This window comes from Hymenobacter segetis, from assembly GCF_038448715.1.
Lineage (GTDB): Bacteria > Bacteroidota > Bacteroidia > Cytophagales > Hymenobacteraceae > Hymenobacter > Hymenobacter segetis.
On sequence record NZ_JBCEVZ010000004.1, the window covers coordinates 113849 to 157752 of the forward strand.

Annotated in this window: 21 protein-coding genes (1 of these 21 cut by a window edge); 8 read left to right on the forward strand and 13 right to left on the reverse strand. The window is 62.2% G+C overall.

Annotation, left to right across the window (positions count from 1 at the left end; translation table 11 throughout):
• A protein-coding gene (locus AAFH49_RS03250; protein ID WP_342295974.1) for an IPT/TIG domain-containing protein crosses the window boundary here: on the forward strand, positions 1-2135 show its 3' portion. It extends 235 nt beyond the left edge of the window; 2135 of the gene's 2370 nt are visible here — the last part of the coding sequence; its start codon lies off the left edge, out of view; it ends in the stop codon at positions 2133-2135.
• A 480-nt stretch (positions 2136-2615) separates the two neighbouring features.
• Here AAFH49_RS03250 and AAFH49_RS03255 read toward each other — a convergent pair whose 3' ends face one another.
• Positions 2616-10631, reverse strand: a complete 8016-nt coding sequence (locus AAFH49_RS03255) for a T9SS type A sorting domain-containing protein (protein ID WP_342295975.1) — start codon at positions 10629-10631, stop codon at positions 2616-2618.
• A gap of 495 nt (positions 10632-11126) precedes the next feature.
• On the opposite strand from AAFH49_RS03255, the gene nuoK reads away from it, so the two are divergent.
• The 3 genes from nuoK (at position 11127) to AAFH49_RS03270 (ending at position 15419) form a co-directional block, all read left to right on the forward strand.
• Positions 11127-11471 carry an NADH-quinone oxidoreductase subunit NuoK gene (gene nuoK / locus AAFH49_RS03260; RefSeq protein WP_342295976.1) on the forward strand — a complete coding sequence of 115 codons (345 nt, stop codon included), beginning with the start codon at positions 11127-11129 and terminating at the stop codon, positions 11469-11471.
• 95 nt (positions 11472-11566) lie between these two features.
• Entirely contained in the window at positions 11567-13519 is a 1953-nt protein-coding gene (gene nuoL / locus AAFH49_RS03265) for an NADH-quinone oxidoreductase subunit L (RefSeq protein WP_342295978.1), read from the forward strand.
• A 370-nt stretch (positions 13520-13889) separates the two neighbouring features.
• Positions 13890-15419, forward strand: a complete 1530-nt coding sequence (locus AAFH49_RS03270) for an OmpA family protein (RefSeq protein ID WP_342295979.1) — start codon at positions 13890-13892, stop codon at positions 15417-15419.
• 153 nt (positions 15420-15572) lie between these two features.
• Here AAFH49_RS03270 and AAFH49_RS03275 read toward each other — a convergent pair whose 3' ends face one another.
• Both AAFH49_RS03275 and AAFH49_RS03280 read right to left on the reverse strand, forming a co-directional pair.
• Positions 15573-18191: a TonB-dependent receptor gene (locus AAFH49_RS03275; protein WP_342295980.1), complete on the reverse strand. Its 2619-nt coding sequence runs from the start codon at positions 18189-18191 to the stop codon at positions 15573-15575.
• 48 nt (positions 18192-18239) lie between these two features.
• Positions 18240-18599, reverse strand: coding sequence for a winged helix-turn-helix domain-containing protein (locus tag AAFH49_RS03280; RefSeq protein ID WP_342295981.1), 360 nt, complete (start codon positions 18597-18599; stop codon positions 18240-18242).
• Positions 18600-18697: 98 nt separating this feature from the next.
• Between AAFH49_RS03280 and AAFH49_RS03285 the strand changes: the two genes are divergently transcribed.
• Both AAFH49_RS03285 and AAFH49_RS03290 read left to right on the forward strand, forming a co-directional pair.
• Positions 18698-19099, forward strand: coding sequence for an NUDIX hydrolase (locus AAFH49_RS03285; protein ID WP_342295982.1), 402 nt, complete (start codon positions 18698-18700; stop codon positions 19097-19099).
• A gap of 85 nt (positions 19100-19184) precedes the next feature.
• Entirely contained in the window at positions 19185-20528 is a 1344-nt protein-coding gene (locus AAFH49_RS03290) for a PQQ-dependent sugar dehydrogenase (RefSeq protein ID WP_425293314.1), read from the forward strand.
• A gap of 22 nt (positions 20529-20550) precedes the next feature.
• On the opposite strand, the gene uxuA is transcribed toward AAFH49_RS03290, so the two are convergent.
• The 8 genes from uxuA to AAFH49_RS03330 all read right to left on the reverse strand — a co-directional run bounded on the left by uxuA (position 20551) and on the right by AAFH49_RS03330 (position 34350).
• Complete coding sequence (gene uxuA / locus AAFH49_RS03295; protein WP_342295983.1) at positions 20551-21717, reverse strand: mannonate dehydratase; 1167 nt, start codon at positions 21715-21717, stop codon at positions 20551-20553.
• Between the two features lie 148 nt (positions 21718-21865).
• Positions 21866-22687 carry an SDR family oxidoreductase gene (locus AAFH49_RS03300; protein WP_342295984.1) on the reverse strand — a complete coding sequence of 274 codons (822 nt, stop codon included), beginning with the start codon at positions 22685-22687 and terminating at the stop codon, positions 21866-21868.
• A gap of 58 nt (positions 22688-22745) precedes the next feature.
• The gene (locus AAFH49_RS03305) at positions 22746-25019 is read right to left on the reverse strand and encodes a glycoside hydrolase family 3 N-terminal domain-containing protein (RefSeq protein ID WP_342295986.1); all 2274 of its coding nucleotides are present in this window, start codon (positions 25017-25019) and stop codon (positions 22746-22748) included.
• A gap of 255 nt (positions 25020-25274) precedes the next feature.
• Positions 25275-26141 carry a sialate O-acetylesterase gene (locus AAFH49_RS03310; protein ID WP_342295987.1) on the reverse strand — a complete coding sequence of 289 codons (867 nt, stop codon included), beginning with the start codon at positions 26139-26141 and terminating at the stop codon, positions 25275-25277.
• A gap of 3 nt (positions 26142-26144) precedes the next feature.
• Positions 26145-27587, reverse strand: a complete 1443-nt coding sequence (locus tag AAFH49_RS03315) for a hypothetical protein (protein WP_342295988.1) — start codon at positions 27585-27587, stop codon at positions 26145-26147.
• Positions 27587-29458, reverse strand: a complete 1872-nt coding sequence (locus AAFH49_RS03320) for a glycoside hydrolase family 2 protein (protein ID WP_342295989.1) — start codon at positions 29456-29458, stop codon at positions 27587-27589. The genes AAFH49_RS03315 and AAFH49_RS03320 overlap by 1 nt, the downstream gene beginning before the upstream one ends.
• A gap of 125 nt (positions 29459-29583) precedes the next feature.
• Entirely contained in the window at positions 29584-31098 is a 1515-nt protein-coding gene (locus AAFH49_RS03325) for a RagB/SusD family nutrient uptake outer membrane protein (RefSeq protein WP_342295991.1), read from the reverse strand.
• Between the two features lie 48 nt (positions 31099-31146).
• Positions 31147-34350 carry a SusC/RagA family TonB-linked outer membrane protein gene (locus tag AAFH49_RS03330; protein ID WP_342295992.1) on the reverse strand — a complete coding sequence of 1068 codons (3204 nt, stop codon included), beginning with the start codon at positions 34348-34350 and terminating at the stop codon, positions 31147-31149.
• 308 nt (positions 34351-34658) lie between these two features.
• Between AAFH49_RS03330 and AAFH49_RS03335 the strand changes: the two genes are divergently transcribed.
• Positions 34659-35672, forward strand: coding sequence for a LacI family DNA-binding transcriptional regulator (locus tag AAFH49_RS03335; protein WP_342295993.1), 1014 nt, complete (start codon positions 34659-34661; stop codon positions 35670-35672).
• Positions 35673-36008: 336 nt separating this feature from the next.
• Here the strand turns inward: AAFH49_RS03335 and AAFH49_RS03340 are convergent, their stop codons facing one another.
• Positions 36009-41381, reverse strand: coding sequence for a carbohydrate-binding protein (locus tag AAFH49_RS03340; protein WP_342295994.1), 5373 nt, complete (start codon positions 41379-41381; stop codon positions 36009-36011).
• Between the two features lie 463 nt (positions 41382-41844).
• Here AAFH49_RS03340 and AAFH49_RS03345 point away from each other — a divergent pair, with 463 nt between their 5' ends.
• Positions 41845-42768 carry an aromatic alcohol reductase gene (locus tag AAFH49_RS03345; protein ID WP_342295995.1) on the forward strand — a complete coding sequence of 308 codons (924 nt, stop codon included), beginning with the start codon at positions 41845-41847 and terminating at the stop codon, positions 42766-42768.
• Positions 42769-42848: 80 nt separating this feature from the next.
• On the opposite strand, the gene AAFH49_RS03350 is transcribed toward AAFH49_RS03345, so the two are convergent.
• Entirely contained in the window at positions 42849-43520 is a 672-nt protein-coding gene (locus AAFH49_RS03350; RefSeq protein WP_342295996.1) for a T9SS type A sorting domain-containing protein, read from the reverse strand.
• Positions 43521-43904 lie beyond the last annotated feature (384 nt).

Below are 43904 nucleotides of genomic sequence, written 5' to 3' on the forward strand. Positions count from 1 at the left end.
GCATTCTCACCGCCAGCGGCAACGCCACGTCGGAGCTGGTGCTGTCCCGGACCGGCAATGGCCGCAGCCTGCTGCTGGCCGGCTACGGCACTGCTCCCGGCACCACCGGCGTGGCGGCTTCCACGGCCGCCGACGTGGCCCGCGTGGTGGGGGTGGTGAGCCCCGATGGCACCGTGGACACGAGCACCAGCCTGGGCAATGCTTTCAGCGCCTCCAACGTGCGGGCCGTGGCCTCGGCAGATGGCACGAACCTGTATGTGGTGGGCGGCAACTCGGGCGTGCAATACGTCACCTTCGGCGGCTTCAACCCTACGCAGCTGAACACGGCACCCACCAACCTGCGCGGCGTGAGCGTGGCCGGGGGCAACCTGTATATCTCGGCGGCTTCGAGCCCCTACATCGGCCTGAGCACGGTGGGCACGGGCCTGCCCACGGCGGCGGGGCAAACCGTGGCGGTGCTGCCGGGCTTCCCGGCCACCACGGCCGGCTCCAGCCCCTACGGCTTCTATTTTGCCGACCTGAGCACGACCGTGCCGGGTGTGGACGTAGTGTATGTGGCTGATGACCGAAGCGTTACCGGCGGTGGTATTCAGAAATGGAGCTTGGTGGCGGGCACTTGGACGCTGAACGGCATCATTGCCGGGTCGGCCACGGCCACGGTGCGCGGCCTCGATGGCAACACCAGCGGCACCACGGTGTCGTTGATAGCCACCAGCGCCACCGGCCTGTACCTGCTCTCCGACACTACCGGCTACAACGTGGCCCCTACGCTGACCAGCATTCCGGCTCCGGTGGCCACGGCCGCTACCAACACCGCTTTTCGCGGCATTGCCTTTGCGCCGGTGGCACCGGCCCCGGTTATTGCCAGCTTCAGCCCCACCAGTGGGCCGGTAGGTACCACGATTACCGTCACGGGTTCCAACCTGACCGGCACCACGGCCCTCACCCTGAACGGGGTAGCGGTAACGGGCTTCACGGTGGTGAACGCGACGACAATCACCTTTGCCGTGCCTACGGGCGCGACCAGCGGCCCGATTGCCGTGACCACGCCAGGCGGCACGGCCACCAGCACGGGCACCTTCACGGTGACTGTGCCCAACCCCACGCCGGCCATCACCAGCCTTTCGCCGGCTTCGGTGGCGCAGGGCTCCGGTCCTTTCACCCTTACCATCATCGGCACGGGTTTCCTGCCGACTTCGACCGTGACCTTCAGCGGAACGTCACTGCCAGCCACCTACATTTCGGCCACGCAGTTGTCCATTAGCCTGCCTACTGGCGCGGTAGTAGGAACCTATCCGGTTATTGTCACCAACCCGGCCCAGGGCGGAGGGGCATCGGCTCCGTTTAACTTCATTGTGACTCCGGCTGCCACCATCACGGCGTTATTGCCGAATACGACGGTGGCCGGTAGCGCTGCCTTCACCCTGACCGTAACGGGTACCAATTTTGTGTCGGGCTCGGTAGTGAGTTTCAACGGCATCGTGCTGACCACGACGTTTGTATCGGCTACTCAGCTGACGGCTACGGTGCCCGCCAGCTCCGTTGCTACGGTTGGCACCTTCAACGTAACGGTGACTAACCCTGCCAACAGTATTTCGGCCGCGGCTACGTTCACCGTGACCGTGCCCGCGCCTACCATCACGAGCTTCACGCCCACCACGGGCGGCCCCGGTACGTTGGTAACCATCACGGGCACCAACTTTACGGGTGCTACGGCCGTGCGTATTGGCTCGTTCAACGTGCCCAACTTCACGGTGGTGAATGCTACCACCATTACCGCAGCGCTGCCTACCGGCACGGGCAGCGTTAATGGCCTGATTATGGTGACCACGCCGGGCGGCACGGCCACCAGCGCCACGTCGTTCAACCTGGTGTCGGCCACGTTGGCCAGCCAGGCCCTGCCCGGCCTGAGCGTGTTCCCCAACCCCGCCACCGACAACCTGACCGTGGCGCTGCCCTCGGCCGCTCCGGCCACCGTGGCCCTCCGCGACCTGACGGGCCGCCTGGTGCTGGCCCCGGCCCCCCTCGGCGCCGACAAGCGTCTGGCGCTGCCGGCCGCCCTGGCCAGCGGTGTGTATTTCCTCGAAGTGCAGCAGGAAGGCCTGACGGCCGTGCGGCGCATCGAGAAGCGCTAAGCCGCTGCCGGGCGGCCGCCCCAAACCGGCCGCTTGCTTAAAAAAAGAGCCCCACCGGATTTTTCCGGTGGGGCTCTTTTTTGTGTGAACTGACTGATGGTGCGGAGTGAGTTTTCTTCAGATGACGTAGATGTTTATCAGCCAAATCACTGATAAACAGTTGGGAATAAGTGGGCAAAAAAGCCCCGATGGGGTAGGGCTCCGCACCAAAATAGGTTTTCTTATTTCATCAGTGTTTCGGGGTGTTCAAGCGCAGTGTTTCGCCGTGTCGTTCCAGAACAGCACTGCGAAATACTGCGCTTGAACACCCCGAAACACTGCGTGAAATGCTAATGTGCAAGCCTTGATATTGCTGGGTATTCCGGTACTGAAGCGTTGTCGGCAGGGCGGCCCCGCTCCAGCAGCAGGCCCAAAATAAAAAACCCCGGCTGCTAGTGCAGCCGGGGTTTTGGAGGTAGGATTCAGAAAGGTTACGTTGCGCTATTCTACCACCACTTTGGTGGTCAGCTTGGCGCCCTCCGTCGTCCAGGTTACGAAGTACATGCCCGTCGCCAGCGGACGAGCCGGCTGAATGGCGGTCTGCATCGTGTTGGGCGCTACGGCCTGCGTGAGCACTAGGCGGCCCACGTTGTCGAACACCTGCACCGTGCTACCCGTGCTGCCCGTGAGGCCGGTGATGGCCAGCTGGAAGCCCGCGTGGGTGGCAGGGTTGGGGTAGGCCTGCAGCACCGGTGCGGCATTTTCCGGCGCATAGCGCACCGTAGCCACCGGCGAGTAGGCCAGGGTGCCGTCATTGTCTACCTGCCGCAGGCGGTAGTAGCTCAGGCCGGTCAGCGGAGCCGCGTCTACCAGGGCGTAGTCGTGGTGCAGGGTAGTGCTACCCTGCGCCACTACACGACCAATCTCATTGAACCGCTGGCCGTCGGCCGAGCGCTCCACTGCGAAATAAGCGCTGTTCTTTTCCGAAGCCGTGGCCCAGTCCAGGTGCACGGCCGCGCCTTTGAGCGTAGCCGTGAATTGCACCAGCTCGACGGGCAGCGGCGCGGAGCCGGTCAGGGGGTTATCCACGCTGTTGGTCGAGGCCAGGGCGAAGAACGAGTTGTTGTTGATAACGGTCTGATTGGCCGCAGAAACGGTGTAGCCCCGGGGGGCATCGGGCGAGTACACGCCCGCGCCGCCGGCCGTGCTCCAGGGGCCGCTGGCGCCAGCCGAGCGGGCTACGCGCAGGTTGCCGGGCACGTTCACGGTTTCATCCACCACATCGGTGTTGAAGCTCAGCTGTACCGTGGGCTGGGTGATGGTGCCCGACAGCAGCTGAATACGATAGTAGCGGTTGGCCGAGAGGTTCGACAGCGTGCCATCGACTGAACCGGCCGGGGCACCGTTGATGATTTCGACCAGCACCACCGGGCTCGACGAAACGCCCAGGGGCTTAATCGTGACGGGGCGGTAGCGGCCGCCAGCGCCCACCGGGAACACCCGGATGCTGGCGGCGTCGTTGGGCAGCGTCATGGCCAGGCGACCCGACACGTAGGAGCTCAGCGTGTTGCCGATAATGGGCTGGGTGGCCGTATTGGTCAGGCTGAGCGTGTTACTCGAGCCCGCCGGCCCCGTGTAGAAGAGGCCATTCTGCAGGGTCAGCAGGTCGGCTACCGTCACGTTGGTATTCGAGCCCATCACAAGGGTATTGCCCCCGAACTTCTGCAAGTCCCAGAAAGTGGTGTTGCCGGTGATGTAGTGGTTAACGTCCGTGAGGAACTGCGCCAGGCTGGTGCCTTGGTCGAAGGTGCCGGCGTTGGTGAAGTTGCCGCGCAGCACCAGCGTGGAAGTGCCAGCCGAGAAATAACCGCCCGCAGGGATGCTGAAATCCGCATTGGCGTGCAGCAGGTTGGTGGCGGTGGCAGCGTAGTAGCCCGCATTGGTGAAGGAACCGGTGGCATTCACCTCGCCGGTGGCGGCCGAGAAGTTGCCGGCTGCCGTGTTGGTGAAGGTCGTGTTAACGTCCAGGTTGCCGGTGCCGGCCAGGTAGGTGCCGCTGTTGCTGAAGCTGGTGCCCACGGTGATAGCGCCCGCGCCTTTCGTTGCATCGAACGTGCCGCCGTTGGTGAGCGAGGTACCCGTTTTGAAGTTACCGTTGCCCAGCACCAGCGAGCCGTTGTTGGTCAGGGCGGTGCCCAGGGTTACCGCGCCGGCTCCCAGATTCACCGTGCCAGTGCTGGTCGTCGTGAGCGCAGCCCCGGTCGTGAGCTGGCCATCGTTCAGGTTGAGCGTGCCGGCCACCGTGGCCCCGCTCGTGGCCGAGGCCAGGGCAATGTTCTGGCTGGTGGGGTTGTCCACCGTCGTGCCAGCGGCCACGTTTAGGGTGCCGTTGATTGTCAGGTCGAGGTTGGTGAACTGCTTGGCATTGCCGCCCGACAGGGTCAGGTTATTGTACGTATCGCGGGCCGGCAGCTGCACGGCTCCCGTGAAGTCCACGGTGCCGGTGTTGGGCGCGACGAAGTTGCTGTAGTTACCGGCCGGAAACAGGGCCGAGCCAATGCGCAGCGTACCCGTGCCGGTCACGGTGTTGAAGTTGTTGGCCGCGTTGGCCGCCAGGTCCAGCGTGCCCAGCAGCTGCAGCGTGGCCGCGCCACGGCCCGGGCCGTTTGAGTTGATGAGGTGGCCACTGTTAATCACCACCGGGTTGGCCAGGGTGGGGAAGCTGGTGGGCAGCGGGCCGGAGTCGGTACCGTCCGCATTAAACGTCCAGGACGAAGCCAGGTCCCAGGCCGCGCCGGCGGCCAGGCCGGCCGTAGCGTTGCGGCTGTAGTAGGTGGGCACCGCGCCGAACTCCGAAATCTCGCCACCCGTGTAGTCGCCACTGATGTAGTTGACGCCGGTGTTGGTGAGGGTGTTCGCTGTGGCATCCACCACGCTGCCGCTGATGCCGTTGATGGGGTTCCAGGCCCCGTTCAGGAAACGGCCCAGCTTGTAGCTGGTTTCCGTGCCATTCACGTCGTTGCCCGCGCCGTTGTCGATGTAGGTGAACTGCTGGGTGACCGTGGGCGAGGCGCTCAGGCCCGTGCTGCTCACTTTCCAGTAGTAGTTCAGCTCCCGGGCCAGCGGGTTGGTGGTCGAAGGATGGGCCAGGGCGATGGGCTGCACCGTGATGGTGCCGGCCACCGCGTTGGCGGTCAGGTTCATTTGCACGGGCGTGTACTTGGCAGCTGCCCCCACAGGGAAGGTGAAGTTCAGCGCACTGGCGGGGTAGCTCTTGCGCAGGCCCAGGTCGGCCACAATGCCGTTGGTCCGGATGAAGCGCGCGGCGCTAAAGCCCGTCACGGCCCCGGCGGCGGGGTTGCTCAGCCACAGCAGGTTCGAGCCAATGGTGAACACGCCGTTGTTCAGCGCCAGCACCTGGGTGATTTCCTGGTTGGCCGTGGCGGTGGCCCCAGCGGCGTTGTTCAGCGTCAGGTTGCCGAAGCGGCCTGCGCCGTTGCCGCCAATGTTTTGGTTGGCGGTGCCGGCCAGGACGATGCTGCCCGCGCCCGTGCTGGTGTGCGTGGCCGAGTTCAGCACGTCGCCCAGCGCGGTGAGGGTTTTGCCGTTGTCGTCGAGGGTGCCCTTGGTCAGGGTCAGGGTGCCGGCCGTCAGCACGTTGCCGCCGAGCTGCAGCTTGCCGTTGGTCTGGGGCGTGTTCAGCACCAGGCCGCCGAATACGGTCAGGTTGCTGGCCGTGCCCGTGAGCAGCTGCGTGGCAATGCCGCCCAGGAAGGTCGTGGTCTGCGTGGTCGAAATCGGCTGGAAGCCGCCCGCGTTCAGGGCCGTACTGGCCGAAGTGTTATTATTGATGAGGCTCTGATAAATGTTCAGCCCCAAGCTGTTGGCATTGAAAAACGAGTTGTCGTTGCCAATGGTCAGCGAGCCTTTCAGCGTCAGCGGGAGTACGCCCGTCAGCAGGCCGGTGTTGGTGTTCGTGTTGTTGGCACCGGTTTCCACGCGCAGGTCGTAGAGCGGCACCGTCGAGCTCACGCTGACGGTCACGTTGCCCGCGCCAGCGGCGGTGTTGCCCAGCACCACCGTACCGCCGGTTACTACCGTCGAGTCGGGGGCCAGGTACAGGTCGGCCGCGATGGTGGGCCGGCCGTTGGAGCGGTGCAGGTTCATGGTGCCGCCGCTCATGCGGAAGATGCTGCCCTTGCCCTGCACTTCAAACAGGCCGCGCTCGTTGCTCTGGGCTGCCGTAGCACCCTTGCCGTCGATGTCGATGGTGCCGCCGGTCTGCTCGAAGCGCAAGGCCCCGTCGAGGTTGGTTACCGTGCGGCGAATCTGGCCGTTCACGTACAGCGTGGCGGTGCCGCTCACCTTCAGGGTGGGGGTGCCCGCGCTGGCGTATTCCAGGTCGTTGCCGGTGCCGGCGGTGCTGCCCACGCTCAGGCTGCCTTGCAGCACCTGCACTTGGCCCGCCATTTTCAGGTCGGCGGCCGCGCTGGTGTTCGTGGCTACGGTCACCGCAGCATTGGGCGCATCTACGGTCAGACCCGCGTTGTCGGTGATGAGGTAGGGGCTGGCCGCGTTGTGAATGGTCAGGGGCTGCGTGCCCGAATTCTTGGCGTAGCGCAGCGTGCCGTTGGTCAGGGTCAGCCAGTTGCTGGTTGGCGTTGTGAGGGTGCCCGCCACGTCCAGGTTCAGCGTGGCCGTGCGGCCGATGCCCTTGTTCACCGTGAGCGAATATAGGTTGGTGGTGTTGGCCGTAGGACCGGTGATGCTCGCCGGTTGGCCGCCGGTGAAGGTGAGGGCGGCCGTTTTGCCGCCGGTGTTGAAGTTCAGCGTACCGTTGTTGGTAGTCGAGCCGCTCACCAACAAAGTGTTGGCAACCGCAGCGCCACTGCCGTTGGTGTCGAAAGTAGCCCCGCTGCTAACCTGGATATCGCCTTCAATCAACAGATTGCGCGCATTACCATTGCTGAAGTGCAGCGCGCCCGTCTGCACACCCAGCAGCGTCCCGATGCGCAGGTCGCCGTTAGCCGTGCCGCTCAGGTACGCATCGCCGGTGTACGCGGCGGCCGTACCAGCCTTTAGCTGCGAATAAATGCGCAGGTCCGCGTCGGGAAGCGTAACGCTCGTGTTGGGAAGGGCATTCAGGGAGAGGTTGTTGTACGAGGTCAGGGCCAGGCCCGTCGACGAAGTAGTGGGCAGCGTTACCGCTTGGTTATAAGGGTCTGCGGCATAAGCGGTAGTCGTTGTGTAGTATTCTACAGTACCGCCGCCCGCTTGCAGGAAAGACCCGAAATCACCGCCCGGGAAGGTGGTCGTCGTCGTGTACACATAAGGGTCATTCTTTTTATTTGCACCCGTGCGGGTAGTGGTCGAGGCCATGCGCAGCAAACCCGACCCGCCCGGCTTCGAATCCGGCAAAGCGCCGAAATTGAGCCCCGTAAAGGCCTGGGCATCCAGCGTTGAGCCATTGTCAATCACCAGCGAGCCGGCTTTGGCATTGTTGGCTGTCACGGTCACCGTGTGGTTGGCCCCATCGGCCGCCGAGCCGATGAAAACCGGGTTGCCGGCCCCGGGCACCGTGGTGGCCGCTGCGCCGCTGAAGCTGCTGGTGCTCCAGGTAGCGGGGGTTTCCCAGTTGCCGCTGCCACGGCTGTAGAATGCCGTGACGGTGCCGAACGCAGCTGGTTCGCCGGCGGTAAACTCGCCGTCGACCTGGTCGATGGCGCTGAAGTTGATGTAAGAGAGCGACGAGCCAATGCTCATGTCGTTGGTGGTGTACTTCGTCCAGGCAATGGGCAGGTAACGGGCCGGTACGTAGTTGGCCCGGGTGCCGGGCGCATCGGTATTGGTCATCGTAAACTGCTCGTATATCGAACCCGCGGGGATGGGCCCAAAGCCGGCACTGCGCACTTTCCAGTAGTAAGCCAGCGAATTAGTGGTGCCCGTTACGAACGGATTACGCGAGCTCACCGGGCTCACGCTCACCCGCCCAAACTTGTCGAGAGGGGCCGAAGAGGCCAGGCGCAGCTCAATCACTGCCGGGGCGTAGCGGGCCGTAGTGCCCAGGCCCGTGCCCACCGGAAAGGTGAAGGAATCGCCTTTGCCGTAGGTTTTCTGCAGGCCCAAATCGCTCTGGTTGCCGGCCGTCTGAATAAAGCACGAAGTAGAGAAGGCGTTGCCCGGCCCCAGGGCCAGTGCGCCCGTTTGCCCCGAGCTTTCCACGTTGGTCAGGGCCAGGCGGTTCGAGCCAATGGCGAGAATGTTGGTGCTCAGCATCGTGAGCGTGCTGGCCACGCTCATGTTGGCCGTAAACGTGACGGCCACGGTACCCGTGGCGGCCGAGTTGTTGATTTTGAGGTTGCCAAATACCCCGTTGCCATCGCCGCTCACAATTTGGTTGGTCGTGCCGTTGAGCACAATGCTACCCGAGCCGCCGGCGCTGGTGTGCGCTGCCGAGTTCACCATATTGCCCAGCACGTTGATGGTTTTGGTGCCGTCGTTGAGCACGCCCTTCAGCAGCGAGAGGGTGGCCGTGGCCGGCACCCGGTAGGTCGTGACCGTGCCGCCCAGCGTGAGCGTACCGGCCGATTTGTTAACCGTCCAGTTATTGAACGTGCCAATGCCAGCCGTGGCCCCAATGGTGCCATTGTTGGTCAGCAGTTGGTTTTGCGGGCCGCTGAAAGTCGTGGTATTGGTGCCGGGCAGGTAGGTGCAGCCCGTGCCGATGGCCAGCGTGCCCTGGATGTTGACGTCCAAGTTAGCGGCATCGAACGTAGTGGGGTTCGTGGCGTCGAGCGTGAAGTTGTTCAGCACCGTGATGGGCTGGGCATTGTTGGTGGCCCCGGTCGTGTATTCCGACGTAATGTTCGCGAGCAATGCCTTACTGGTACCGCCCGCCGTTGGCTTCCGGATGGTCAGGTTCCAGAGCGGGGCCGTCGACAGAATGGGGGCGTTGGTGTTCGTATTAGGCAGAATGATTTCAATGAGGCCGCCGCTAACACTGGCGTTATTCGGGTCGACTCCGATGTGGAAAGCGCCGGTCGAGTTGGCGGGGTTGCTCACCCGGATGGTGCCACCCGTCATTCGGAAGCCCTGCGTGAGGTAAGGAATCGAGAAGCGGGCCTGGGCCACGTAAACAGACCCAACATAGGTGCCGACCGCTTCGAACGTTCCGCCAGAGATGATGAACGAGCCTCGGTGCGACGACGAGGTGCTCGACGGCCGAAACTTATCCACCGTAGTGGTGCCGCCCTCGATGAGCAGTTGCCCATCCTCGCGCACCACCATGGCATCATAGTTAACGCTGGTCAGCGAACCCCCGCTAATCCGATACGTGCCGTATACGATGAAGGCGTTGGCGTAATTGTTAATAACCGTGGCCCCGGCTATCCAAAGCGTGGGGCTGGTGGACGAAGACCCGAGCGAAAACCCGGTGCCCGTGGTCGTAACGTTGCTGATTTTGGCCAGATAAACGTTGTTGCCGAGCTTGGTTATGCCGTTCACCAGTACCAGCAGGTCCACGTTAGCGCCTACGTGGCCGAGGCGCAGGTTGCCTTGGGCGTTGCCGTGCAAGCCCTGCGCCGAGGTCACATTCAGCAGTACCTGGCTGTCGATGCCCTTGTCTACTTTCAGAATATCGAGGTCCGTATCGCCGTTGCAGGCGAACGTGGCACCGGTGGCACCCGAAAAAACGAGCGTGGCCACCTGATTGTCGTCGGCGGTGCCGTTGTGTAGGTTCACCGTGCCGTTGTTGATGAAGCTGCCGTAGGCCGTCAGCGTATGCGTGCCGTTGTTGGCGCTGCCCACGCCCAAAAACGTGCCCCCGCCAATCGTGATGTCGCCATACACGCTAAGGGCGCGGTTGGCCGCCGCGTTTCCTATTCTAAGCGAAATGCCCGCGGCCGCAGCAGCGGCGGCAGCAGTAGCGTTGTCATTGCCCGAAGGGAAAGCCGTTGCGTTAGAGCGCAGCAGCGTTAGGTTGCCGTTCACCGTCAGGTTGGCATCGAGGTAGGTGCTGTAGGCGGTGGCCGTGGTGTTCAGCAGCCGCAGGTTGTTGTACAGGCCCGAAACCGGGATTGGCAAGGCCGTAGGACCAGCGGCCCAGTTATAGAATTCGACGGTGCCCGTGTTGGCATCATCGAAGTTGTTGGTCGTCACCGTCGGGAAATATGGCCCCGCGATGCGCAGCGTGCCCTGGCCGGATAGGCTGGCCAGCGCCGGCAGGTTGTTGGTGGCCGTAGTCAGGTCGAGCACGCCGCCCTTCTGCACCGTCACGTTCAGGCCCGTGGCTGCCACCAGGTTTTTTACTGACAGCACGAAGCTGTTGGTAATTACCACATTGTCGTTGGCCGCCGGAACCCGGGCATTGATGCTGGTTGAGCCCGTGGGGTCAGTCGTCCAGCTGTAGGCGGCGTCCCAATCGCCGGTGGTTCCGCCTCCGTTGAACGTATACAAGGTCTGACCCATTGCCAACGTACTCCAGAATATGGATAATAATCCAAGTAAGAATGGTTTCATGAAAAGAAGGGAATGTGAATAATTCGGTAAAAAAGGGTAAGCAGGAGTTAAGGAAATGTGGCTATAGTTCTACATAATACAAAGTTTGCATAATTAATCCATTAGAAAAAGCAGCTTTGGCGCTCGGGAAAAGTAATGCCCGATTATCTTTAATGGAGTTAGCTTCATCATGGAAAAGTTTAATATTAGGCGATATTTCTCTTGATTTGCCAATTGAACTTTTGTTATAAATTATTTATGAGACGGTTTTTCTCTAACCATAATTATTTATATTGATTTGAATAGTTGTTTATTGTGCATAGCCCACGATGCAACCACTTTACTGGATGCGAAAACGGTCCGCGCCCCTGGTTTTGGATAGCATAGGAGCAGGGACGGCTCCTTTGCCCCGCCCCGAAGCGCCACGGGTTGAATTGTGATTTTTGGACTGGTGGTTTTTCGGGTACCTTTGCCGGCCGGCCGGCTGCACGTTGCCCATTCGCCGGCCCTTCCTGTATGGACCCAACCGTTTCCCAGACCATCCCCGAAGTCATTCGGACCGTACCGCTTCAGTACTACGTTTTCTTCGCCTCGGCCCTGTTTGCCATCGGCGTCACGGGCGTGCTGGTGCGGCGCAACGCCATCATCATCTTCATGTGCGTCGAGCTGATGCTCAACGCCGTGAACATCCTGCTGACGGCCTTTTCGGCCTACCGCTCCGACCCCCACGGCCAGATTTTCGTGTTCTTCATCATGGCCGTGGCCGCCGCCGAAGTCTCGGTGGGCCTGGGCATCATCGTCATGATTTACCGCAACTTCCAGACCACCGACGTCAATTTGTTGAGTCGTCTGAAGTGGTAGGGGCGGGGCTTGCCCCCGCCCGGCCGTTCGCGCCGTTATTCTCCTGATTTCATCGTTCCGCTAGCCGGGCAGGGACAAGCCCCGCCCCTACGTACATGCAAGAAACCGTTCTCCCCGGCGCCAACGCCCCTTATTCTACGTTCATCTACGTCCTGATTCCGCTGCTGCCCTTTCTGGGCTTTTTGCTGAATGGACTGCTGAACAAGAAGCTTTCCGGTACCGTGGCCGGTCTCATCGGCAGCGCCACCGTGCTGGGCTCGTTCCTGATTTCGGTGATGCTGTTCCTGAATTTCCAGTATCAGTACACCGTGCAGCTGTTCGACTGGATTTCGGTGGGTTCGCTCCAGATTCCCTTCCAGTACCAGATTGACCAGCTGAGCCTTATAATGCTGCTGCTGGTGACGGGCGTGGGCTTCCTGATTCACGTCTACAGCATCGGCTACATGCACCACGACGAGAACGTGGGCAAGTTTTTTAGCTTTCTGAACCTGTTCATTTTCAGCATGCTGCTGCTGGTGATGGGGGCCAACTTCGTCATTCTCTTCATCGGCTGGGAAGGCGTGGGCTTGTGCTCCTACCTGCTCATCGGCTTCTGGAACAAGAATACGGCCTACAACAACGCCGCCAAGAAAGCCTTCATCATCAACCGCATCGGTGACCTGGGTTTCCTGCTCGGTATTTTCCTGATTTACCTCACCTTCAACTCGGTGCAGTACGCCGAGGTGTTCCAGAAGGCCAGCCTCGGCCAGTTCGGCACGTATGGCGTGGGCATCTGCACGGCCATCACGTTGCTGCTGTTTGTGGGCGCAATGGGCAAGTCGGCCCAGCTGCCGCTCTACACCTGGCTGCCCGACGCCATGGCCGGCCCTACGCCGGTTTCGGCCCTCATTCACGCTGCTACCATGGTAACGGCGGGTATCTACATGGTGCTGCGGGCCAACGTGCTGTTCACGCTCTCGCCCGATACGCTGCAGGTTGTCGCCATTGTGGGCGCGGCTACGGCGCTGTTTGCGGCCACCATCGGCCTGGCACAGAACGATATCAAGAAGGTGCTGGCTTACTCCACCGTTTCGCAGTTGGGCTATATGTTTCTGGCGCTGGGCGTGATGGGCTACTCCACCGCTCTGTTCCACGTTCTCACCCACGCCTTCTTCAAGGCGCTGATGTTCCTCGGGGCCGGCTCCGTGATTCACGCCATGAGCAACGAGCAGGACCTACGCCGCATGGGCGGTCTGCGCAAGGCGCTGCCCATCACCTTCCTCACGTTCCTCATCGGCTGTCTGGCCATTTCGGGCATTCCGCCGTTTTCGGGCTTCTTCTCGAAAGATGAAATCCTCGCGCACGCCTTTGAACACAACAAAGTGCTGTGGGCCATGGGCCTGCTCACCGCTTTCCTGACGGCGTTCTACATGTTCCGCCTGCTCTTCCTGGCTTTCTTTGGCGAGTTCCGGGGTACGGAGGAGCAGAAGCACCACCTGCACGAGTCGCCCGCTTCGATGACGTTCCCGCTCATCGTGCTGGCTATTCTGGCGGCCGTGGGCGGCTTCATGGGCGCGCCGATGTTTACCGGTGGGCACCATTACCTGGCCGAATATCTGGCCCCGATTTTTACGTATTCGCAGCGTATTCTGCCCGAGGTTTTCTCGGCCAAGCCCGATGAGCACACCGAATTGATGCTCATGATTGCCTCGGTTGCCGCTGGCTTGCTGGGCATCATTCTGGCCTATGTGATGTACGTGGCCCGCGCCACGCGCCCGGCCGAAGACGAGGCCCACCGCTCGGCTCCCGAAAGCCTGGTGTATCACAAATACTACATCGATGAGCTGTACAATAACGTGTTCACGCGGCCCATCATGGCGCTGTCGACGGGCCTGTATAAGTTCGTGGAAAACGGCGTTATCAATCCCGTGGTGGGCGTTTTTGGCCGCGCGGTGAATGGCGGTGGCCAGCTGCTGCGCTACGTGCAGACCGGTGCCGTGGAAACCTATCTGATACTGATGGTCATCGGCATCGTGCTGATTCTGGGACTGAATTTCGGACGGTTCTAGGACCTGAATTTTCGGGATAATAATTGGGAAAGCCGCCTGTGAAAACAGGCGGCTTTTTTTATGTGATTGCCCGTTGGCAGGCAGCTTAAAGAGGCTGGTTTGCTAAGTGGATAAGGCCGTCGATAGCAGAATAAAGCCAAACATTTGCATTTGTAATTACTTGACTCATATCATTATTCTGTTTTGGTGATTCGATGCTAAAGAGCGAAGAGAACAACTTTTTTAGCTGGAAGGGGTATAGCTGCACATCCAATGCAAGATGGGCTGAATGGCTCGCAGCGGATATCGCATCTATTCCACACACCTAAAATTTATGGTCTCAAAACCTAATCTCCTACGTGGCCTTGCCCTGGGAGCAGTCGTGCTTGGCATGGCCGCTCCGCGTGCTCAGGCCCAAACCGCCGACCGCAAAACGGCGCTCAGTGCCAATATCGGCCTGATGCAATACAGCGGCAACCAAGGCTCCGACTTCTGGAACCGTTCCGGCAATGACCTGTCGGTGGGCGGCGGCGGAACCATCACCCGCTACCTGTCGCCATCGTTCGATGTGGCCCTGCTGGGCTACTACGAGACGTACAAGTTTAGCAGCGAGCTGTTCCAGGCGACTAACTTTGAGTCGCGCACCGGCATGGTGGATTTGGGGATTAAGCTCAAGCTCAACAACGGCAAGATTCTGAAAGAAGACGCCCGCATTCAGCCCTACCTGATGGGTGGCGGCGGCATGTTCCTGGCTAATAGCTCGGGGCAGGTGCGCGGTGCTAATTTCGGCGTGACGCAGATTCGGCGGCCCGAGGTATTTGGCCTGGCCGGTATTCGGGTGCGGCTCAGCGATGCCGTGTTCCTGGACCTGACCACCAGCCAGCACTACCCCTTCACGGACCGGGTAGACAACATGAGCAGCCCCACCGACAAGCTGTATGACCGGTTCCTGCTGCACCAGGCCGGCATCACGGTGGCTTTGGGCAAAATGAAGGATGCTGACGGCGACGGCGTGTCGGACAAGAAGGATAAGTGCCCCGGCACCCCAGCCGGCGTAGCAGTTGACCCCAACGGCTGCCCGCTTGATAAAGACGGCGACGGCGTTCCAGATTATCAGGATAAGTGCCCCGACGTGAAAGGCGTGGCCGCCCTGCAAGGCTGCCCCGACCGTGACGGCGACGGCATCACCGATGCCGATGACAAGTGCCCCGACGTGGCCGGCATCGCCGCCCTGCAAGGCTGCCCCGATGCTGACGGCGACGGTGTAACCGATGCCGCTGACAAGTGCCCCAACACCCCATCGGGTGTGAAAGTGGACGCTAACGGCTGCCCCATTGATACCGACGGCGACGGTGTTCCCGATTACCAGGACCGCTGCCCCAACCGCCCCGGCCCGGCCAGCAACAAAGGCTGCCCCGAGGTGAAAGCTGAAACCAAGAAGCGCCTGCAGGAGGCCACGAAGTACATCAACTTCGAATTCAACAAGGCCGTGCTGCTCCCCAGCTCGTACCCCACGCTGAAGGACCTCGCCAAAATCATGGAAGAGTATCCCGACTACACGCTGGGCATCTCGGGCCACACCGACAGCAAAGGCGCTGACAACTACAACCTGAACCTCTCGGATGCCCGTGCTGCTTCGGCCCGCACCTACATGCTGAGCCAGGCTGTGCCCGCCGACCGTATCGTGTCGCATGGCTACGGCGAAACCAAGCCGATTGCTGACAACGCCACGGCCGCCGGCCAGGCCCTGAACCGTCGCGTCGAGTTCGACCTCTACCTCACCGGCGACCCCAACGCCTCGGAAGTGAAGTACGGCCCGGCCCCGACCATCGTGCCCGAGCCAGTGAAAGCTGCTCCGGTGAAGAAGGCTCCCGCCAAGAAAGCTCCTGCCAAAAAGGCCCCGGCCAAGCGCAAGAAGTAATCAAGGCTCAGCGCTAGCTGATGAATGAAAAAGGCCCGCTCGATGAGAGCGGGCCTTTTTTTGTGGCCGTTGGCGATTCGCCAGGCTTTCACAGAACGGTAATTGCTGGCGGGGACCCCCGCTAGCGAGTTCATTTTTCAGGTGGTAGGGTGGCTACATCGAATAGGTGATGGCCAAGTAATACAGCCCGCCCACGCTCGGCCCGCCGAGGTAGGACACGTAGTAATTATTGAGCGCATTGCTGGCCCCCAGCTTGAAACGCAGGTTGGGCGCGGGCACGGTGTAGCTCAGTTGGGCATCGAGGGTGTGGTAGGCGGCCACGTTGCCATTCACCAGGAAAGTTTGGGAATAATAGCCCTGCTGCCAGCGGTAGTTGAGGCCGAAACCGAAGTTGCGGTAGGCGTTTTCATTGCCCAGGCTCAGGTTGTAGGCCCAGCGCGGGGTGTTGAAACCGTCTTCGAGGCCATCGCCGCTTTCGGTGCGGTCGAGGCGGGTATAGGTGGTGTTGGCCCCTGCCAGGTAGCCGCCGGGCAGCTCGTAGCGCAGGCCCACTGAGCCGCCGTAGTTATAGACTTTGCTCTGGGCATTGGTCCAGAGGCGGTAACGGTTCTGGGTGGATTTTGCGTTGAGGTAAATGGCCGTGGAGTCCGGATTCAGCGTTTTGGGCACGTAGGCTTCCACCTGGGCAATGAAGTCGCGATAGGTGTTGTAGTAAAAATCCACATCGACCAACAGGCGGCCTTTGGGCAGCAGCGCGGCCTTATAGCCCACTTCGAGGGAGTTGATGTGCTCGGGTTTGAGGTAGGTGTAGGGGTTTTTCACCAGCAGGCCCTTGTTCTGCGCGATGGCCTGGTTTTGAATGGCCAGCTTCTGGGTGGCCGTGGCATTGGCGGGCGTATTGGCGTTGATGTAAGCCGTATTGGCGGCCCCAAAAGCATCAATGCTGGTGCGCAAATAGCTGTTCTCAAACACGCCGTCCGACATCACCCGCAGCCCCCCGATGCGTTTCACCTGCCCACTGTTCACATTCGAAAACCCCTCAAACAAGCTCGGAAACCGGTACCCACTCTGGTAGCTCACCCGGAAATTGGCCTGCTGGCCGGGCGAATATACGGCCGTGAAACGCGGGTTGAATTTCAGGTCGAAATAATCGTTCTTATCAGCCCGCAGGGTGGCCGTGAGGCGGATTTTCTCCTTGAGCAGCCGCGCCCCGGCCTGCACGAAACCGCCGGTTTTGGAGTAGGTCAGGTTGTCGCCGAGCGGGTCTTTGCCCTTCTCGGGGTTGATGAAATAGTTGCCGTCGGGCACCACGATATAGGTGCGGTGGTCGGCCCCGGCCAGCACATCCAGGGCGGCGGGCAGGCGGTGGCCGCCTCGGCGCAGGGCCTCAGCCAGGTTCACCTGGCCCTCGGCGTGGAGCAGGTCGGCGCGCACGCGCAGGGCCGCGCCCACGTCCCAGTTATTGATGCCCTGCACGGTGCTAAGGCTGTTTTGGAAGGCGGGAGTGCCGGGCTGGGGGCGGCCGAAATCGGCGGCGGCGCGGGCGGTGGCGTGGGCCTGGGCAATGGGTTGGCCGGCCTGGGTGGCGGCGTTCCAGGCGGTGGTGTAGTCACGGTTCCAGGTGGCATCGGGCTTGTAACTGCGGTCGATGTTCTCGGCGGCGGAGCGCAGGTTATAGCTCTGGCCGGTGTTTTCCTGGGTGAAGTAGGCGCGGGCCTGCACCACGGGCGTGGTCAGGCTCAGGGCGTGCTGTTGGAGCCGGTAATCCTGAAGCTGGAAGCGGTTCGAGCGTTGGTACACGTTATCGAAACTGGCCACGCGGTAGGTGTAGGCCAGCTCGGTGCCGGGCCGGAAGCGGTAGTGCAGCGCGGCATCGCCTTTGAGGGTGCGCAGGTGGTAGTCCACCACGTCTTTTTCGGCGTAGCCGGTGCGGGCCACCTGGTAGTTTTTGCCGCCCAGGTTCAGCGTACTGCGGTCCGATGACTCGTTGCCATAGCCGTTCACGGGGTCGCGGGCTGGGTTTTCAGCCCCGAACAGGCCGGTGTTGGCGTTGCCGTTGGGGTTAATGTCGGTCTGGTCGTTGGCCACCCAGTCGTAGCCACGTAGGTAGCTGCCGTTCACCTTGAATGCCAGCTTCGTGCTCAGCACCTTCGCGTAGCGCAAGCTAGTTTCGGAGAAGATTTTAGCCCCGGTATTGGCATCATTAACGTGGTTAATTCCCGTTTTCTGCTGCACGCTCAGCCCTTGGGAATCAAAAGGGTTTTTCGTCCGAAAATTGGCCAGCCCGTTGATGGCGTTCAGCCCGTAGGGCGCGGCGGCCGTGCCCGGCACGATTTCCACTGATATGATATCCAAATCAGTCGGTCCCAACACATTCCCAATCGGCCCGCTGATGTGCGGGGCCTGATTGTCCACGCCATCCACGAGCTGCGCGAAACGCACGTTGGTGGTGTTAGTAAAGCCCCGGGCATTTATCACCTTAAAAGCCAGGCTGGGTGTAATCACCTGCACCCCCTTAAGATGCTCAATAGCATCGAAAAACGACGGCGTGGGCGTGAGCCGCAGCGCCCGGGCATTCAGCTTTTCCACCGTCACTGGCGATTGCAAGAAGCTTTCCTCGACTTTGGAAGCGGATATCACCACTTCCTCCAAATCAACTTTTTTGCGGGTCGTATCGGCGGGGGCTACGGTTTGGCTATGGGCGGCCATCGCCGGGAGGGCGACGGCCGCAAGCAGCGCTGGGCGGGCGCGGTTGGGTAGGAGCATGGACATGAAAACGGCCGTTGTATCCGTAAAGATATAACGACCGGTTTTATATCCTTACTCGTGTATCCGGTTTGTTTCGAGCGCCATGAATTCCTGGAAACGAGCTTGCAGGGCTTTAAAGGCCACAATGGCGGCCTGGCCGGCCTCCGTCACCACAGCACCGCCGCCTTTGGTGCCGCCGGTTTGGGTGCTCACCAGCGGCGTGGCGGCCTGCGCATTCATGGAGCTTACTAGGTCCCAGGCGCGCTTGTAGGACATGCCCATGGCCTGCGCGGCCTTCGAGATGGAGCCCAGCGCGGCAATCTGCTCCAGCAATTCCAGCCGGCCGATGCCGAGAAAGCGGCCGTCGTCGGTTTCGAGCCAGAGGCGGCCGTTGAGGCGGTAGGAGCGGGTGGGTAGCAGGAGGGATTTCATGAGGCAAGTATAATGTAGCCGGCCCTTGCCGGGGCTGTGCTACCTTTCGACAGTGGTATTGCCACCAGTTTAATAGTTATGGGCCAATGCCATTCCTTATGCCAATCATCGACAAAATAGCCTGGCTGCACCTGCGTGATGGCCAGGTGCTGAGCACCCGCAGCCACGGCAAAGACCGGTACTATTTCCCCGGCGGCAAGCGCGAGCCCGGCGAAACCGATGCCCAAACCCTGCTGCGCGAAATCGAAGAGGAGCTGACCGTGGCCCTCGACCCGGCCAGTCTGATGCACGCCGGCACGTTTGAGGCTCCCGCCCACGGGCACCCGGCGGGCGTGCTGGTGCGCATGGCCTGCTACTACGCCCGCTATACCGGCACGCTGCAACCAGCCGCCGAAATCGCGGAAGTAGTGTGGCTGACCTACCGGCACCGGGCCCAGGTATCGGCCGTCGACCAGCTGATTTTTGACTGGCTGAAGGAACAGGGATTATTAGCTGAGTAAAGCTGCGCCGCAACCAATTCGGCACTCGGAAGTAAAGACAGCTGCCCCCGCGCGTCTCCAATCAGTTGCGTGCGCTACGCTCTCCATGATGATGTCGAAAAACATTCCGCTACTGCTGGCCGGTCTGGGCCTGCTGGCCGCCTGCGGTGGACCCAGCCAACAGGAAAAGCGGGAGGCCGCCGCCAACACGCCGGCCCAGACCGTGGCCACGCCCGCCGCCGACTCAGTGCATCTGCCCGCGCCCTATGCCACCAAATCAGTGTCCAACCGGGTGAATATCCAGCCCTGGCCGGCCGGCAAAATGCCCACAGCGCCCGCCGGCTTCACGGTGGCGGAGTACGCCGGGAAGCTGGACAGCCCGCGCTGGTTGTACGTGGCCCCTAACGGCGACGTGCTGGTGGCCGAAGCCAGCACCATCCCGCTGAGCATGAGCCGCAAAGTAATAGCCGAGCTAAAGCTGGACAAGTCCCGCTCGCTACGCGACCACAGCGCCAACCGCATCACGCTGCTGCGCGACACTAACCACGACGGCACCCCCGACCTGCGCACCACTTTCCTGGCGGGCCTCAGCCAGCCGTTTGGGATGCTGATTATCGGCAACAACTTTTACGTGGCCAACACCGATGGCGTATTGCGCTTCCCCTACCAGCCGGGTGCTACCAAAATCACGGGCTCGGGCCAGCGCATTCTCGACCTGCCCAAAGGTGGCTACAACAACCACTGGACCCGCAACCTGCTGGCCGCGCCCGACGGCTCCAAAATCTACGTGACCGTGGGCTCGAGCAGCAACGTGCAGGAGCACGGGGCCGAGGAAGAAGTGCGCCGCGCCAATATCCTTCAAATTAACCCCGACGGCACGGGCGAGAAAATATTCGCCAGCGGCCTACGCAACCCCATCGGTCTGCAATGGCAGCCCGGCACCGGCAAGCTCTGGACCGTGGTGAACGAGCGCGACGAGCTGGGCGATGAGCTGGTGCCCGACTACTTCACTAGCGTGACAGAAGGTGGCTTTTACGGCTGGCCCTACTCGTATTTCGGCCAAAACGAAGAGCCCCGCCGCAAAAACGAGCGGCCCGACCTCGTCAAAAAAGCCTTGGTGCCCGACGTGGCGCTGGGGGCGCACGTAGCCGCGCTGGGCCTCACATTTTATGACAAAGACGCCTTCCCCACCAGGTACCGCAACGGCGCTTTCATCGGCGAGCACGGCTCCTGGAACCGCACGCGGTTCTCGGGCTACAAAGTAGTTTTCGTGCCCTTTGCCAATGGCAAGCCCGGCAAACCGGAGGACTTCCTCACCGGTTTTCTGGCCGGCGGCGACACGAAGGACGCTTACGGCCGCCCCGTGGGCGTGGCCACGCTGCCCGACGGCTCGCTGCTGGTGGCTGATGACGCGGCCGACAAAATCTGGCGCGTGAGTGTCGCTAAGTAAGCCTTGATTTCCGGCTGATAACCTACGCCAGGCTGCGCGCGATGCCCATTTCCAGCCCGCGCAATTCGGCCAGGCCGCGCAGGCGGCCGATGGCCGAGTAGCCGGGGTTGGTTTTCTTGTGCAGGTCGTCGAGCATCTGGTGGCCGTGGTCGGGGCGCATGGGCAGGCGCACGTTGCGCCGGTGCATGGCCTCTATTAGCTCGCGCATTACGGCGTACATGTCCACGTCGCCTTCGAGGTGGTTGGCTTCGTAGAAATTTCCCTCCGCGTCGCGCTGGGTGCTGCGCAGGTGGATGAAGTGGATGCGCCCGGCAAACTGGCGCACCATGGCCGGTAGGTCGTTATCGGCCCGCACGCCGAAGGAGCCGGTGCAGAAGCACAGGCCGTTGGCCGGCGAAGGCACGGCGGCCGCCAGTGCGGCCACGTCCTCAGCCGTGCTCACCACGCGGGGCAAGCCCAGGATGGGGTAGGGCGGGTCGTCGGGGTGAATGGCGAGATTAATGCCCACCCGCTCGGCCACCGGCACAATTTCCCGCAGAAACAGAATTAGATGTTCACGCAGTTTGGCCGCGTCGATGCCATCGTAAGCGTCCAGCGCCTTCTGGAATTTTTCCAGCGTGAAGCTCTCCTCGCTGCCAGGCAGGCCGGCGATGATGTTGCGCTGGAGCAGCTGTTTCTCCTCGGCGCTCATGGCGGCGAAGCGGGCTTCGGCCTTTGCTAATTCTTCGGGCGTATAGTCCTGGGCCGCATTCCGGCGCTTCAGTAGCTGGGTGTCGAAGGCCACGAAAGCGGCTTTCTCGAAGCGCAGGGCTTTGGAGCCGTCCGCTACTTCGTAGGCCAGGTCGGTGCGCGTCCAGTCCAGCACGGGCATGAAATTATACGTCACTGTGAAGATGCCGCAGGCCGCCAGGTTGCGCAGCGACTCCTGGTAATTGGTGATGTATGGCTGAAAATTGCCGGTGCGGGTTTTGATGTTTTCATGCACGGGCACGCTTTCCACCACGCTCCACGTCAGGCCGGCGGCCTTCACGATTTCCTGGCGCTTCTGGATTTCCGCCACAGTCCAGACCTCGCCATTCGGGATGTGGTGCAGGGCCGTCACCACGTCGGTAGCGCCAGCTTGGCGGATGTCGGCGAGGCTCACGGGGTCGTTCGGGCCGTACCAGCGCCAGCTTTGGATAATGGGCATTTTGGGATGGGGTATTGTTTAGTAAGAACGTCATGCAGAGCGCAGCGAAGCATCTTTACCGCGCAACGCAATTAGTTACTACTGCGGTAAAGATGCTTCGCTACGCTCTGCATGACGGGCTGTTATTGTTCATCAATGAATAACAAAATCACACACCGCTGTAGGCGTTGAAACCGCCGTCCACCACTACCGTCTCGCCGTTCACAAACCGTGAGGCGTTGCTCAGCAAATAAATCAGCGTGCCCGTCAACTCCTCCGGCTCGCCGAAGCGCTGAAAGGGCGTGTGGCTGATAAACTTGGTGGCCCGCTCGGTGTGCGAGCCGTCGGCGGCGATGAGCAGGTCGTGGTTTTGCTCGGTGAGGAATACGCCCGGCGCGATGGCATTCATGCGAATGCCGCCCCCGTAGCGTAGGCCCAGCTCGGTAGCCATCCAGCGGGTATAGCCTTCGATGGCGGTTTTGGCCAGCGTGTAGCCCATCACTCGGGTGAGGGGCCGCTGGGCCGTGAGCGAGGAAATATTGACGATGGAGCCCGTGCCCTGGTCGGCCATCACGCGCCCGAAAACGGTGGTCGGAATCACGGTGCCGAACAGGTTCAAATCAACCGCCCGGCGCGTGTCTTCGATGCCCACATCGAACAGATTCTGGCTCGGGCCGACGGTGGCCCCCGGCATGTTGCCGCCGGCCGCGTTCACCAGCCCGTCGATGCGGCCCCAGGTGCTCATGATTTTATCGCAGGCCGCATTCATCTGGGCCACGTCAAGCACATCGGCCAGCACCACCAGCGCCTCGCCGCCGATGGCGCGGATGGCGGCCGCCCGCGCTTCGGCCCGCTCGGCGTTGCGGCCCAGGATGGCCACTTTGGCCCCGGCCTCAGCCACGGCCAGCGACATAGATGCGCCCAGCACGCCAGTAGCGCCGGTGATGATAACGACCTTATCAGCGAGGGAAAATTGGGATAGGGAAGGCATAAGTTTGTTTTTGGTAGAGGTTAATTGGGGCGGCTCAGCATGACGCTCAATAATCGTGTTACTGCAATTCCAGCACGCCTTCCAGCCGGATATCATCCGAAGCGCTGCCGACCATTAGGTTGAACTTGCCGGGTTCGGCGGCCCACTCTAGTTTCGAGTTGTAGAAGGCCAACTTGTCTTTGTCGATGGTGAACGTCACGGTCTTGCTCTCGCCGGGCTTGAGGCTGACTTTGCGGAAGTCCTTGAGCTCCTTGAGCGGCCGGGCCACGGAGGCCAAGGGGTCGCGGAGGTAGAGTTGGGCCACTTCCTCGCCGGCTATTTTACCGGTGTTGGTGAGCGTGAAGCTGACCTGGGCCGACTCACTGGCTTTCAGCTGAGCCTGGCTGATTTTCAGGTCTGAATACTTGAACGTGGTGTAGCTCAGGCCGTAGCCGAAGGCGTAGCGCGGCGTGTTGGGCGAGTCGATATAGGCCGACTTGTAGCGGATATCGCCGGGCTTGGTGATGGGGCGGCCGGTGTTGTACTGCTGGTTGTAGGCGATGGGAATCTGACCCACGCTGCGCGGGAAGGTGATGGGCAGCTTGCCGGCGGGGTTATAGTCGCCGTAGAGCACATCGGCCAGGGCGGTCCCGCCTTCCGAGCCGGGCCACCAGGCATAGAGAATGGCATCGGCCTGCTCCGATATGGCATCGAAAATTAGCGGCCGGCCGCCGAAAACCACCACCGCTACGGGTTTGCCGGTGGCTTTGAGGGCTTTGAACAAATCCTCCTGCACGCCGGGCAAGTGGATATCGGTGCGCGACTTGGCCTCGCCGCTCATGTCCCAGGCCTCGCCCACGGTGAGGATGATGACATCAGCGTTTTTGGCGGCGGCCACGGCTTGCTCGAAGCCGGCGCGGCTGTCGCCGCTCACGTTGCAGCCTTTGGCGTAGAGCAGCTCGGTGGTTTTGCCGGCGCGCTGGCGCAGGCCGTCGTAGAGTGAGGTGATGCGGGTGGTGTCGGTATCCACGGCCCAGCTGCCGTTGAGGTTGCGCCGGGACTTGGCCAGCGGGCCGATGACGGCTACGCGGCGTAGGGCTTTGGTGAGGGGGAGCGTGGCTTTTTCGTTCTTCAGCAGCACCAGGGATTTCTGGGCCATCTGGCGGGCGGCGGCGCGGTTTTGCGGGTCGCTCAGGACTTGCTTTTCACGCTTCTCGTCCGAGAATTTGTACGGGTCATCGAATAGGCCAAGCTCGAATTTCTTGCGCAGAATACGGCGCACGGCATCGTCCACGAGACTGACATCCACCTTGCCGGCTTGCACCAGTTGGACCAGTTTCTGGTGGTAGGCGTCGCTCTCCATGTCCATGTCGGAGCCGGCGGTGATGGCCTTTTGGGCGGCATCGGTTTTGTCGGCCGCGTATCCCCAGTTGGCCAGCTCGCCGATGGAGCCCCAGTCGCTCACCACGAAGCCGGGATATTTCCACTGGCCTTTCAGGATGTCGCGCTGCAAGTAGGCGTTGCCGGTGGCCGGGATGCCGTTCAGGGTGTTGAACGAGTTCATGAACGTGGCCACGCCGGCCTCAGCGGCGGCGCGGAAGGGCGGCAGGTAGGTTTCCCACAGCTGCTGCTCGCTGATGTCCACGGCGTTGTAGTCGCGTCCTGCTGTGGCGGCTCCGTAAGCCGCGAAGTGCTTGGCGCAGGCCATGATAGCATCGGTGCCACCCAGCTTCTCACCCTGGAAGCCCAGCACGCGGGCTTTCGCAATCTGCGAGCCGAGGTAGGTGTCCTCACCGGCGCCTTCCATCACGCGGCCCCAGCGCGGGTCACGGCCGATGTCCACCATCGGCGCGAAGGTCCAGTGAATACCGGACGCAGCGGCCTCTTTCGCTGCCACGTGCGCGCCAAGCCGGATGGCGTCCAAATCCCAGGAAGCGGCCTCGGCCAGCGGAATGGGGAAAGTGGTCTGGTAGCCGTGAATGACGTCGAGGCTGAACAGCAGCGGGATGTGCAGGCGCGATTCCAGCGCCACGGCCTGGATTTCGCGCGTGTCCTTCACGCCCTTCACGTTCAGCATCGAGCCCACTTGCCCGGCCCGGATGCTGCTGAGCAGCGTGTTCTTGCGGTCGCTGGCCGGGCCGGTCACCTCGCGGCCCGAATACTGATTGAGCTGGCCCACTTTTTCCTCCAGCGTCATCTGAGCGAGCAGGGCCGAGATGCGCTGCTCGATATCAGCCGGGCTGGTGGTGGTTACCGCAGGCACCGGTTTTTTCTTTTGTGCCAACGCGGGCAGGCTGGGCAATAGGCCCAGCAACAGCAGCGGCAACAAGGGCTTGGGAAACGAAAGAGTCATTTAGTTGCGATAAAAAGCCGCTTCAGCAGCTGGGAAAAGGGGTTGTGCATTCTGGCGGCCACCGGCCACAGCCGCCCCGGCCGGGGCCTCAGTCATACGTTCCCACCATTCTCGTGAGGCGCAGTTCCGGCCGGGAGGGCTGTTTTTCGGACTCCGGTACGGCCAGCGGCCACCAGATAAGCACAGAGATTCCGGGCGAGCCCGGGGAATCAGGAAATGGAGAAAGAATAGATTTGCAGGAGGATATTAAGCTGGTTACTTGCGCCGGGCCGGGCGTTGCAGCAGTTGCATGGCGGCCGCGTAGCATTGCCCCATCAGCCGCGCCGAAACGGCGTTGAAATGGGTGTGGTCGCCGATATCGGCCGTGCCCTCGGCGGTGACAAAAGCGTAATGCGGTACCTGCTTTTGCAGCCCGGCCACGGCTTCGTTGATGCGCACGGCCGCATCGTTGATTTGGGGCCGGCCGTCGGGACTGGTTTTGGTAAGCTGAAAAGCTGGTAGCTGCCCGGCCACGAAGGGCAGGTTGGGCGCTTGCAAATCGGCTCGCAACTGCTTGATGAGAATCTTCAGCTTCTGCTGATACAGGGAGCTTTTTTCAGGGCTGCTGTCCGATTCGCCTTGGTGCCAGATGATGCCGACAAGCGTGCCCGCCTGCAGGGCGGTTTTGGCGCGGGCCAGGGCATCATCGTAGGGGTGCGATTTGTTGCCATCGTAGTAGGCACCGGGCGTCCAGGCATCAATGCCCGAGCCGCCCACCGCGCACGGAATCAGCCCAATGGTGACACTGGTGTCTGCCGCGGCCATGAACCGGCCGAAGGTCAGCCCCGGCCCCACGCCGGCAATGCTTTTGTCGAAGTGAATCGGGTCTTTGGCCACTTCCCACTGCCCGCCTGGATTCAGGCGCAGCACGTGGCGGTTGGGCACCGTGTCCTCGGCTTCCACCATGCCCCGCCCGGCCATGTTCGACTGTCCAATCAGCAGGTAGAGCTGGAATTTCTCCTTACGAGCCGGCGGGCTTACTACTTGGCGGAGGCGTGGTTTCAACGCTTGTGCCCGCGCTCCAACTGCTGGCAGTAGAGCCAGTAGCAGGATGTTTAGCAGGAGCAAGCGGGTGGGTTTCATGGGTTATTGCGGCTGGCGCTGGTCGAAGAAATCGGCCAGGTGATACATCTGTTGGTTCAATTCTTTCATCTTGTCCAGCAGGGGCTGGTAGGGTTCGAGGTTGTTGTCCACGATACCCTTGTTGGCGTTGGTGTTCGAGGGCTCGGCGCCCACCAGCGTGGGGTCGTTGTCCTGGTATTTGAACCAGTGCCAGCCCACGCAATTCTTCGATTCGAGCAGGCCCAGCGTGAAATTCTGGTAGAAGAGGCCACGGTCGGCCTGCGTTTTTACCACCCAGCCGGCACCGGCGGTATTGGCCAGGCCGGGGGCGTCCTCGCCCTTCACGTACCACTCGGTCACGATGAACGGCTTACCGGCGAAGATTTCCCAGTCGCGCACCCAGGTTTTTTCGGGCGTCCAGTTGTTATAGTAGTTGATGCTCACGGCATCGAGATACTTGCCGGCCACCTTTATCAGCTCCGGGTAGTAGCGCTGGGCGCCGTGGAATCGGCAGCCCAGGTACATATGGTTGGGGTCGTACTTCTTCATGGCCTTGGCCACGATGCTGAAGTAGCGGTCGGCCGCGTAGGCCAGGAAATCGGCCCGGTTCTGGTCGGTGATGGTTTCGAGGGTGATGTTGCGCTCGTCGGCCCACTTTTTGGCGGCCACGTAGCCGGGTTCGGTGGGGGACAGCTTCAGGTAGCCGTCGAGGTTTTTGCGCAGGAGCGGCATCTCGTTATCGGAGAAATAGCCGAAGAGGTTCTTGTCCTTCTTATTCGCGGCCAGCTTTTTGGCCTGCTCCTCCACATACTCCGGGAAGCCCGGGTCGAAGGTGAAAATCACGTCGTTGGGGTAGCCTTTGTGGCCGGGCTGCACGTAGGTGCCGCCCCGCTTGCTGCCGTAGCCGCTCATCCAATCCAGGTTGATGGTGTAGGCCAGCGGCTGGTCGGCTTTCAGGTTTTCCGCTTGAATCTCCTTGGTGGCCGACCACGCGCCCGCGCCATTGAACCCATTCGCAAAGAAGAACTTGCGGGTGGCCGTCATCCAGCCGGCGCGGTCGCCGTACTTGTCCTTTAGTGCTTTCTGAGTGCGTTCGGACCCACCGGGCTGCACATCATTTGGGGCGTTGTGCAAGAAGTAATAGCCGTCCGGGTCCACGGCCCACCAGCGACCGTTTATCTTCTCGACGTGGAAGAAGCCGGTGGCTTTGGTTTTCTTATCGAGCCGCCCGCCGTATTTGTCTAGCTTGGTGGTGGCCGGCGCAAAGCCTTGCAGCGTGGCAATGGTGCGGGTGGGGTAATTCTTATACTCCGAGAAGCCGGCTTTGCCATCGACGGTGGAATTGTTGATGGTCTTTTTGGCGGCGACGCGCAGGGTGTATTCGGCGCTGTCGCGGGACTGAGCGTGGGCCGTGAGGGTGCACAGGACGAGCGCAGCGGCCAGCCATTGGGATGATTTTGCAGTCATTATTTTCCAGTATCGTATTTCGCCGCCTGCTGCCGGTAATATTCCTGCAGCGTGAAAAATGCCTTCTTCTTCACGCCTGTGCTCGAAATCAGCCCCTTGCGGTTGAAGCCGTTCTGATACACCGGGTGCTGCCGCCGCGTGGCGCGGAAGTCGGCCAGAATCCAGGGCGTCATGCCGCGCAGGCCTTTGATGGTGCTCAGCATCTTCAGCTGGTTCACATACAGCGCCTCCTGGTATTCCTCACTCCAGCGGGTGTCGGCGTCGCCGTGGTAGCCGGCCAGGGCGTCGCCGCCAAACTCGCTAATCATCACCGGCTTGTTGTATTTGATGTCGAAGGTGTACTTCGTGATTTCGCCGGGCTTGCCGCCCCAGTACCAGCCGGCGTACTCGTTGAAGCTGGTTAGGTCGAGCGACTCACCCAACGGGTCGTCCACGTGAATCACATTGTCGGGTGTGCGGTGCAGCTCCAATGCGGCGGCGATGAGGCGCGTATCGTCTAGAGCGCGGGCTTTTTTCACGAGGTTGGTCATGAAGGTGAGGCGCGGGGCGCCGAGCGGGGTTTCATTGCCGACGGACCACACCACGATGCTGGCCCGGTTTTTACCCATCGAAATCAGGTCGGAGAGTTGGGTCTCGGCGTTCTGGTAGGTGGCGGGGTTTTGCCAGGCAATGGTCCAGTACACGGGTACTTCGGCCCACACCAGCAGGCCCATTTCGTCGGCCAGCTTGAGCATGGTTTCGTTGTGCGGGTAGTGGGCCAGGCGCACGTAGTTGCAGCCCAGCTCCTTGGCCCAGGTGAGCAGCATTCGCAGGTCGCCCTCGCCGCGGGCGCGGCCGGGGATGAGCGGGTTTTCATCGTGAATGGAAATGCCGCGCAGGAACGTGGATTTGCCGTTCAGCAGAATGTCCTGGCCCCGCGTCTGGATGGTGCGGAAGCCGATTTTGTCCTGCACCGTTTCGGTGCCGTTGGTCAATGAAACCGCATACAGCTTGGGGCTCAGCGGCGACCAGAGCTTCAGCTTTTTGGCCGGCAGGCTGAAGGTGGCGCGGCCTTCACCGTCGGTTTTCAGCGTTTGTTTGATGCCGGCTTCGGCAATGTTCAGCGTCACTGCTTGGCCGCTTTTGCCCGCGCCATCAAGCTGCACGTAGCCGGCCAACTGGCTCATATTATCCTTGGCCAGCTGCACTTTGTAGTCGACGATGAACGTCTCCGGCGCTTCGGCGATGAACACGTCGCGGGTGATGCCGCCGTAGTTCCACCAGTCGGTGTTGATGGTGGGCACGGCGTCGAGGTGGCGGGTGTTGTCGGCCTTCACCACCACGAAGTTTTCGCCGCTAGAGTTCAGCTTGCCGGTCACCTCGTATTGAATGGGCGTGAAGCCGCCTTGGTGCATGCCCAACTTCTTGCCGTTCAGGTAAATGTGCGACTCGTAGTTAATCGCCCCGAAGTAGAGAAAATAGCGTTTGCCGGCCGTGGGCGTGATTTTGAAGCTCTTTTTGAGCCAAATCGTGCCTTCGTAATACAGCAGCTTAGGGTCCTGCGAGTTCCAGTCGCCAGGAATCTGCAGGGCGACCGAGTGGTCGAAATCGTACTCAATCAGCTCAGGCTCCTGGGCGGTGCTGGGTTTCTGGTTGTCGTAGTAGCCGCCTTTGCCGCTGGCCGATTTATCGAAAGCCTCGCGGCGGTAATCGTAGAAGCCGTTTTCGTAGGGGTCGATGATGTAGTTCCAGCTGCCGTTGAGGCTGAGCACGCGGCGGGCCGGGGCATTCTGAATGAGGCTGGTTTGGGCCTGGGCCGACGAGCCAGTGAAGAAGCCAGCAATGCCCAGCACGAGGACCAGCAGCATTTTCAACGGTGTGGGGTGGGTCATTATCAAAGGAAAAAGTAGACGGGAAGTGGCAAAAAAAGAGTGAAGCGAAGAGGCGACAACCCCCGGCCCTTGCAGAGGCCAACGGGGCTGTCGCGTACTCATCACCTCACCATTTCACCAATTCTCTATTTGTAGCCGTCATTCTGGGTCAGAATGGGGTTGGTGTTGATTTCCTGCACCGGGATAGGGAAGAGCAAGTTGTTGGCCGTGATGCGCACCGTGGAGTTGTTGCGGGCGAAGAAGGCATTCATCACCGGGATGGCGCGGCCGGTGCGCACGAGGTCGAACCAGCGGTGGCCTTCAAAATTCAGCTCCAGGCGGCGCTCCAGCTCCAGGCGTGTGCGCAGCACGTCGGCGGTGGTGGTGCTGGGCAGGTCCACGGTGGCATTGGCAGTGCCCACGGGCAGGCCGCGCGAGCGACGGATAACCTGGTTAATGGCCGTGAGGGCGGCGGCACTGGGGCCGGTAGCCTCGTTCACGGCTTCGGCATACATGAGCAGCACGTCGGCGTGGCGCAGCACAATCCAGTCGTTTTCGGCATCGGTGGCGCTGGTGGGCGTGTCGATGTACTTCTTGGTGTAGTAACCCAGCGAGGTGGCTGCGCCGGCGGGCAGCACGTAAGACGTGGCCGCGCGCACATCGGTGGGGCCGCTGGCCGTGAAGGCCGCAATCAGGTCGGGGTCCACGGTGTTGAACTGCTGGCCGGTGTAGGCCGCGCCCAACAGCGATGTGGACTGGGCCGTGGTGTAGGCCGGCATAAACCAGGTGGTGAAGGCGCTGCCTAGGCCCAGGGTACCCTTGGTGTAGCGCGCCGCGAAGATGATTTCGCTGTTCATCTCGTTGCTGGTGGCGAAGATGTTGGCGTAGGTGGCCTGCAGCGCGTAGGTCGTGCCCGTGACCAGGGGCAGCAGCTTGTCGGCGGCTGCCTGGTACTTGTTCTGGGTGAGTAGCACCTTGCCGAACAGGGCGGTGGCGGCGCCTTTGGTGGCGCGGCCTAGGTTGGTGGTGCCGGTGTACGTCACGGGCAGATTCTTCTCGGCAAAGTCCAGGTCTTTTTCAATCTGGGCGTATACCTCGGTGATGGGCGCTCGGCCGTACTGGTAGGCATCGGGAATGGCCTGAATCTCCTGGGTCACGAGCGGCACCGCACCCCAGATGCGCACGGCATTGAAGTAGGTGAGGGCCCGCAGGAAGCGCACCTCGGCGTAGTAGCGGTTGCGGGTGGCATCGGTGAGCTTCACGCCGCCGGCCCGGCTCAGGATGATGTTGCAGCGGGCAATGGCGCGGTACGTGAACAGCCAGTGGTTCTGGATATTCGGGTTGTCGCTGAACAGTGAGAAGTCGTTGAACTCGTTCAGGCGCTCGCCCGAAGTCACGGTATAGCTGTTATCGGACGGGATTTCGCCGAAGATGAACATGCCGCGGCTGCCGCCCGAGCGGCCGTACAGGTCCTGCATGGACGAGTAGGCGGCCGTCACCCCGTTGAGGATGCTCAGCGAATCGGTGTAGCTCTCGGTGGTGGGGATGCGCGTGGGGTCATTCAGGTCGATGAATTCCTTCTGGCACGAAGTGGTGCTCAGCGTGCCCAGGCCCAGCAGCGTGGCCACGGCGGCTCCCGAAAAGAGTTTATTTATAGTCATGGTGGGAATTAGTCAGTAGTGATTGGGGCAGTCCGTCAGGCTCCGGCCTTAGAAACCGAGCTGCAGGCCCAGCGTGATGGTGCGGTTCATCGGGTACGAGCCTTGGTCCACGCCGTAGGTGGGGTTGGTGGTGTTGCCGTTGATGTTGGCCTCCGGGTTGTAGCCCACGTACTTGGTGAAGGTGTAAAGGTTCTGCACCGAAGTGTAGATGCCGGCGCTTTGCAGGCCGCCCTTCTTGGCCCAGTCCGTGGGGATGTTGTAGCGCAGGGTCACGTTGCGAATGCGCAGGAACGAGCCGTCCTGAATGAAGTAGGAGTTGAAAACCGTGCGCAGTGAGGAAGCCGTGGTGGCATAAGGCGTTTTGCCGTCGCCGGGGTTGTCGGGGCTGCGCCAGCGGTTGGTCAGCTCCACGCGGCCGTTGGTGGCGCCGGGGGCGTTGAAGGTGTACCGGTCGCCGGCGTAGAGCACGTCGTTGCCCTGCGAGCCTTGCAGCGTGACGGCCAGCGAGAGGGCTTTGTAGCCGAAGGTGTTTTGCAGGCCGTAGGTAAAGTCCGGGAATGGGTTGCCGATGACGCCAATGTCGAGCGAGTTAATCTGCCCGTCGCCGTTCACGTCCTTGAACTTGAAGTCGCCGGGCTTAACAGCCAGGTTGCTGCCCGTCCACTTGGGGCTGCTGTCCACGTCGGCCTGGTTCAGGTAAATGCCCTCCTGCTGGTAGCCGTAGAACACGCCCAGCGGCTGGCCCGGCACCACCCGGATGGAGCTGGTGTAGCCAAACACGGCATCGAAGGTAATCTGCTCGTTGGCCCCGGACAGCGCCAGCACCTGGTTGCGGTTGAAGGACAGGTTGGCGGAGCTATTCCAGGTGAAATCACCCTTCTCCAGGTTCACCGTATTGAGCTGGAATTCCAGGCCGCGGTTGCGTACCTCGCCCACGTTGGCCAGCGCCCGCGACGAGTAGCCGAGCACCGACGGAATGTTGGTGTTCAGGAGCAAATCGGTGGTGTTGCGCTGGTAGGCGGCCACCGTCAGGTAAATGCGGTCCTTGAACAAGCCGAGGTCGAAGCCGGCATCCACCTGGGTATTGGTTTCCCAGCCCAGGTTGCGCAGGGCCAGGCCGTTGGGGGCGAAGCCGTAGTTGCGCACGCCGTTGCCGGTGCCAAACACGTAGTTGGCGGCCGTCTGGTAGCTCTGGTAGTTGTAGTCGCCGATGTTGTTGTTGCCCGTCACGCCGAACGAGCCGCGCAGCTTCAGTTCCGAAATCGCGGGAATGGCCTTAATGAAGGCCTCTTCGCCAGCGCGCCAGGCCAGGGCCGCCGAAGGGAACGTAGCGTAGCGGTTATCAGGGCCAAAGCGCGAGGAACCGTCGGTGCGCAGCGCGGCCGTCAGGATGTAGCGCTCCTTGAAGGCGTAATCGACGCGGCCGAACAGCGACGTCAGCGCGTTGGCGTTGTACCCGGCCTGGCCGAAGAGCTGGCCGGCGGCGGTAGAATACTCAATGGCCGTGTTGGTGTAGGTGCCGGTCTGGCCCAGCACGGTGCTGCTCTCGTTGGTGTTGCGCTGGGCCGAGTAGCCGGCCAGCACGGTCAGGTTGTGGTCGGGGCCGAAGTGGCGGTTGTAGGTGGCCGTGTTTTCCCACACCCAGTTGAGGTTGGTGCCGTTTTGCTGCCGCGCGTCGATGTTGTTCAGGATGGGCGTCGAGAGGTTGGCCCCCGCGTTGCTCACCGTGCCCAGCGTGGCCGGCACGTAAATGGAGCGGCGGTTATTGAGCATTTCGGCCCCGAAGTTGGTGCGCAGGGTCAGCCCCTTGACGACCTCAAAATCCAGGAACGTGGAGCCCAGCGCCCGTACCGCGGTGGTGCGGTCCTGGTACAGGTCGATGGTGGCCACTGGGTTCAACAGGTCGCCAGGGGTGGTCACGCCCGAGCCCGAGTTGCGGATGGCGCCGTAGTCGCCATTGGCCAAATGCACCGGAATGATGGGCGGCAGAATCAGGGCCGCCGTCACGATGGCCGTTTCGCCGCCCGGGCCGCCGCCCGAAATGTTGCCGCCGTTGTAGCTGCCCGAAATCGGCTTCACGTCGGTGCGCGAGAAGTTGGGGGCCAGACTCAGGCCGATTTTCAGCTTAGGGCTTAGCTGCGCGTCGTAGTTGGCGCGCAGGGAAAACCGGTCGTAGCCGGTGTTCTTGATGACACCTTTCTGGTTGAAATAGCCGCCCGAGATGTAGAAATGCGATGCCGCTGTGCCGCCCGAGGCCGACAGCTGGTACTGCTGCTGCGAGCCGGTGCCGAAAATCTCGTTCTGCCAGTCGGTGTTGGGCAGTTCGGCCGCGCCGGGTGCCAGCGTGGCCGGCAGGGTCTTGGCGCCGTTGGTGTACGACTCGCGCAGGTACTCCAGGTACTGGTCGCGGTTCATCAAATCCACTTTCTTGGCCACTTCCACCACCCCGGCGTTGGCCGTGAAGTTGAAGCGGGTTTTGCCGTCGGCCACGCCGCGCTTGGTGGTTACAATCACGATGCCGTTGCCGCCGCGCGAGCCGTAGATGGCGCAGGCCGCCGCATCTTTCAGAATCTGAATGCTCTGAATATCAGCCGGCGGAATCTGGTAGTAGCTGTCGGGGCTGTTGAGCGGGTAGCCGTCCACCACGTAGAGCGGCGAGTTGCCGGCCGAAATCGAGCCCAGCCCGCGAATACGGATAACGGCGCCCGCACCCGGCTCGCCGGAGGGCTCGGTAATCTGCGCGCCGGCCACCAGGCCCACCAGCGCCTCGGAGGGCGAGGCCACCGGAATCAGCTCGACCTGCTTGGCCGAAATCGAGGAAATGGACGTAGCCAGTAGCTTCTTTTCCTGTACGCCGTAGCCCACCACCACCACCTCGTCGAGGCTTTTGGCATCGGGGGCCAGCGCGGCGCTGATGCTGCTGCGGCCATTCACCGCTTCCTCCTTGAGCAGATAGCCCACGAAGGTGAAAATCAGCGTGGCGTCATCGGGGGCTTTGATGGTGTATTTGCCGTCAGCATCGGTCTGGGTGCCGTTGCTGGTGCCTTTCACGATGACGTTGACGCCGGGCAGGCCCGCGCCTTTTTCGTCCAATACACGGCCCGTAATCGTGATGTCGGCCCGCACGGCGCGCGGGGCAGGGGGGAGGTCGGCGGCCGTGGCCAGGTGCAGGCCGAGGCCCAGGCTCAGGGCTGGGAGCAGCACCAGGGGCCGCAGGCAGCGCCGGAAATCAAGTCGTAAAGTGACCATCATATTGGGGGTGGGAGTTTGGTGACAGAGGGAGACGAAGCCGGCCGGCGCACCGCACAAGGGCGGGCTCATCGGGGACTGGTGCAAGTCCGAAGCTCAAACGCGGAGCTTAAAACCGGAGCTTTGCTCTGCGAATTACCGGATTGTAATCTGCTATCTAATGCAATAGCAGGCCTTTATTTACGTAAACGTTTGCAGCAAATCGGGCCATTTTGGGTGCTTAGCGGTTGGGCTTTGTAACTTGCCAGACATTCATCAGCCCCGAAAAAGGCTGTCTCCCCTTTTTTCTGTCCCAAAGCCACCCTCCCCCCATGACGCCCGTGAACCTGAAGTCGCTGGCCGAAGAGCTGAACATGTCCATCGCCACGGTGTCGCGGGCGTTGCGCGACAGCCACGAAGTATCCGAAGCCACCAAGCAGCGCGTGCGCGCCCTCGCCGCCGCCCGCCACTACGAGCCCAACGCCTACGCCAGCAGCCTGCGCCGCAACATCAGCAAGACCATCGGCGTGGTGATTCCCAAGGTGGCCAACCACTTCTTTGCCTTGGCCATCAATGGAATAGAGGAGGCCGCCCGCCAAGCCGGCTACCACGTCCTCATCTACCTCACCCACGATGATTACGCCCGCGAAGTCTCCATTGTGCAGCACCTCAAAGGCGGCCGGGTCGATGGCCTGCTGATGTCCGTAGCCAGCGGCACCGAGGACTTTGCCCACATCAAAAGCCTGCGCGAAGCCAACATTCCCATCGTGTTTTTCGACCGCGTGTGCGCCGAAGTGGCCACCGCCAAAGTCACCACCAACGACTACGAAAGCGGCTACCAGGCCACTGAACACCTCATCCAAGCGGGTTGCAAGCACATCGCCCACCTGCTCATCTCGAATAACCTCTCCATCGGCCAGTTCCGCCTGCAGGGCTACCTCGATGCCCTCACGGCCCACGGCCGCCCCGCCGACCCCGACCTCATTCTGCACGGCGTGATGGATAACCAGCAGAACGTCGGCCTTATCCGCGAGCTGCTGCAGCGCCGGCCCGATATCGACGGCGTGTTTGCGTCCGTCGAGCGGCTGGCCATCAGCACCTACCACGTCTGCAACGAGCTGGGTCGCCGCATCCCCGAGGACATCAAGGTTATCGGCTTCTCCAACCTCGAAGCCGCCGCCCTGCTCGACCCGCCGCTGTCCACCATCACCCAGCCAGCCTACGACATCGGCCGCGAAGCCGCCAAAATCCTCCTCCGCGCCGTGGAAAAGAAGAAAGCCGTGCTCCCCAGCCAAAGCGTGGTGCTGGAGTCGACGCTGTTCGCGCGGCAGTCCACCGCCGGCTGAAGCCCGGAATGGAAGTCCGGGACCACCCCGCGTTTGCCCGGCCACGCCCCAACGCTAAACCGGGAGCGAAAATCGATTAACCGATGGTAAAAACGTTTTCCGGGATGGCGGAAAGCGTCAACCCCATGGTGAAAACCATAAACCGGACGGTGATTTAACTTTCGGCAATGGCGGAAACTGATTTCACCACGGGAAACCGACGGTTTCGGGGGGATGTACGTGCTGAGCGTTGTAGGGGCGGGGCCTGCCCCCGCCCGCCCGTTCGCATCGTTGCAATGATTCCGTTCAACGGCGGGCGGCGGTAGGCCCCGCCCCTACATTCCTTGGTTTGGGGATTTACTCCAGCACCACGCGCCTGGTGAGGACCTGGCCGGCGGCTTGCAGGCGCAGGGTATACACGCCCGCAGCCAGTTCCGGGGTAGCGAAATCGGCCGTGGCCCCGGCCGCATTCAACTCAATGATGCGCGTGAGTACCGCCTGGCCCAGGGCATTGAACAAGGTGGCGCGAACCTCACGCTGGCCCGCCAGCGGCGGCAGCAGCACCGTGAAGCGGCCGTGGGCCGGGTTGGGGTAGATGCTGACCGAGGCGGCATCCAGCTCTGCCCGGGTGGCCGTGACGGTGGCCGGGCGCAGCACCAGGCTAAAACGGCCGGTGCCCGCCGTGGCCGTGGCCAGCGTGAAGGCGTACGTGGTGCCCGCCGCCAGCAGCTGTTGCGTGCCCATCAGGGCATCGCGCAGGTACACCGTGGCGGGGCCGAAGTTATTCAAATCAGCCACCTCGAAGGCGAAAGTGCCGGCTTGCGGCACGCGCAGGTGCAGCGGCACCACCACTTCCGTGGTCCCGGGCAGGGGCAGGCCGTTGATGGCCAGCGGGCGGGCGGCGGCCAGGGTGGCCAGGTCGAGGCCGGTGGGGTTGGGCAGCTTCACGGCATCAAATTCGGCATCGACCCCGGCCGTGGCCCCGGCTTGCAGGTAGAGAAAGGCATCGTCGGTCAGGGTGGGGCCGGTGAGCTGCAGGTGCAGCAGGGGCCGCGTATCGGCCAGGCCGCGCCCGAACACAGGCTGGGGGGCGAAGGTGGTGACGCGGTTGGCGTTGGTCAGGTTCACGGCGGCGGGCGTGCCGGGGGTGCTCACCCGCACGAAGTAGCCCGAGCCGGCAACTACGAGGGGCGTGGTCCCAATGCCGTTGGCGTAGCTGCGGTAGGTGCCGGCGTAGTGCCCGGTGCTCTGGTACACGTAGGCGGCGGCGTCGAGGCCGGGGCGCTGGGCGGCGGTCACGGTGCTCCAGTCGAGGGGGCTGGGGTAGGGGTTGCCCAGCAGGTGCCAGCCGGCGTCGGCATCGGTGCCCCGGCTCAAGGTGCCGGAGGGTTGGGCGGCGTTGTTGAAGGTACCAGTGAAGGCCACGGGCGCGGCCGTAGCGGGCGCGTTCACGGTGTAGCCGCGCGTAGGCTGCATCACGTCGGTAGCATCGGCGGGCGAAAACCAGCCCTTGTCGAAGGCGCTGTAATTCGAAGTAACCGTGGCAATCCGGCCCTCATCATACCCAAACACCGTGGGAAAGGGCGCTACCGCGCCGGGCGTGGCGCTGGTGTTGTAGGCCGGATTGAACGTCGGGACGAAGCCCGGCGTGCTCAGGCTGGCAAACGTGGCCCCGGCCACCGGCGAGCTGAAATGGCGGTAGGCTGGGCCGGTCACGCCGCCGGTGATGGCCCGCTGCATGGTGCCGCTGCCCATGACCACGCCGCCGGTATTGTCAATCAGGGCCGTGCCCGCAGCCGAGGACAGCAGCGTGAACGATTGGCCGTTGGTGCTCAGGTTGCCGGCTTGCAGGCGGGCCACTTGGGCGATGCTCACCGGCTGGCTCAGGGTGAGGCCGAGGGCATTGTTGACCGTCAGGTTGCGCACCTGGGCGGGCAGGCCCGCGCCGGTGGTCTGGGCGGCGGTGCCGTTGTAGGTGTAAGAAGCATCCGCATCGAAGGTGCGGAGGCCGCTGACCTGCACCGCCCCGGTGGCGGCAGTGGCCGCCAGGCCGGCCGGCTCGCAGATTTGCAGCTCGGCCCCGGCCTGCAATTCGAAGGTGGCCGCACCGGTGAGCGCCTTGCAGTTGGTGCTGAGCACGCCGCCCGTTTGCACCACCACCTCCGATGCCACGCTGGTAGCGCCCACCAACGTGAGCGCGCCGCCGGCCTGCACCGTGATGCTGTTGTAGGTGCCGCCGGCGGTGAGGCGCAGGCCGTCGGGCACCACCAGGTCGGGGCCGGTCACGGCGTTGCGCAGGCTCTGGATGTAGTCGATGTTGGGCTGGCCGAAGCCGTAGCCCCAGTTGAAGGCGGTGCTTTTGCTGAGCGCGCCCTTGGCCCCGTTGTAGTCGGTGGCATCTTGGGTGGGGTTGAGGGGGTAGTGGAAGGTACCGCCGCCGGCATCGGTGCCATCGGGCGAAGTCAGCTTGGCGCTCGCCACCGACAGGTATAAGGCGGAGGGCACGCCCGCGTTGCCGCCGCCCTTGGTGGCGTAGGCGTGGATGGAGCCCGCCACCCCGGCGGCGGTGCCGGTTTTCACCATCACCATGTCGTACTGCGTGATGTTGTAGGACAAGGTCGGGGCCAGATTGGTCAAATAAGTGGCGTTATCCATCACCAAATCCAGGGTGAAATCCGAGGCATCGGTGTCCTGCACGTAGCCGGTGGGCCCGAACAGGCGGCGCAGCACGATGGTGGTGCCGCTGCGCACGTCGCTCCAGAAGGTGGTGTTGTTGAAACGGTATTTGCCGCCGTTGTCGGTGGTGTTGCTGCTCTCGAAATCCTTCACCACGAGGTTGCGCAGGTCGAGGTGGTCCTGAATCACGAGCAGCTCCACGGCGTCCTGGTTGCCATTGGCGTCGTTGGTGGAGTTGTACACGCGGTTCACCACGATGGTGGGCGGGGCAAAGGCTTGATTTCTCAGTAATTGAATGTAGGCGATGTTGCCCGAGCCGAAGCCGAAGCCCCAGTTGCGGGCGGTGCTGGTGCTGCTGGCCACGGCGGTGCCGTTGTAGTCAGCAGTGCTTTGGGCCGGGTTGGTGGGGTAGAGGAACGCGCCGGTGCCGAGGGCAGTATTGAACACCAGCTTCGGCCCGGTGAGGCCGGTGTAGAGGGCGTTGGTGCTGCCGTTGTTGGAAACCAGCGCGTGGACCGGGTTATCGATGCCGCTGGCCGCGCCCGTCTTCAGCAGCACCATGTCGGTGTTGGTCAGGTTGAAGTTCTGTCCGGTGCCCGATAGGTCGGCTAGATAAGTGGTGTTCTCCATCAGCATATCCACCGTGAAATCCGACGCGTCGGTATCCGTGGCGTAGCCGGTGATGCCCGAAGCCAGCCGCCGGAGCACGATGGTGGTGCCCACGCGCAGGTCCTTCCACAGCGCATTGTCCTTAAACTGCAGCTTGCCGCCGGTATCGCTGGTCAGGTTGGTTTCGAAGTCCTTCACCACCAGTCCGCGAATATCCAGGTGGTCCTGCGTCACGAGCAGCTCCACGGCATCGGTGGAGCCATCGGCGGTCGAGCTGCCGTTGTAGGCGCGGTTCACCACAATGCCGGTGAGGGGCTGTTCTGCAAAGGTCAGCTTCGAGAAGTTGAACCCCCCGCTCACGATGTCGAACCGGAGCGTGGTAGTGGCCGAGGCTTCCAGGTAAACGTTGTTGATAACTACGTCCTGGTACGTCCCGAAACTGCCCGTGGCGGGCACGGCCACCGTGCCGGTGCGGTCCACATCGTTCACCAACAGCCGCAGCGAGCCCGTGGAGGTCGCCCCCGTCGATACCCGCACCCGGAACTGGTAGAGGCCGGTGCGTAGCACGTTCACCGTGTATTTCAGCCACTCGCCGGCGGCCGTGTAGCCCACTTCGCCGATGCCTTCGCCGCTGTTGCTGGTGTCCACGCCCTCGGTGGGGCGGGGGGCGTTGGGGTCGGCCACGGTGCCGCGGTTGGCCACCTCCGTGTCGTGGTAGGCCACGTTCTCGCCGCCGTTGTCGTACTCAATGGCCTTTACCACGCCGGGAATCACGGGCGTAGTGGTGGGGTAGGGCGTGCGAATGCAGCTGCTCACGGGCAGGTAATTTACCTTGGTATTCACAATGGTGGTGTCCGCATTCACCAGCGTCAGCGAAATGGTTTTGTTGCCGGCCGTGGCGTAGGTTACCGCAATCGGCCCCCGGCCGGTGCCGGTGGCCGGCGTGGCCCCCGCGCCGAAATCCCAGGTCAGGGAAGTGGCTTCGCCCAGCACCGAGGCCGTGAAATTCACCGCCTCGGGTGCCACGCAGGTAAAAGTCTTGTCCGCTGAAAAGGACGCCAGCGTGACGTTGTGGCCGGGGCTGAGGTAAGTCGGCGGCAGCGTCTGCTGCGCGTGTTGCAGCGAGTACACAATCTTCCGTGTCAGCGCCCCCTGCGCATTAAACAGCAGCACCAACGTGGACTGGGCGTAGATTTTATCATTGTAAGCCGCATTAATGCCGGCCGGGACGTTGATTTTCAAAGCCGCCGCGCCGGGCACCGTGTTCCCGTCCAGCTGCATCGTAAAGTCGTAGTCCGTCACGTCGCTTTCGTTCAGCACCATCACGGCGGTGGTCCCGTTATCGGTGCTGCTGAGCACCTTCACCGTGGTCTGGTTGTCGGTGGCGTTGAGGTTGGTGCCGTGCAGGTTTTCCGACACCAGCATTTCGTGCCAGTAGGCCGAGCGGGGTTTCACGGTGGCGGCCGTCGGGCCGTCCAGGTAGCCCAAATCGCCCGTCCCGCGCGCCCCGCTGCCCTCGTGAATGGACCACGGCTGCATCGACACCCCCTCATACTTCATCCCCACCCCAAACACCTCGGCCCAGTACTGGCCATTGAGAAAGGAATGCACGCCCACGCCCTCCACGGTGTTGGCCGTGGGGTTGGCGTAGTCGATGTTGAATTCGGTGAGGGCCCAGCGCAGGGCACTGGCCCCGGTGCGGTTGTGCAGGGCGTTGGCATTGGCCATCAGGCCCAGCAGATTGGTCACGTTGTTGGTCAACGTCTGGGCGGCCGTGAGGACGGCCGCGCGGGTCTGCGTGCCGTTGAAGGCGTAGCTGTGGAAAGAGATGACATCGATGTAGTAGCGCCCGTTGGCATCGGTGCCGGTGATGTCGTTGGCCCCGCCCACCAGCGAGGGCATGTAGCTGCCGCCGTAGGAGGCGTTTTCCGGCCCCACGGTGAGGATGGTCGGGTCCACCGCTTTCATGGCCGAGGCAAACGCCTTGATGTAGGCCGCCACGCCGGCCACGGGCACGGGGTTGGGCTGCGCGGTATTGTTCAAATCAGGCTCGTTGCCGATAATCCAGTACCGGATGTTGCGGCCCATCGTCACGTTCACGTACTGCACCACCTGCGCCGCCTGGGCCGCCGTGAAGCGCCCGCGTCCCTCCGACACCTGCACCATCGGCTCGGCCCCGATGCGCCGGATGGAGTCGATGAGGGCGATGTACTGGGCGTTGGTCACCAGGTTGGAGTTCACCCCATTGCCGCCGACGCGCACCATCCGCACCTTCGACTTCTTCACCACCGGCCACAGGTAGTCAAGCTGCCCGTTGTAGACGGCGGTGCCCAGGGCCGTGGGCAGCCAGGCGTTCTGGCCGGCGAGGTAGGGCGAAATGGCCTGGCCGTGGCCGGTGCCCAGCGTCAGCCAGCTCAGCAGCAGGATTGATAGCAGTTTCTTCATCAGGGTGGGAGTTTGGTTGGGAATGACGGAGGGTAGGGCAGGGGCCGGCCCTCCCGAAAAGGACGTAGCCAGCCGGCCAGCCGAAAAGCAGCGGCGGCGAATAGGAACCAGAAAAAATAGGGGCTGAAACCGGAGCAGCCCGCATCCGCCGGCAGCCGGCGAATCAGCGCCGTCCGCGCCTGGCCAGCGCATCCCGGCCGGGCAGAAACCGACCACCGAAGGCGAACAAGTGGCTAAAGGTATTGTCCTGCCGAGCCTAAAAGCTAGGAGGTTAGCGGATTTATCTACGAAAACGTTTGCGGTGAAACCCCGCCGGAGCGGATACCCCCGGGCGGGCATCAGCAGCTCCGAAACCCCCACCACACGACGGAAAACCTCAGTTTGGACGTAGCTTGCCCCCGGCGTGCTGGCAACGCCCCGCCTCCCGCTGGGAGGTTCCACCCAGCAAATCCCCGGCTTCGTTTTGGCAACTCCTCCATCCACCCCGCCGCTCCCTTCGGCACCCATCGTGCTGGCCGGCGCCACCGGCGACCTCGGCTTCCGCATCGCCCGGGAGCTTCTGAAACGCGGCGCGACCGTGCGGGCGCTGGTGCGCCCCGGCAACAGCAAGCCCGAAGTGACGGAATTGCAGGACCTCGGGGCCGAAATAGCCACCGTCGATTTCAACAGCGTCACGGCCCTCACCAAAGCCTGCGCGGGCGCGGCCTGCGTGGTGTCGGCCCTCTCGGGCCTGCGCGAGGTGATTGTGGACACCCAAAAGCGCCTGCTCGATGCGGCCGTGGCCGCCGGTGTGCCCCGCTTCATTCCGTCCGATTACTGCATCGACTACACCAAACTCCCCGCCGGCTCCAACCGCAACCTCGACCTGCGCCGCGAATTCAACCAGCGGCTCGACCAGGCCCCCATCCAGGCCACGTCCATCCTCAACGGCATGTTCACCGACCTGCTCACCGGGCAGGCCCCGGTAGTCCTGTTCGGGATGAAACGGGTGCTGTACTACGGCGATGCCGACCAGCCGCTCGACTTCACCACCACCGCCAACACCGCCGAGTTCACGGCCGCTGCTGCCCTCGACCCCACTACCCCCCGCTACCTGCGCGTGGCCGGCGAGGTAGCCAGCATCCGCGGCCTGCAAGCTGCCGCCACCGCCGTCACCGGCACGCCCTTCAAGCTGCTGCGCGTGGGCGGCCTCTGGGTGCTGGGCACGATGATAAGCGTGACCAAAACCATCATGCCCGCCCCCGACGAGGTGTTTCCGCCCTGGCAGGGCATGCAGTACCTGCACAACATGTTCACGGGCCTGCCCAAGCTCACCCCCCTCGACAACGCCCGCTACCCTGAAATAAGCTGGACCTCGGTGCGCGAAGTACTGGCTGCCCGTAACTAAAACCGCCCCCGCTCCATCCGTTTCCGGTAGGGGCGGGGGCGGCCAAAGCGCCGGACCTTTTCAGGCCCGGGCGGCAAACACTATTCTACCACCAGGCGGGTGGTCTGGGTCAGGGCACCCGTCTCCAGCTTCACCAGGTAGATACCCGAGGCGAGGCCTTGCAGCGACAGGTTCTGGCTTTGCAGGCCAGCGTTCTGGCGCACGGCCGTGAACTGACGCACCGACTGGCCCATCAGGTTCTGCACCGTGATGGCGGCCGTAGCCGTAGCGGGCAGCTCGTACGATACGCTGGCCGACTCCGAAGCTGGGTTCGGCGAAACAGCCAGTTGCAGGATAGCCGCGCTGGCCGATTTGGTAGCCAGCGCAGGGCTGAATGAATAAGCACCGCTCTGGTCGTTGAAGCGCACAGTGTAGCGGCCAGCCGGGGATACCGGGATGTTGGCACCATTGTACGTAACAGCGCCGGGGGCACTGGTCGGGAAGGCTGTTGAACCCCAGCTGTTCGCCCAGGCATTGTCGGCGCGGAACTTCATCTCGAATGCCGAAAACTGCATGGTAATCGTCCAGTCGTGGCCGCCAGCCACCGTCCGGGTCATGGCAATAGAGTTGTCCCAGCCGGTGCCAGCACCAGTTGGGCTAGTAGCCGTGCCGATAACACCGATGGTACCGTATGATGCCAGTTGTGCCATCGACGCGGTGGCCGAGAACATGAAAGCCAGCAGGAAGCTGAACTTGAGCGTAGATTTTTTCATAAAGCGTATTGTTTAAAAATGTTGGTTGGGAATTGTGACTCAAAAGTACGGCTGAATTGTGTTTTATTGTACCAGGCTTGGGGTAAATTTTTCGCCCTTAATGAGGATGGTTATGCTGGAATATATTCCGTCTAGCTCCTGTATAGCCCGAAAGTAGTTGGCATACATACGTTATTTGGTCGGTTTTGATGAGGTACAAACGTTTGCACTTTAAGCGGGGCCAAGTCAAAAAAATACCGCCATTTAGCAAAACAAATCAGGCGCTATTTGCTGATTTCTGCTCGCGGTGCAGCTCGCCGTCGTGCCCGGCCATGAGTATTCCCTCACCAACGGCCGTCTGCTGGTGGATGCATAAGCCCGGCAGCTCAATACCAGGGCTTCAGG

Coding starts and splice junctions, on each gene's coding strand:
- AAFH49_RS03255 (WP_342295975.1), bottom strand. CDS start 10,631: ATGAAACCATTCTTACTTGGATTATTATCCATATTCTGGAGTACGTTG.
- nuoK (WP_342295976.1), top strand. CDS start 11,127: ATGGACCCAACCGTTTCCCAGACCATCCCCGAAGTCATTCGGACCGTA.
- nuoL (WP_342295978.1), top strand. CDS start 11,567: ATGCAAGAAACCGTTCTCCCCGGCGCCAACGCCCCTTATTCTACGTTC.
- AAFH49_RS03270 (WP_342295979.1), top strand. CDS start 13,890: ATGGCCGCTCCGCGTGCTCAGGCCCAAACCGCCGACCGCAAAACGGCG.
- AAFH49_RS03275 (WP_342295980.1), bottom strand. CDS start 18,191: ATGTCCATGCTCCTACCCAACCGCGCCCGCCCAGCGCTGCTTGCGGCC.
- AAFH49_RS03280 (WP_342295981.1), bottom strand. CDS start 18,599: ATGAAATCCCTCCTGCTACCCACCCGCTCCTACCGCCTCAACGGCCGC.
- AAFH49_RS03285 (WP_342295982.1), top strand. CDS start 18,698: ATGCCAATCATCGACAAAATAGCCTGGCTGCACCTGCGTGATGGCCAG.
- AAFH49_RS03290 (WP_425293314.1), top strand. CDS start 19,185: ATGATGATGTCGAAAAACATTCCGCTACTGCTGGCCGGTCTGGGCCTG.
- uxuA (WP_342295983.1), bottom strand. CDS start 21,717: ATGCCCATTATCCAAAGCTGGCGCTGGTACGGCCCGAACGACCCCGTG.
- AAFH49_RS03300 (WP_342295984.1), bottom strand. CDS start 22,687: ATGCCTTCCCTATCCCAATTTTCCCTCGCTGATAAGGTCGTTATCATC.
- AAFH49_RS03305 (WP_342295986.1), bottom strand. CDS start 25,019: ATGACTCTTTCGTTTCCCAAGCCCTTGTTGCCGCTGCTGTTGCTGGGC.
- AAFH49_RS03310 (WP_342295987.1), bottom strand. CDS start 26,141: ATGAAACCCACCCGCTTGCTCCTGCTAAACATCCTGCTACTGGCTCTA.
- AAFH49_RS03315 (WP_342295988.1), bottom strand. CDS start 27,587: ATGACTGCAAAATCATCCCAATGGCTGGCCGCTGCGCTCGTCCTGTGC.
- AAFH49_RS03320 (WP_342295989.1), bottom strand. CDS start 29,458: ATGACCCACCCCACACCGTTGAAAATGCTGCTGGTCCTCGTGCTGGGC.
- AAFH49_RS03325 (WP_342295991.1), bottom strand. CDS start 31,098: ATGACTATAAATAAACTCTTTTCGGGAGCCGCCGTGGCCACGCTGCTG.
- AAFH49_RS03330 (WP_342295992.1), bottom strand. CDS start 34,350: ATGATGGTCACTTTACGACTTGATTTCCGGCGCTGCCTGCGGCCCCTG.
- AAFH49_RS03335 (WP_342295993.1), top strand. CDS start 34,659: ATGACGCCCGTGAACCTGAAGTCGCTGGCCGAAGAGCTGAACATGTCC.
- AAFH49_RS03340 (WP_342295994.1), bottom strand. CDS start 41,381: ATGAAGAAACTGCTATCAATCCTGCTGCTGAGCTGGCTGACGCTGGGC.
- AAFH49_RS03350 (WP_342295996.1), bottom strand. CDS start 43,520: ATGAAAAAATCTACGCTCAAGTTCAGCTTCCTGCTGGCTTTCATGTTC.